Source organism: Serratia sp. TSA_105.2 (assembly GCF_052692115.1).
The window spans coordinates 110,803-168,473 of sequence record NZ_JBQZFT010000004.1; the positions used below are offsets into that span (position 1 = coordinate 110,803).

A 57,671-nucleotide genomic window follows, 5' to 3' on the forward strand; every position below is an offset into this window, starting at 1 on the left:
TTCAGGATTGAACGCTGGATCAGGCGCGACTCCCAGCTGGTGCCGAGGCCGAAGCCGAAGGTGACGAACGGCGTCTGGCCGTTGGCGGTGTGCAGGGTGTTGACCTCGTACTCCAGCGACTGGAAGGCGTCGTAACACTCTTTCTCGGTGCGCGCCATGGCATAGCCTTTGGCGTCCGGGATCTGCCATTCCTCCGCCACCTGCAGGTGTTTGCGGAAGCTCTCGTCGACGAAAGGCGCCAGAATTTCATCGATGCGGTTGATGGTGGTGCCGCCATAAATATGGCTGGCGACCTGGGCGATGATCTGCGCGGTCACGGCGGTGGCGGTGGAGATCGACTTCGGCGGCTCAATCTCGGCGTTGCCCATCTTGAAGCCGTTGGTCAGCATGCCTTTCAGATCGATCAGCATGCAGTTGAACATCGGGAAGAACGGCGAGTAGTCGAGATCGTGATAGTGAATTTCGCCGCGTTCATGGGCCAGCACCACGTCGCGCGGCAGGATGTGCTGCTTGGCGTAATGTTTGGCGACGATGCCCGCCAGCAGGTCGCGCTGGGTGGGGATCACCTTGCTGTCCTTGTTGGCGTTTTCGTTCAGCAGCGCGCGGTTGCTCTGCTCGACCAGGCCGCGAATTTCCTGGTTCAGGCGGCCGCGCAGCTCGCGCGCCACGTCGCGATCGTGGCGGTATTCGATATAGGCGCGCGCCAGCTGTTTGTACTCGCCGGCCATCAGCTGGTTTTCCACCGCCTGCTGGATCTCGTGGATATCGACGCGGGGCTGCTGCTCCATGCGCTGAGCGACCACGCGGGCGACGGTGGCGCAGTAGTCGGCGTCGACCACGCCCACCGCCAGCGCGGCGCGCTCGATGGCCTGCGCGATGCGCGCTTCGTCAAAAGGTACCTGGCAACCGTCCCGCTTAATCACTACTGGTTTCACGTTGTACTCCTTGTTCCCCGAGGGAGCGTTCATACCCGCCTGGCGTGGCGAGCAACCGTCAAATTTCGCTTATCCACAGGGCAAAGCCGCAGCGCGCAAGGGCTGTGGCGGCGTGTGGATGATTTTGTGGATAACTACTATATATAGGTGTTCGCAATTCTTAATGCACTATATATAGATATTGGCGAGATTCTTTTGATGTAGAACAAGGAAATCGGAAGAGCGTGCGCAAGCTGAACAGTCGTCAATCGCTCACTGGCCGATCGCGAAAATGCGCCAGCAGAAAATCAACCCAGACGCGCACCCGCGGCGGCAGATCCGCCGAGGCGTAATAGAGCCACAGCTGCACCGGGCGCGGCCAGCACTCCGCCAGCACCGGCCGCAGCGTGCCCTGCTCGAAGTGCTTTTCGAGGTACCAGCGCGCCAGGTTGACGATGCCCAGCCCGGCCAGCGCCGCATCCAGCAACATTTCCGGGCGGCTCACCACCAATCGGCCGTTCAGATCCAGCGCCAGCGTTTCGCCCTGATGGCGCAGCTGCCATTTGACGTGGCGGCCGTTGCTGGGGTTGCGGTGCCGCAGGCAGTCGTGCCGCAGCAGGTCGTGCGGCGTTTGCGGTTCACCGCGCCGCGCCAGATAGTCGGGCGACGCCGCCAGCGCCATGTGCATCGGGTAGAGTGGGCGCGCCACCAGCCGGCTGTCGGGATCGACCCGGCTGCCGATGCCGACGTCGAAGCCTTCGCCCACCAGATTCACCACCCGGGCATCCAGCGACAGATCGAGATCGATCTGCGGGTAGCACGCCAGAAATTGCGGGATCAACGGCATCAGCATCTGGCGGCCGAAGCCGGGGATCATCGTGACGCGCACCACCCCGGCCGGCGTCTGCCGTTCGCCACCGGCGCTTTCCAGCGTCGCCGCCAACGCCTGCCACAGCGGCGCCACCTGCGCCAGCAGCGCTTTGCCCTCGTCGGTCAGCAGCACGTTATGGGTGTTGCGCTGAAACAGCCGCAGCGCCAGCTTCTCTTCCAGCGCGCGGATATTTTTGCTGACCGCCGCCGGCGTGACGCCCAGCTGGCGGGCAGCGGCGGAGAAATTTTGCGCCTGCGCGGCGGCGAGGAAGGCCGGCAGCAGGCGGTGCACGTCAAAGGGCAGCGACATAGTGGTTGATACTTTCGGTTGAAATTGAAGTGACCTTGAACAGCCTACACCCGAAGCGGCAGAAATGGAAAAATGCCTCATCTTCTTTACGTTCAAGGAATCCTTTATGTCACGCATTTTAGTGTTAACCGCCCACCGCACCCCCGACGAGTCGCGCATCAACCAGGCGCTGATCGAGGCCGTGCGCCCGCTGCCTAACGTGACCGTGCACGAGCTGATCCGCGCTTACCCGGATTACCGCATCGACGTGGCGCGCGAACAGGAGCTGCTGGAAAGCCACGATGCGGTGGTGATGATGTTCCCGTTTTTCTGGTACAGCTCGCCGGCGATCCTGCGCGAATGGCAGGACGCGGTATTAACCTATGGTTTCGCCTATGGCAGCGAGGGCACCAAACTGCACGGCAAGCCGCTGCAGCTGGTGGTGAGCACCGGCGGCAACGCGCAGGCCTACACGCCGGCAGGCTACAACCGCTATCCGGTGCAGGATCTGCTGCTGCCGTTCCACGCGCTGGCTAACCTGACCGGCATGGATTATCTGCCGCCGCACCTGGTGCAGGGCGTGAGCGACATGAGCGATGAGCAGTTGGCGCAAGCCGCCGCCGGGGTGGTGACGCTGATGGGGACATTGTAGGGCGCAGCGCTCGCCGCGCCCTGCGGGGTCAGTCTTCGAGCAGCCACCACACCGCTTCGAACGGCCGCAGCGTCAGCGCCTGCGGCTGATCCGCCGAGTCGCTGTAGTTGCTCATCAGCGGGCGCCACTGCGCGGAGGCTTCCACGCCCTCCGCCGCCCAGGCCAGCGGTTCGCGGCTCAGGTTGGCCACCACCAGCAGGCGCTGGCCGTTCCAGCTGCGCTGATAGCACCACAGCGCCGGGTGATCCGGCGCCAGATCCTGATAGTCGCCGTGGGTTAGCAGCGGATACTGCTTGCGCAGGATGATCAGCTGGCGGTAGGCGTAAAACACCGAGTCGAGATCGGCCAGCGCCGCGTCGGCGTTGATCTGCGGGTAGTTCTCGGCGCAGCCGATCCACGGCGTGCCGGTGGTGAAACCGGCGTGCGGCGCGGCGCTCCACTGCATCGGCGTGCGGCCGTTGTCGCGCGATTTGTCCGCCAGGATCGCCAGCAGTTCGGCGTCGCTGCGGCCCTGGGCGCTCAGTTCGGCGTACATGTTCAGGCTTTCCACGTCGCGGTACTGCTCGATGGCGCGGAAGCCGGGGTTGGTCATGCCGATCTCTTCACCCTGGTAGATATAAGGCGTGCCCTGCATGCCGTGCAGCACCATCGCCAGCATTTTGGCGGCCGGCATCCGCAGTGCGCCTTCATCGCCGAAGCGCGACACGATGCGCGGCTGATCGTGGTTACACCAGAACAGTGCGTTCCAGGCGCGGTTATGCATCCCTTGCTGCCAGTGGCGGAAGATCTGCTTTAACTCCACGTAATCCGGCGCCGCCCGCGTCCATTTTTCGCCGCCGGCGTAGTCTACCTTCAGGTGGTGGAAGTTGAAGGTCATCGACAGCTCTTCGCCGCTCTGCGCCGCGTACTGCTGGCAATGCTCAAGCGTGGTGGAAGACATCTCGCCCACCGTCATCAGGCCGCGCGGCTGAAACACATCGCGGCTCATCTCCTGCAGGAACTCGTGAATGCGCGGGCCGTCGGTGTAGAAGCGGCGGCCGTCGCCCTGGCTGTCGGACGGGAAGTCCTGCTGTTTGGACACCAGGTTGATCACGTCGAGGCGCAGGCCGTCGACGCCTTTGTCCGCCCAGAACTGACACACTTTCTTCAGCTCTTCGCGCACCGGCGGGTGTTCCCAGTTGAGATCCGCCTGCTCGACGGCAAACAGGTGCAGATAGTACTGGCCGCTTTCGGCGTGCCACTGCCAGGCGTTGCCGCCGAATTTGGAGCGCCAGTTGTTCGGCGGCGTATCCCCCTCGCCGTCGCGCCAGACGTAAAACTGGCGATAAGGGCTGTGGCGATCCTGCGCGGCCTTGAACCATGGATGCTCGGTCGAGGTGTGGTTGAACACCATGTCCATCACGATGCGGATGCCGCGCCGGTGGGCGGCGGCGACCAGCTGCTCGAAGTCCGCCATGGTGCCGTAAGCCGGATCGATGGCGCAGTAGTCCGCCACGTCATAGCCGTTGTCCACCTGCGGCGACACGTAGACCGGCGTCAGCCAGATGGCGTCGACGCCCAGCTCCTGCAGATAGTCCAGCCGCCGGGTCACGCCGGCCAAATCGCCGTAGCCGTTGCCGGTGCTGTCCTGAAAACTCTTCGGATAAATTTGGTAGATGACGCCGTTCTGCCACCAGGGGGTTGGGTTGCTCATAGTTCAATACCTTTGAATCGTGACAACGGGCCTGTACCCTTCATCTTTCAAACTGCAGCGTTGTTGGCTGCTGGCGCTGCACCCCAGTCACTTACTTGAGTAAGCTCCTGGGGATTTGCACCCTTGCCGCCTAGCTACAGCTCGAAAGCTATAGGGTATTTCCAGCCCCTACATTCATGTTGCGTATTTTGCGTCAATTAAACCGGCAGCTCGCCGCGGGCGGCCTTGCGCTTGTAGACCATGATGGTCAGCACCAGCGGGATGACGATCGCCACCAGAATCGCCAGCGAGTAAATCAGCCAGAACTGCGGCTTGATAGACAGGATGCCCGGCAGGCCGCCGACGCCGATGCCGTTGGCCATCACGCCGTCCAGGCCGCAGATAAGGCCTGCGATCGCGGAGCCGATCATCGCGCACAGCATCGGGAAGCGGTATTTGAGGTTGATGCCGTACATCGCCGGTTCGGTCACGCCGAGGTAGGCGGAGATCGCCGCCGGCACCGAAATTTCACGCTCGTTGGCCTTGCGGCTGATGATGATGATGCCGAGCACCGCCGAGGCCTGCGCGATGTTGGACAGCGCAATCAGCGGCCATACCGGGGTGCCGCCCATGCTCTGGATCATCTGCATGTCGATGGCCAGCGTGGTCTGGTGCACGCCGGTGATCACCAGCGGCGCATACAGGAAGCCGAACAGCGCGGCGCCCACCGGGGCGAAGCTGCCGGTCATCACCGCTTTCACCGCCCAGGCGACGCCGTCGCCGATCATGCGGCCGAACGGCCCGATCAGCGCGTGCGCCAGGAACACCGCCAGCAGCAGCGAAACCACCGGCACCACCACCAGATAGAGATAGTCGGGGACGATCTTTTTCAGCCGGGTTTCGATCCAGCCCAGCGCCATGCCCGCCAGGATCGACGGGATCACCTGCGCCTGATAGCCGACTTTCTGGATCACGAACCAGCCGAAGTTCCACACTTCCGGCGTTTGCTGGCCGAGCAGGTAGGAGTTCATCAACTGCGGCGACACCAGGGTGACGTCCAGCACGATGCCGAGCACCGGCGTGCCGCCCATCTTTTTCACCGTCGACCAGCAGATGGCCACCGGCAGGAACATGAAGATCGCTTCACCCAGCAGCCACAGGAAGTCGTAAACGGTTTTCCACGCCGGGTGCATCTGCGCCAGCGTTTGGCCGCCGGACATCGGGATGTCGCCGATCACGTTGCGGAAGCCGAGGATCAGACCGCCGCTGATCAGCGCCGGCAGCAGCGGGAAGAAGATCTCGGCGAAGTGGGAGATGGTGCGCTCGGTCCAGGTCATGTTCTGGCGCGCGGCCACCTTGGCCTGTTCTTTGTCGGCCTCGTTGACGCCGGTGCTGGCGATCAGCGCCTGATAGTAGTCGCCGACGTCGGTGCCGATCACCACCTGGAACTGCCCGGCGTTGGTGAAGCAACCTTTGACCATCGGCAGCTCTTCGATTTCTTTGGGGCTGGCCTTGCTGGGGTCATTGAGGACGAAACGCAACCGGGTAATGCAATGGCTGACGGTGGCGATATTCTCGCGGCCGCCGACCAAAACAATCAGGCGGTCAATATCCTGCTGTTTTACTTTGCTCATTATGGGATACCTGCAGAGGTGTTGACTGAGTAATGATCAAAGCTTAGTCACTCGGCTTTTTTAATGGAATGGGAACGTTCCCGGTTTGGGGTGAGGATCACAAAATGACAAAAAATGGTCGCTTTTTAATCAGGAAAGTTTGCTGGGCACCACCAGGCGGCGGATCCCCTGTTCGCCGCTGAGCTGCGCCAGCAGCTGCTGCGCCGCCAGCAGGCCGGCGCTGCCGTAGCCGAACTCGACCGACAGGGTATCGGGGAACAGGAAGCTGAGCAGCGGGGTGTTGCCGATGGCGCATACCTGAATGGCGCGCGCCGGCTGCTGCTGCAGGTATTTGATCGCCCCCAGGGCGATGCTGTCGGAGGCGCAGATCAGCGCGCTGGTGTGCGAGTCGATCACCTCGGCGGCGTGCTGGAAACCGCTCTGGTAGCTCAGCTCGCCCAGCGTGGCGCGCGGCGTGAGCTTGAGGCGTTCACAGGCGTCGAGGTAGGCCTGATAGCGGCGCTGGCCGGTGGTGGCGTCGCTGAGCTGCACCCCCAGATAGCCGATATGCCGGTGCCCTTGCCGGTACAGGCGATCCATCAGCAGGTTCACCGCGCCGGCGTCGTCGTAGCAGACGGACGAGAAGCCGTCGTATTCGCGCACCATCACCACCATTTTTTCCTGCCACGGTTTGAGCATCGCCGCGGTCAGGCCGGTGAAGCCGAACAGGATCACCCCGTCGACGTTGCGCTGGCGCAGCACGTGCAGGTGCTCCTGCACCAGGCGGGTTTCGAACTGGCTCTCCATCACGATCGGGTCGAAGCCCTGCTGATACAGCAGCGGCAGCATGGTGCGCACCGCCTGGTTTTCCGACGGTGAATCGAGACGGGAAACGATGATGCCTACCACCTTGTCGCTCTGGCCGCGCATGGCGCGCGCCGACTTGGAGGGGGTAAACCCTTGCTGACGGATCACCGCTTCCACCCGTTCGCGGGTTTGCGGGCTCACGCTGCCTTCATTGTTCAGCACGCGTGAGACGGTGGATTTGCCTACGCCGCTCAGGCGTGCGATGTCCTTGATGGTCAGCCGGTTTTGCATGGTTTACTTTTCGTTGAAGTGGACAGGCGTAACATAACGGCCTGTAAAACAATGCCCGTCAGCATAGCTCATTTTCCCACGCGGATCTTGAGGCAAAACGGGATTGTGACATTGCGATGAACGGCCGCTCCTGCCGCTCTGTTTTTCCCTTTACCGGAGGTTATACCCCATATGGACCCCGACCCGACTGCTTTAGACACTCACTCGGTTCACCGGTAAAACCTCTCCGCCTGGCGCTGCTGTTTTACCGGTGAAGTACATCACGGTAACCGGTGGCGCGCGCTTCGTCGTTCGCTCCTGCTGCTGAAAAAGAATAAGGATCTGCGTTGGCAGAGGCTTTTTGGCGTGCCCGCCATCCGCCCGGCCGGTGACGATCCCCGTTTACCCGCTGCCGTGAGGCACCGGGCGACGAGGTGCGAACCATGAAACTGAAAAAACTCCCCCGTCAGCTGCTGGGCCTGTTCGCCCGCGGCCTTCCGCGCCGTTTGGTGCGCCGCGACAGCCTGCTGGACGGCGTCGGCGGCGCTGTGCGCGATATGCCGGCTGGCCTGGCGCAGCAGCGGCTGGCATGCGCCGCCGCAGAGACGATGCAGCTGTTTGAGCGTTTTCACAGCCACCCGGAAGGCATCACCGCCCATGAGGCGGAGCAGGTGCGCCGGCGCTGCGGCGAGAACGTCATCGACGATCAGCAGAAAGAGGCCTGGTGGCAGCACCTCTGGCACTGCTACCGCAACCCGTTCAACCTGCTGCTGACCGCGCTCGGCATGATCTCTTATGCCACCGAGGATCTGACCGGCGCCTTGGTGATCGCACTGATGGTGCTGATCTCCACGCTGCTGAACTTCATCCAGGAGGCGCGCTCCAACCGGGCGGCCGACGCGCTGAAGGCCATGGTGAGCAACACCGCCACGGTGATCCGCAGCGATGCGCTCACCGGCAAGAGCGAGCACGTGGAGCTGCCAATCGCGCAGCTGGTGCCGGGCGATATCATCAAGCTGGCGGCCGGCGACATGATCCCGGCGGATCTGCGCGTGCTGTCGGCCAAGGATCTGTTCATCAGCCAGGCAGCGCTGACCGGCGAATCGCTGCCGGTGGAAAAATCCGCGGCGCCGCAGGCGTTGGCGGCCGATCCGCTCGACTGCCGGAACCTGTGCTTCATGGGCACCAACGTGGTCAGCGGCACCGCGCTGGCGATGGTGATCGGCACCGGCGGCGGCACCTATTTCGGCCAGCTGGCGCAGCGCGTCACCAGCCAGGATGAGCAGCCGAACGCCTTCCAGAGCGGCATCAGCAAGGTCAGCTGGCTGCTGATCCGCTTTATGCTGGTGATGACGCCGATCGTGCTGCTGATCAACGGCTATACCAAGGGCGACTGGTGGGAAGCGGCGCTGTTCGCGCTGTCGGTGGCGGTCGGGCTGACGCCGGAAATGCTGCCTATGATCGTCACCTCGACGCTGGCCAAAGGGGCGGTGAAACTGTCGCGCCAGAAGGTGATCGTCAAACGCCTGGACGCCATCCAGAACTTCGGCGCCATGGACATTCTGTGCACCGACAAGACCGGCACCCTGACCCAAGACAAGATCGTACTGGAGCGCCATACCGACGTGTTCGGCGCCAGCAGCGAGCGGGTGCTGCGCTACGCCTGGCTGAACAGCTTCTACCAGACCGGGCTGAAAAACCTGCTCGACGTGGCGGTGCTGAGCTGCGCGGAGCAAAATCAGCAGCCGGAAGCGCTGCAGCACTACCGCAAGGTGGATGAGATCCCGTTCGACTTTGTGCGCCGCCGCATGTCGGTGGTGGTGGCGAAAGACAACGAGTATCACGAGCTGGTGTGCAAGGGCGCGCTGGAAGAGATGCTGGCGATTTGCAGCCACGTGCGCCACGAAGACGAGGTGATCCCGCTCAGCGAGGCGCTGCTGGCGCGCATTCGCCGCATCACCGACGATCTCAACCAGCAGGGGCTGCGGGTGGTGGCAGTGGCCAACAAGATCCTGCCGGCGCAAACCCACGAATACGGCGTGGCGGACGAGTCGGATCTGATCCTCGAAGGCTACGTCGCCTTCCTCGATCCGCCGAAGGAGAGCACCGCGCCGGCGCTGGCGGCGCTGAAACAGAACGGCGTCACGGTGAAGATCCTCACCGGCGACAACGAGCTGGTGGCCGCCAAAGTGTGCCGGGACGTCGGGCTGGCGGCCGAGCACCTGCTGCGCGGTAGCGAGATCGAGCAGATGGACGACGAGCAGCTGGCGCAGGCGGCGGCGCGCACCACGGTGTTCGCCAAGCTGACGCCGCTGCACAAAGAGCGCATCGTCAAACTGCTGCGGCGCCAGGGGCACGTGGTGGGCTTTATGGGCGACGGCATCAACGACGCGCCGGCGCTGCGCGCGGCCGATATCGGCATCTCCGTCGATTCGGCGGTGGACATCGCCAAGGAAGCGGCGGACATCATCCTGCTGGAAAAAAGCCTGATGGTGCTGGAGCAGGGGGTGATCGAAGGGCGCCGTACCTTCGCCAACATGCTGAAATACATCAAGATGACCGCCAGCTCCAACTTCGGTAACGTGTTCAGCGTGCTGATCGCCAGCGCCTTCCTGCCGTTCCTGCCGATGCTGCCGCTGCACCTGTTGATTCAGAACCTGATGTACGACATCTCGCAGATCGCCATCCCGTTCGATAACGTCGACGACGATCAGATCACCCAGCCGCAGCGCTGGAACTCCGCCGATCTGGGGCGGTTTATGGTGTTCTTTGGGCCGATCAGCTCGATCTTCGACGTGCTGACCTTCTGCCTGATGTGGTGGGTGTTCAAGGCCAATACGCCGGAAATGCAGACGCTGTTCCAGTCCGGCTGGTTCGTGGAAGGGCTGTTGTCGCAAACGCTGATCGTGCACATGATCCGCACGCGCAAAATTCCGTTTATCCAGAGCCGCCCATCCTGGCCGCTGTGCATCATGACGCTGGCGGTGATCGCCACCGGCATCGGCCTGGTGTTCTCGCCGCTGGCCGGCTTCCTGCAGCTGCAGGCGCTGCCGCTCGCCTACTTCCCGTGGCTGGTGCTGATCCTCGCCGGTTACATGGTGCTGACCCAGTGCGTGAAAGGCTGGTTCGTGCGCCGCTACGGCTGGCAATAACCCGTTCGCCCCCTCCGGCCGGGAGGGGGCAACTGTGATCCCGTCCGCTTTTTCACCGCAACGGTTGGACATCTGTTCTGTGCTGAGTCTTTATCTACAGCGTTGGCTGTTTTTCCCTGCGCCTTTCAAGCCACCGCGTTGTTGGCTGTACGCCCGCCCCCCAGTGACTTAGCAGACCTAAGCGCCTGGGGATGCGGGCGCTTGCCGCCTAGCGGTGGTTTGAAATTCATTGGGGATATTTTGTTTTTTTCCTCTGAGGAATTTCCGATGCACAGACCTTTCCGTTATACGCTACTGGCTTCATCGTTATGGTTTTCTTGCGGCGCGTTGGCGCAGCCGGCCGGCGATCTGCCGCTGATGCCCTGGCCGCAGCAGGTGGACGTGACGCAACCGGCGGGCAAGCTGATTTTGGATCACCAGTTGTCGTTAAGCGTCCAGGGTGACGACTTGGGCGACGTGCTGCCGCGCTGGCGCCAGCGCATCGAACTGCAGACCGGCTGGACGCTGGCACCGGCGGTTGAAGCGAAGGGCGGCGCGGCGATCAAGGTGGTGATCAAGGACCGGGTGGCGGCGCTGCCGCTGCCGGGCAGCGACGAAAGTTACCGGCTGGCGGTCACGCCGCAGGGCGCCACGCTGACCGCCAACACTCGCTTCGGCGCGCTGCGCGGCATGGAGACCCTGCTGCAGCTGCTGCAGACCGACGGGCAAAACACCTTCCTGCCGCTGGTGGATATCCGCGACGTGCCGCGCTTCCCGTGGCGCGGCGTCTTGTTGGATTCGGCGCGCCATTTCCTGCCGCTGCCGGACATTCTCCGCCAGCTCGACGGGATGGCGGCGGCCAAGCTTAACGTGTTCCACTGGCACCTGACCGACGATCAGGGCTGGCGCTTCGCCTCCGAGCATTACCCCAAACTGCAACAGCAGGCCAGCGACGGCCAGTTCTACACCCGCGAGCAGATGCGGCAGGTAGTGGCTTACGCCACGGCGCGCGGCATTCGCGTGGTGCCGGAGATCGACATGCCGGGGCACGCCTCCAGCATCGCGGTGGCCTATCCCGACCTGATGAGCGCGCCGGGGCCGTATCGCATGGAGCGCGAGTGGGGCGTGCATAAGCCGACGCTCGATCCGACCCGCGACGAGGTGTATCAGTTTGTCGACACGATCGTCGGCGAGCTGGCGGCGATCTTCCCCGATCCTTATCTGCACATCGGCGGTGACGAGGTGGACGCCAGCCAGTGGCGGGCGTCGCCGTCGATTCAGGCGTTTATGCAGAAGAACGGGCTGGCGGATACCCATGCGCTGCAGGCCTACTTCAACCAGAAGCTGGAAAAGATCCTCGAGAAGCACCAGCGGCAGATGGTCGGCTGGGACGAGATCTACCATCCGTCGCTGCCGCGTTCGATCGTCATTCAATCCTGGCAGGGGCAAGACTCGCTGGGCGCCAGTGCGCAGGACGGCTATCAGGGCATTCTCTCCACCGGTTTCTATCTCGATCAGCCGCAAAGCACCGCCTATCACTACCGCAATGAAATTCTGCCGCAGCCGCTGGGGATCGAGACGGCGGTGCAGCCCGGCGAGCAGGCGCAAAGCTGGCGCTTCAGCATGCCGCGTCTGAAGGGCAGCGCGGTGGAGGGCAGCTTCACGCTGATCGAGGGCAAGCAGGGCTGGCGCGGCTTTATCGATTTCAACGGCAAGTCGCGCCGCGCGGTGCACGACATCGTCTGGCGCACGCCGCAGCAGGTGACGTTCCGCGTCGATACCTGGATGGGCGACACGCGGCCGGTGTTCACGCTGCAGCAGGACAAGCTCAGCGGCTATACGCTGGTCGGCAACGTGCGCTATCCCACCCAGGGCGACAAACTGGCGGCGGTGCCGGCGGGCAAGATGCCGGTGGTGCCGGACGAAAAAGGGCAGGCCAACATTCTCGGCGGTGAAGCGGCGCTGTGGGCGGAAAACGTGCGCGCGCCGCTGCTCGATCTCAAGCTGTGGCCGCGCGCCTTCGCGGTGGCGGAGCGGCTGTGGTCGGCGCAGGACGTCACCGACGAAAGCAGCATGTACCGGCGGTTGGCGGCGATCGACGCCTGGTCGGTGGTGTCGGTCGGCCTGCAGCAGCACGCGGAAACGGCGCGCGAATTCACCCGGCTGAGCAACAGCGTGCAGATCCTGCCGCTGCAGATCCTGGCCGAGGCGGTGGAGCCGGCGCAGTATTACACCCGCCAGCATTTGAAGTTCCAGGCCGGCAACTATCACCAGTTCGAACCGCTGAACCGCTTTGCCGATGCGCTGCCGCCGGAGAGCGGCGCGGTGCGCGACATGCATGCCCAGGTCGCGGCCTTGTTGAAGGATAAGCGCGATAAGGCGGCGGCGCAGGCGCTGCGCGAACGGCTGCAGCGCTGGCAGGCGAACGGCGCGGCATTGCAGATGGCGATCGCGGGCAACCGCACGCTGCGCGATCTGGCGCCGGTGGCGCAGGACGTCGATGCTTTGGCCACGCTGGGCTTAACGCTGCTGGATCGCCATCAGCAGGGCAAACCGCTGAGCCGGGCCGAGGCCGAGCAAGCGCTGCACCGGCTGGATGCGGCGGCGCAGACGCGCGACGAAGTGGTGATTGCGGCGGTGTACCCGCTGGAGGCGCTGCTGCGCGGGATGCAAACGGCGCCGTAAGGAGGGGGGCGAAGAAACTGCGGGGCGTATTCCATATCTCGACATTGCGATGTGGTTGAAAGAGCAGAAATGACGGGCTGGTTGTAAAATCCAGCCCGATTTGTTCATTCAATACGGTTTACGCATTCAAGGGATTGATAATGCGGCATGTTTTTAATGTCCGATTGATTGGAGAAGGCGCACTGGCTGCAACCAATGACCTCTTTGCTGAGGCCGGGTATGGTGTCCGGGTGCAAATGATGAATGCTGAAGATTTTGAGTGGTGCGTTGCGTTAGCTCGCCAACAACCCGCAGAACGCCGTATTCCCTGGGAGTTGAATGGCGCCGCGTTGGGCGATCCTGACGGCTTTATGTTTAGCTTTAAGATACAGGGCATCGATGACCGGCCGGCCGGCGCCTGTCTCTGCCGGTTTTGTCCGGCTGCAGGCGAGCATCTGGCGATGTTAAATATTGAGATGCTGCAGAATTTTCGTATTAGAGACTCGAGCCTTGATGGCAATACGCTACGTTTTGCGCTCTATGTCGCCGTGCTCTTTATGGTGGATACGGCATGCGCAGGTTTGCGCTTAATATCGCCGATTAATACGGAGTTGGCTGATTATTATATAAATCATCATCATTTTGTCGACCTCACCGGGGGGCTCAAACAGATACTTTATCGAGACGCTGAGGCGCTTTTCCTGTGGTTCCAGGAAGGTTTTTCGCCGCCGGCCTCATAATTGAAGGTGGGTGAAATTTGCGCAATAATGGCGAAATGCCGGTAGGGTCACAGGAGGTTCGCATGGTGATAAAGTCAACAAAACGTCAGGTAACAAAACCTGCCTCTTATGAGCTGAAGGTGTATAAATTCGGCATGGAAGGTGTAGATGCAGTGAACACCTATACATCTGAACAGATTGACCGCATAACGCCTCGCGGCAAACCGATTACGGCTTCGCGAGAAGAGGTTATCGCCGTTTTAAAACAGGCGGTTAAACAGGTTAACGTTTCATCCTCTCCGGCTGCTGAAACTCTGGGCTGTGTCCGGCGGCGCCAGGCATTCAAGTAATGTAAAAACGGCCAGCCGAAGCTGACCGTCATTCGCGAGCGTGTCGATTAACGACGCACGGCGATGGCTTCGATTTCGATCTTCACGTCTTTCGGCAGACGCGCCACTTCTACACAGGAGCGGGCCGGGAACGGCGCGCTGTGCTCGGTGAAGAAGGCTTCGTACGCGGCGTTGACGGTGGCGAAGTCGTTCAGGTCTTTCACGAACACGGTGGTTTTCACGATGTCGGCAACGATCAGGCCGGCGGCTTCGACGATCGCTTTGACGTTCTCCAGCGACTGGCGCGCCTGAGCGGCCACGTCGTCGGCAACGGCGCCGGTTTTCGGATCGACCGGGATCTGGCCGGAAGTGATGATCATGCTGCCCAGATCAACGCCCTGTACGTAAGGACCAATGGCTGCCGGGGCGAGTTCAGTGCTGATGTTACGTGACATGTTTTCTCCTGATAGACCCGTTGTCTTTCACGCCGCCGCGCGGTCGGCCGCAGCTTGAAATTCGGTGGGTAGCAACGTGGGTAGAGTTATTTTCAGGCATCCATTATAGGGAGTGACGCGCAGATTAACAGCGCCGCTCCCGCTAAAAGGGCAGAATTCAGTCGGCCTGCAACACCACCTGATGCTCGAACTCTTTCTCGCAGTAGCGGCACTTCAGGTGCACTTCGCCGTCGCGCGGCTTCACGCTGAAGCTCGACGCCACCGGCTCGCTGCGGCTGATGCAGTTGCTGTTCGGGCAGGTCAGCACGCCGTCGATGTGATCCGGCAGGCTGAGGGTCAGTTTGCGCACCACTTCATAGTTATCGATGCGGTTTACCGTGGCCTTCGGCGCATACATCGCCAGCTGGTTGGCCTGCTGCTCGGTCAGGAAGGTGTTCTCGATCTTGATCAGATCTTTGCGGCCCAGCTCGTTGGAGGGCAGGTTCAGGCCGATGGTGATGCGCTGGTCGGTGGCGGTCAGCTTGAACAGCGTCAGCAGTTTGAACCCGATCTGCGCCGGAATGTGGTCGATCACCGTGCCGCATTTGATCGCTTCGACCTGCAGTTTATTGTCGTGAGTCATGGCGGTTCCCCCTTAAAGAGCAAAATCTGCGTTAAGCACCAGCGCCAGCAGCGCCTGGCGGGCGAAGATGCCGTTGCCCGCCTGCTGGAAGTAGTAAGCGTACGGCGTTTTATCCACGTCGGTGGCGATCTCGTCGATGCGCGGCAGCGGGTGCAGCACCTTGAGGTTGGCGCGCGCGCCGGCCAGATCCGCAGCGCGCAGGACGAACTGCGCCTTCACGTTGGCGTACTCGGAAGGATCGAGGCGCTCTTTCTGTACCCGGGTCATGTAGAGAATATCCAGCTCCGGCACCACTTCTTCAATGCTGCTGTGCAGGCTGTACTCGATGCCTTTCTCTTCCAGCATTTTCAGGATGTAGGCCGGCATCGCCAGCGCGTCCGGGGCGATGAAGTAGAAGCGGTTGCCTTCGAACTTGGCCAGCGCCTGGGTGAGCGAGTGCACGGTGCGGCCGTACTTCAGGTCGCCGACCATGGCGATGCTGAGGTTGCTCAGGCGGCCCTGGGTTTCCTGGATGGTGAACAGATCCAGCAGGGTCTGGGTCGGGTGCTGGTTGGCGCCGTCGCCGGCGTTGAGCACCGGTACGTTGCCGGAGAATTCAGCGGCCATGCGCGCCGCGCCTTCCTGCGGATGACGCATCACGATGGCGTCCACGTAGGTGCTGATCACCGAGATGGTGTCGGCCAGGGTTTCGCCTTTCTTGCCGAGCGAGGTGTTGCTGCCGTCGGCGAAGCCCACCACCGAAGCGCCGAGGCGGTGCATCGAGGTTTCGAACGACAGGCGGGTACGGGTCGAGGCTTCGAAGAAGCAGCTGGCGATCACCTTGTGTTTCAACAGTTCCGGCTGCGGGTTGGCTTTCAGACCGGCGGCGGTGCGCAGCACCAGCTCCAGATCCTCGCGGCTGAGATCGTTAATAGAGATGATGTGTTTGTGATACAGCGGGTTGGCCATTTTTCACTCCTCCTCGACGCGTGCCCGTGGCGCGGGACTTTGGGATATTCTCAAGGCAAAAAAAAGCCCCTCAATGAGGGGCTTGAAACGATCGGTTTAGCAACAGGAGAAACAACGGCAGCTGGCCGCCGATAGGCAGTCGGTTTTGTCGATTGTGGCTAACAAAACAAACGTCGTTTTTCATGCTTTCTCCTGGCAAATTGTGGCGCATTATACTCGCGCTTTTCGCCACTGCAAGCGCTAAAACGCCGTTTTTTGCCGCCCCGCAATCGATTGGCCGGCGATAGCCGCCCGCCGGCTATTTGTTGACGCGATCGTAGTAGACCATGTCGGCGTTCAGCCCCTGCTGGTAGCCTTTGACGTTGTCGCGCAGCACCACTTCGGTTTTGGCCTGATCGATAAACACGTAAGGCGAACTGCGCTGCAGTTCCTGCTGCATGGCGGTGTACAGCGCGCGGCGCTTGGCCGGATCGGCTTCGGCCAGCGCCGCCAGCGTCTGCTGGTTCAACTGCGGGATCTGCCAGCCGTTCAGTCCGGCTACCGTGCTGCTTTTGCCGTCGTTGTAGGCGAAGGCGCTGGCGTTGGAGTGGGCGTCGAAGTAATCCGGGATCCACAGGCGGATCGCCGCCTGATGCTGCCTGGCGCGCACGCGGGAGTAAACCTGGCTGCCCGCCGCCGGCAGCAGCTCGACCTTCACGCCGGCGGCGGCGAAGCTGCCCTGCAGCGCCTGCGCGATGGTGATGAACGGCGGCTTGTTTTCTACGTCCAGCGTAAAGGCGGCGTGGGTGATGCCCGCTTTGGCCAGAATGGCTTTTGCCTTGGCCGGATCGTAGCTGAACGGGTTGGTCTCCAGCGCGCCCGGCAGCCCGACCGGCAGGAAGCTCTGGTGCACGAAGTATTGGCCCTTCAGCAGATCCTTCGTGATGCCCTGATAATCCACCAGGTAGCGCGCCGCTTCCCAGAAGGCCGGGTTGCTCAGCAGCGGATTGGCGCCGTTGCCGGTGTTGAACACCAGGTAGTTTTGCTCGGCGGACGGGAGCTCCAGCACCTTGACGCCCGGCTGGTTCTTCAGCGTGTCGGTCTGATCGGCGCCCAGTTCGCGGGCGATATCGGCGTCGCCCTGCTGGATCAGCAGGCGGCGGGTGGCCGGATCCGGCACGTTTTTAATGATGATATTTTTCAGCTGCGGCTTGTCGCCCGGCGTGGTGGGGTTGGCGTCCAGCACGATCGCCTGATGCGGCTGATAGACGCGCATCTTGAACGGGCCGCTGCCGGCGGAGTGCATTTTCAGCCAGGCGTTGCCGAAGTCGCCGTCTTTGACGTTGGCCAGCGCCGCCTTGCTGTCGACGATCGAGGCGATCGGCGTCGAGAGGATATTCAGCGCCACCGCCGGGCTGACGTCCGCCGTCCAGCGCAGCTGCACGGTATGTTCGTCGATCTTCTTCAGCTGCGCGTCGATGTTGTCCGGCTGCCAGCCGAGCACGTTGAGGATGAACGCCGGCGACTTGTTCATTTTGACCGCGCGGCTGTAAGAGAAGATCACGTCGTCGGCGGTGAGCGGGTTGCCGGAGGCGAACGCCGCCTGCGGCCGCAGTTTCACCGTCAGCGTTTTGGCCGCCGCATCGCCCTGCCAGCTTTCCGCCAGCACCGGCGCTACCTTGGCCGGATCGTCGCGATCCGCCTGCACCAGCCGCTGATACAGGCTGGGCACCGTCTGGATGCTGGAGAGTTCGTTGGCTTCCGCCGGATCGAGGCTGACGATGTCATCCAGCGATTGCACCACCACCAGCGTATTCGGCGGCGTGGCGGCTAACGCGGCGGCGGGCAGGGCGGCGAGCAGGAACAGCGGCAAGAGTTTGGCTTTCATCGGTGTGTATCCCCTGAAGGCGCCGCAAGGCGACGCTGAGAACGGTTTGTTATCGTTGGTTTTTACGGCGCGAGCGCCGTCGGCCTGTCACGGTAGAACCTTTGCCCGCGGCGGGCAAAGGCCAATCCGCTATTTGATATTCCAGGAATATATTAGCCGCCCTGGCCGGGGGCACCAGGGCGGAGGGGGGATTGTCAGAGGGTTTCGCTCAGCGTGGCGACCAGCACCGCTTTGATGGTGTGCAGCCGGTTTTCCGCCTGATCGAACACCACGCTGTGCGCCGATTCGAACACCTCGTCGGTCACTTCCATGCCGCCGTGAAGATCGTACTGCTGCGCCATCTGCTTGCCGAGGGTGGTTTGGTCGTCGTGGAACGCCGGCAGGCAGTGCAGGAACTTCACGTTCGGGTTGCCGGTCAGCTTCAGCATCGCCATGTTGACCTGATACGGCCGCAGCAGCGCGATACGCTCCTGCCAGGTCTCTTTTGGTTCGCCCATCGACACCCACACGTCGGTGTAGAGGAAGTCGGCGTCTTGTACCCCTTCGGCGATATCTTCGGTCAGGGTGAGTTTCGCGCCGGTTTGCTGCGCCAGCGCCTGGCATTCGGCCACCAGCTCCGGCTGCGGCCAGCAGGCCTTCGGCGCCACTAGCCGCAGATCCATGCCCGCCAGCGCGGCGGCTTCCAGAAGCGTGTTGCCCATGTTGTTGCGCGCGTCGCCGATGTACGCCAGTTTCACTTCGCTCAGCGCCTTGCCCGGCAGGTGCTCCTGCACGGTGAGCAGATCCGCCAGCAGTTGGGTGGGGTGGAACTCGTCGGTCAGGCCGTTCCACACCGGCACGCCGGCGTATTCCGCCAGGGTTTCCACCAGCGCCTGGCCGTAGCCGCGATACTGAATACCGTCGTACAGGCGGCCCAGCACCCGGGCGGTGTCTTTCATCGACTCCTTATGGCCGATCTGGCTGCCGCTTGGGCCGAGATAGGTCACCTGGGCGCCCTGATCGAATGCGGCAACTTCGAAAGAGCATCGCGTGCGGGTCGAGTCTTTTTCGAAGATGAGCGCAATGTTTTTGCCCTGCAGCCGGCGCTGTTCCTGCCCCTGCTTCTTGGCCTGCTTCAGATCGGCCGAAAGCCGCAGCAGCGCCTGCAGCTCGGCGGGGGTGAAATCCATTAACCTCAGAAAGTGACGTTGGTAGAACGCATTGCCGGTGCTCATAGTCCGATTCCCTGATTGTGCAATTGAATTAAAATTCACTTTATATGTATGAATATTCAATTTCAACCCCAGCGAGGAAATCTTTCACGTTTATCGTGGAAGCAATGTCAGCGGTGTGTGAAAATAGAAGGAATGAAGGCCATTTGACTTGAGGATATAGGCATGGCAAACCGCGAATTGCTGGAAGAACAACGTGAAGAGACCCGCCTGATCATCGAAGAACTGCTGGAAGACGGCAGCGATCCGGACGCGCTCTACACCATCGAGCACCATCTGTCCGCTGAGAAATTTGAGGTTCTGGAGCAGGCCGCCGTTGAAGCCTTCAAGTTGGGCTACGAAGTGACCGACGCCGAAGAGCTGGAAGTGGAAGACGGTTCGATGGTGATGTGCTGCGACGTGATCAGCGAAGTCGGCCTGAACGCCGAGCTGATCGACGCTCAGGTCGAGCAGCTGGTGGCGCTGGCGGAGCGCTGCGGCGTCAACTACGACGGCTGGGGCACCTACTTCGAAGATCCGAACGGTGAAGACGGTGAGGATGACGAAGACGGCGACTACATCGACGAAGACGACGACGGTAAACGCCACTAATCCCTCTCCAATCAATACCTGTGGGCCGGTTCTCGCCGGCCCCTGATAAACGCCATGACATACCAATCCCTGTTAGCCCCGATTTTAAGCTTCCTGCACTGTGAAACCCCCGACGCCTGGATCGACGCCGCGCGCCGTCCGGAAAACCTGCAGCTGTTGCTAACCGACCACCTGGTGTGCGAGCTGAAGGCCGCGCAGACCGGCATGTGGCTGATCCGCCGCTACGTGGCAGACAAAGAGAGCGGCGACGCGCTGTTGGCGCTGCTGCGGCCCTACGAGGCGTTTCTGCACGAAGCGCAGGGCGCGCCGGACACGCTGTTTCGTCAGGGCCAGTTCACCCGCAAGATCCTGCCGAAAAACGGCTCGGCCTACGGCCAGGATCTGGCGGATCGCATGGTGCTGTTGATCAAGGAAGAGTTGCATCACTTCTCGCAGGTGCTGGAGATCATGCAGGCGCGCGGGATCCCGTATCGCAAGATCACCGCCAGCCGCTACGCCAAGGGCATGATCCGCGAGATCCGCACTCACGATCCGGCGACGCTGATCGACAAACTGATCATCGGTGCCTACATCGAAGCGCGATCCTGCGAACGCTTCGCCAAACTGGCGCCGCATCTGGACGACGAGCTGAACCGCTTTTACGTCTCGCTGCTGCGATCCGAAGCGCGCCACTATCAGGACTACCTGACGCTGGCTGAGCAGATCGCCGGCGGCGACATCAGCGAACGGGTGGCGCATTTCGGCCGCCTCGAGGCTGAGCTGATCCTGTCGCCGGACAGCGAACTGCGCTTCCACAGCGGCGTGCCCGCCGCCGCCTGACGTTGAGGGGCGCCCCTACTGCGGCGCGCCCAGCAACAGATCCACCGCCTTTTCCGCCAGCATGATGGTCGGCGCATTGGTGTTGCCGCTGGTGAGCTGCGGCATCACCGAGCAGTCGATCACCCGCAGCCGTTCAAAACCGTGCACCCGCAGCTGCGGATCGGTCACCGCGTCCTGCGGCGACGGCCCCATGCGGCAGCTGCCCACCGGGTGATACACCGTCTTGCAGAAGTTGCGCACGAAGGCTTCCAGCTGCGCCTCGTCGCGCGTCCACTCCGGCTGCGGCATCAGCAGATCTTTGATCAGCGGCTTCAGCGCCGCGGTTTGCAGGAAGCCCAGGCCGAACTTCACCGCGCGCACGCTGCCGGCCAGATCGTCCGGGTGGCCGAGGTAGTTGGCGTGCAGCTTGACCGGATCGCGCGGGTTGCTGCTGCGCAGCAGCACTTCGCCGCGCGCCTTCGGCTGCAGGTAGCCGACCTTGAGCGTGAAGCCGTGAATGTTCGGCAGCGGCTCGCCGGGCACGTCGTCCCAGCTGTCCAGCAGCGGCAGGAAGTGGATTTGCACGTCCGGCCGGCCGTCGCCCTGGCTGTCGGTGAAGGCGGCGCCTTCCAGCACGTTGGACGAGAGCACGCCGCTGCGAAACGCCAGCCATTGCGCGCCGTGGCTCAGCGCCTGCAGGCCGCGATCGGCGCCGAACAGGCTGATCGGCTCGCGGGTGCTGACGTTGATCGACATGTGCAGGTGGTCGTGGAAGTTTTTGCCCACCGGCAGATCCGCCCGCACCTCAATGCCCAGCTGTTGCAGGTGGTCGCGCGGGCCGATGCCGGAGAGCATCAGCAGCTTCGGCGAACCGACCGCGCCGGCGCTGACGATCACCTCTTTGGTGGCGCGCGCGGTGACTTCCGCGCCGCCGTTCTGGCTGTAGACCACGCCGGTGGCGACGTTGCCCTCGAAGGTCAGCCGGTGCGCCAGGGCGTTCAGTTTCACCACCAGCCGCCGTTCGTCGCGCACCGCCTTCAGGTAGGTGCGGGCGGTGCTGGCGCGTTCGCCGTTGTGGGTGGTGGTTTGGTAGAAACCGACGCCGTGCTGGCTGTCGCCGTTGAAGTCGTTGCGGTAGGGCAGGTTCAGCTCCTGGCCGGCGCGGATAAACGCCATGCTGAGCGGGTGGCGGTAGCGGTTTTCGCTGACCGGCAGCAGCCCGTCGGCGCCGTGGTAGTCGTCCGACAGGCTTTCGTTGGCCTCGGCGCGTTTGAAATAGGGCAGCACCTCCCGGTAGCTCCAGCCGGTGCAGCCGTAGCGGTCGGCCCAGTCGTCGTAGTCCTGCGGCTGGCCGCGCAGGTAGATCATGCCGTTGACCGAGCTGCTGCCGCCCAGCACCTTGCCCTGTGCGATCTGCATGCGGCGGTTGTTGGCGTGCGGTTCCGGTTCCGTCTCGTAGGGCCAGCTCTTTTTGGCGATGATCTTGGCCACCCCGGCCGGCATTTTGATGAACAGGTTATTGTCGTCGCCGCCGGCTTCCAGCAGCAGCACCCGCGCCTGGGTGCGGCGGATCAGCTGTGCCGCCAGCACGCAGCCGGCGGAACCGGCGCCGACGATGATGTAATCAAAGGTGTTTTCCGACATGACAGCTCTCCGTGCGCGATTGGGATACTGGCAGAGTAACGCGGGGGGAAAAGCGGTCAATTTGCGATCGTTAATTTATTAACGAACTTCACATTAAATTTACATCGTGGTTTTTAACGTCAGTTTATCTGCTTGAAAAACGGCGTTATAGCGAGTTTTACTGATTGATTGCGATATTAATAAAATGGCGCAGCACGCTGCGCCATGATAGAGAGGCGGGGGACGATTACAGCGTTTTCAGCATGGTGACTTCGCAATCGACGTGGCCGGTGGCGCCCATCGCGTGGTCGATGTGTTCGAAGCCCAGGTGTTCGTACAGCGCAACGGCCTGCGTCAGGCTGGCGGTGGTCTCAAGGTAACAACAGCGGAAGCCGTGCTGGCGGGCGAAATCCAGCGCCTGCAGCGCCAGGCGTTTCGCCAATCCCTTGCCGCGCAACACCGGCAGGAAATACATCTTCTGCAATTCGCAAATATCGTCTGCGCCGCCCTGCAGCGGCGCGATGCCGCCGCCGCCGGCGACCTGGCCGTCCACCTCGATCACCCAGTAAGCGCTGCGTGGCAGGCTGTAGAGCTGATACAGGGCGTCCAGATTGGGATCGGAGACGGTATAGCCTTTATCCGCCGTCAGGCCGTGCTCGGCGGAGACTTCGCGAATGACGTGAGCAATGGCGGGATTGTCTTCCGCCGTGATGGGGCGCACCAGCAGGCGTGCCGGGGTTGCTGTTGTCATGTTTACACTCGCCATTGAAAGAGACCACGTTCGTTTTTTCATTTTTATCGCAGCACGAAACGCGCCGGGGGTTATTTCCCGGCGGCGTCCCTGCAGCAGTAATATCTTGTAATAACATCTAACCCGGCCCGGATGCAACGGCGATAAAAAAACAGCGGGGAAGACCCCGCTGTTTTTCAGGCGTTGGCGTGAGCCGGTGGATTACAGCGCGGCGATGGTCGCCTGCTGTTCCTGCAGCTTCACTTTACCTTCTTTGCAGGCCGCCAGACGATCGCGCTCTTTGGCGACCACCGCTTCCGGCGCGCGCGCCACGAAGCCTTCGTTCGCCAGCTTGCCTTCGATCGAGGCGATTTCCGCATCCAGTTTGCCCATCTCTTTCGCCAGGCGCGCGATCTCGGCGTCCTTGTCGATGAAACCGGCCATCGGGATCAGCAGCTCGGCGCCGTCCACCAGCTTGGTGACGGAGACCGGGCCTTTCTCACCGGCCGGCAGCAGCGCGATGGATTCCAGGCGCGCCAGACGGGCGATAAAGCTTTGGTTCTCCTGCACGCGGCGCTGGGCGTCGGCGCTGCAGTTGCGCAGCAGCACGTCGAGCGCTTTGCTAGGCGCGATGTTCATCTCGGCGCGGATGTTGCGCACGGCGATGATGGTTTGCTTGATCCACTCCAGATCGTTCAGCGCCTGCTCGTCTTCCAGCGCGGCGTCATAGGCCGGGAACGGCTGCAGCATGATGGTGTCTGCGGTCGTGCCGGTCAGCGGCTTCACGCGCTGCCAGATGGTTTCGGTGATGAACGGAATGATCGGGTGCGCCAGGCGCAGCAGCGCTTCCAGCACGGTGATCAGCGTGTGGCGGGTGCCGCGCTGTTCCGCTTCGCTGCCGTTGCTCACCACCGGCTTGGTCAGCTCCAGATACCAGTCGCAGAACTGGTTCCAGGTGAATTCGTACAGGATGTTGGCCGCCAGATCGAAGCGGTAAGTGTCCAGCGCTTCGCGGTAGGCTTTCACCGTGCGGTTGAATTCGGCCAGGATCCAGCGATCCGCCAGCGACAGCACTTTCTCGCCGCCGTTGAAGCCGCAGTCGTGCGCTTCGGTGTTCATCAGCACGAAGCGGCTGGCGTTCCAAAGCTTGTTACAGAAGTTGCGGTAGCCTTCGAGGCGCTTCATGTCCCAGTTGATGTCGCGGCCGGTCGAGGCCAGCGCCGCCAGGGTGAAGCGCAGGGCGTCGGTGCCGTGCGGCTCGATACCGTTCGGGAACTGCTTCTCGGTGCGCTTGCGGATTTTCTCCGCCAGCTGCGGCTGCATCATGTTGCCGGTGCGTTTTTCCAGCAGGTCTTCCAGCGAGATGCCGTCGACCATGTCCAGCGGATCGATCACGTTGCCTTTCGACTTGGACATCTTCTGGCCTTCGTCGTCGCGGATCAGGCCGGTCATGTAGACGGTCTTGAACGGCACCTGCGGCTTGCCGTTTTCATCCTTGATGAAGTGCATGGTCAGCATGATCATGCGTGCGATCCAGAAGAAGATGATGTCGAAGCCGCTGACCATCACGCTGGTCGGGTGGAAGGTTTTCAGCGCGTCGGTCTGCTCCGGCCAGCCCAGAGTAGAGAAGGTCCACAGGCCGGACGAGAACCAGGTGTCCAGCACGTCTTCGTCCTGGGTCAGCACCACGTCGGCGCCCAGGTTGTTTTCGCTGCGCACTTCTTCTTCGCTGCGGCCCACGTAGACTTTGCCGTTCACGTCATACCAGGCCGGGATGCGGTGGCCCCACCACAGCTGACGCGAGATGCACCAGTCCTGAATGTCACGCATCCAGCTGAAGTACATGTTTTCGTACTGCTTCGGCACGAACTCGATTTGGCCCTGTTCGACCGCTTCCACCGCCACTTTGGCCAGCGGCGCGGTGCGCACGTACCATTGGTCGGTCAGCATCGGCTCGATCACCACGCCGCCGCGGTCGCCGTAAGGCACCGTCAGGTCGTGCGGTTTGATCTCGTCCAGCAGGCCCAGATTATCGAAGGCGGCAACCACCGCTTTACGCGCCGCGAAGCGCTCCAGGCCACGGAACTCGGCCGGGATCTCGTTGCAGTAGTCGGTGCAGACTTCGCCCAGGGTGTTGAACACTTCCGCTTCCTGGCGGATGTCGCCGTCGAAGGTCAGAATGTTGATCATCGGCAGGCCGTGGCGTTTGCCGACTTCGTAGTCGTTGAAATCGTGCGCCGGGGTGATCTTCACGCAGCCGGTGCCTTTTTCCATATCGGCGTGTTCGTCGCCGACGATGCGAATGCGGCGGCCGACCAGCGGCAGAATGATCTCTTTGCCGATCAGATCTTTATAGCGCGGATCTTCCGGGTTGACCGCCACGCCGGTATCGCCCAGCACGGTTTCCGGACGGGTGGTGGCGACCACCAGATAGTCTTTGCCCTCGGCGGTTTTCGCGCCGTCGGCCAGCGGGTAGCGCAGGTGCCACATGGAGCCTTTGGACTCGCGGTTTTCCACTTCCAGATCGGAGATGGCGGTGCGCAGCTTCGGATCCCAGTTCACCAGGCGCTTGCCGCGGTAGATCAGGTCTTCTTTGTGCAGACGGACAAACACTTCGCGCACCGCGTTCGACAGGCCTTCGTCCATGGTGAAGCGCTCGCGCTCCCAGTCCACGGAGTTGCCCAGACGGCGCATCTGGCGGGTGATGGTGCCGCCGGATTCCGCCTTCCACTGCCAGATTTTGTCGATGAACGCGTCACGGCCGTAGTCGTGGCGGGTTTTGCCTTCTTCCGCGGCGATCTTGCGCTCCACCACCATCTGGGTGGCGATGCCGGCGTGGTCGGTGCCCGCCTGCCACAGGGTGTTTTTACCCTGCATGCGCTGATAGCGAATCATGGTATCCATGATGGTCTGCTGGAACGCGTGGCCCATGTGCAGGCTGCCGGTGACGTTCGGCGGCGGGATCATGATGCAGAAGCTTTCCTGGCTGGTGTCGCCGTTCGGCTTGAAGTAACCCTGATTCTCCCAGTGATCGTACAGCTTCTGTTCGATCTGTTTTGGGTCGTATGCGGTGTCGAGCTGACTGTTTGTCTTTTCCATTCTTTATCGTATTCAGTGAGTTGGCGGCGTAGCCGTGGTCAAATGGAAGCCGACGCTGCGATAGGCCTTGTAACGGTCGCGCGCCAACTGTTTCAGAGTGTCTTCGTAAGGAACGAAGTCTACCACTTCATGGAAAGCGGTAGCAAAATCGGCAAACTGCGGCAGCAGGGCGATCAGCAGATCGCGCGGGGCGTTGCCGCGCTTGCCGGGCCAGCACAGTTCCACCGGTGCGCCGTAGTGCGGCCCTTCGCCGGCCAGGTTGTGCGGCACGAATTCATGCGGCTCGCGCTGCCACAGCGCTTCGTCCAGCCGCTGGGCCTGCTCCTGGCTCTCGCAGGCGATCAGCACCCGCTTGCCGGCACGCCAGCGTTCGGCGGCAACGGCGCAGGCCACGGCCTCATGGGCGCTGAGCGCGCCAGACGGTTCCGCGTTGTCGAGCAAATAAAACGTCGCCTGTTTCATTAAGGATCCACCGCTGCCGATAAAAAAAACAGGGCACAACATGTAGGTTGCGCCCTTTTAGGGAACGGAGCAGATAACTCTACCCCTTCGCTCCTGAGAGGATTATATACCCAATAGATTTCAAGTTGCAGCTAGGCGGCAAGTTCGTTCATCCCCAGGAGCTGACATCAAGTCAGTGACTGGGGTGAACGAATGCGGCCAACAACGCTGCAGCTTGAAAGATGAAGGGTATTTAATCGTCGCCGTTCAGGCCTGCACGGTTGAGCAGGAACTGCGACAGCAGCGCCACCGGGCGGCCGGTCGCGCCCTTGGCTTTACCGGAACGCCAGGCGGTGCCGGCGATATCCAGGTGCGCCCAGGTGTACTTGCGGGTGAAGCGCGACAGGAAGCAGGCGGCGGTGATGGCGCCGCCAGGGCGGCCACCGATATTCGCCATGTCGGCGAAGTTGGAGTCCAGCTGCTCGTAGTACTCGTCGGCCATCGGCAGGCGCCAGGCGCGGTCGCCGGCCTGCTCGGAAGCGCCCAGCAGCTCGTGCGCCAGCGGATTGTGGTTCGACATCAGGCCGGTGATGTGATGGCCCAAGGCGATCACGCAGGCGCCGGTCAGGGTGGCGATGTCGATCACCAGCTCCGGCTCGAAGCGTTCGACGTAGGTCAGGGTGTCGCACAGCACCAGGCGGCCTTCGGCGTCGGTGTTGAGCACCTCGACGGTCTGGCCGGACATGGTGGTCAGCACGTCGCCCGGACGGTAAGCACGGCCGCCCGGCATGTTTTCACAGCCGGCCAGCACGCCGATCACGTTCAGCGGCAGGTTCAGCTCCGCCACCACGCGCATCACGCCGTACACGGTCGCCGCGCCGCACATGTCGTATTTCATCTCGTCCATGCCGTCGGCCGGTTTAATCGAGATGCCGCCGGAGTCGAAGGTCAGCCCTTTGCCTACCAGCACGATCGGCTTAGCGTCCGGATTTGGGTTGCCCTTATATTCCATCACCGACATCAATGATTCGTTCTGCGAACCGGCGCCGACCGCCAGGTAGGCGTTCATACCCAGCTCTTTCATCTGCTGTTCGCCGATGACGCGGGTGGTGATATTGGTACTGAAGGCGTCCGCCAGCTGGCGGGCCTGCGAGGCCAGGTAGCCGGCATTACAGATGTTCGGCGGCATGTTGCCGAGATCTTTGGCCGCCTTGATGCCGGAAGCCACCGCCAGGCCGTGCTGGATGGCGCGCTCGCCGCTGGTGAGCTCACGGCGGGTCGGCACGTTGAACACCATTTTGCGCAGCGGACGACGCGGCTCCACCTTGTTGCTTTTCAGCTGATCGAAGGTGTAGAGCGTCTCTTTGGCGGTTTCTACCGCCTGACGCACTTTCCAGTAGGTGTTGCGGCCTTTCACGTGCAGCTCGGTCAGGAAGCAGACCGCTTCCATCGAGCCGGTGTCGTTGAGGGTATTGATGGTTTTCTGGATCACCTGCTTGTATTGGCGCTCATCGAGCTCGCGCTCTTTGCCGCAGCCGATCAGCAGGATGCGCTCGGAGAGAATGTTGGGCACATGGTGCAGTAGCAGCGTCTGCCCGACCTTGCCTTCCAGTTCGCCACGGCGCAGCAATGCGCTGATATAACCATCACTGATTTTGTCGAGTTGTTCTGCGATAGGGGACAGGCGGCGCGGTTCGAAAACGCCGACTACAATACAGGCACTGCGCTGTTTTTCCGGGCTACCGCTTTTTACACTGAACTCCATGCACTCTCCTGAATCTTAAAGACAAAGGCGGACGCTACGGCTAGAATAACCGACTCCGTAACGATCTCCTGCCATTTGAGTTAACGGATTATGTTAACCTGAACGGCATAAATTGCTCTGTTTTGGCGACTATAAGCAAGTTCCTATAGGACACCCAAACGGCTTGATGTTGTAATACTATTTTAGCTGTGAAGGTTGCCATATGATGAGAATAAATGGCGGATTAACGATGAAATTATCGATTTTCCTGCAAAAAGACAAGTTTTCACAGGCGTAATAAGCGTGATCATCATAAGATATCTGGTACGGGAAACGCTCAAGAGCCAAATCGCCATCCTGTTCATCCTGCTTCTGATCTTCTTTTGTCAGAACCTGGTCAGGGTGTTGGGCGATGCGGTGGACGGCAATATCCCGACAAACTTAGTACTCTCCCTGCTTGCTCTGGGCGTGCCGAAAATGGCGCAGCTCATCCTGCCTTTGAGCCTGTTTCTCGGCTTACTGATGACGCTTGGGCGGTTGTATACCGAGAGCGAAATCACCGTTATGCACGCCTGCGGGCTGGGCAAACGCACCCTGATTATCGCCGCCATGATCCTGGCGCTGCTCACCTCTGCGGTCGCGGCGGTGAACGTGTTTTGGGCCGGCCCCTGGGCCTCGCGCTATCAGGACGTGGTGGTGAACGAAGCCAAGGCCAACCCGAGCATCGCCGGGCTGGCGGAAGGGCAGTTCAAACCCTCGCAGGACGGCAACGCGGTGCTGTTTATCGGCAACGTGAAGGGCAGCACCTTCAACGACGTGTTCCTGGCGCAGCTGCGGCCGAACGGCAACCAACGCCCGTCGGTGGTGGTGGCCGAGCACGGCAACATCGTGCAGCAGAAAGACGGCTCGCAGGTGGTGACGCTCGACAAGGGCACCCGCTTTGAAGGCACCGCGCTGCTGCGCGACTTCCGCATTACCGACTTCACCGACTACAAGGCGGTGATTGGCCACCGCACCGTGGCGGCGGACAACACCGAATCTGAACAGATGTCGATGCAGACGCTGTGGGAATCCGACGATCCGGACGCGCGCGCCGAGTTCCACTGGCGCCTGACGCTGGTGGTGTCGGTGGCGCTGATGGCGCTGCTGGTGGTGCCGCTCAGCGTGGTGAACCCGCGCCAGGGCCGCGTGCTGAGCATGCTGCCGGCCATCCTGCTGTATCTGATCTTCTTCCTGCTGCAGACCTCGCTGCGCTCCAACGCCGGCAAGGGCAAGCTGGATCCGATGCTGTGGCTGTGGCTGGTTAACGGCGTTTACTTCGCGATCGCGCTGGCGCTGAACCTGTGGGATACCGTGCCGATGCGCAAGCTGCGCGCACGCCTGAGAGGAGCGGCCTGATGTTTGGCGTATTAGACCGGTATATCGGTAAAACGATTTTCAACACCATCATCATGACGCTGTTCATGCTGGTGTCGCTGTCCGGCATCATCAAGTTCGTCGATCAGCTGCGCAAGGTCGGCCAGGGCGAATACACCGCGCTGAGCGCCGGCATGTACACCCTGCTGAGCGTGCCGAAAGACATCGAGATCTTCTTCCCGATGGCGGCGCTGCTCGGCGCGTTGCTCGGCCTGGGCCAACTGGCGACGCGCAGCGAACTGGTGGTGATGCAGGCTTCCGGCTTCACCCGCCTGCAGATCGCCGGCTCGGTGATGAAAACCGCCATTCCGCTGGTGCTGCTGACCATGGCGATCGGCGAGTGGGTGGCGCCGCAGGGCGAGCAGATGGCGCGCAACTACCGCGCCCAGCAGATGTACGGCGGCTCGCTGCTCTCCACCAAGAGCGGGCTGTGGGCGAAGGACGGCAACGACTTCATCTACATCGAGCGCGTCTCCGGCGATAAAGAACTCTCCGGCGTGAACATCTACCACTTCAACGACCAGCGTCGCCTCGAGACGGTGCGCTATGCCGCCACCGCCAGCTTCGAGAACGGCCTGTGGCAGCTTTCGCAGGTGGACACCTCGGATCTGACCAACCCGAAACAGGTGACCGGCACCCAGACGCTGACCGGCGAATGGAAAACCAACCTGACCCCGGACAAGCTGGGCGTGGTGGCGTTGGATCCGGATTCGCTCTCCATCAGCGGGCTGCACAACTACGTGAAGTACCTGAAGCAGAGTGGCCAGGAATCCAACCGTTACCAGCTCAACATGTGGAGCAAAATCTTCTCGCCGCTGTCGGTGGCGGTGATGATGCTGATGGCGCTGTCGTTCATCTTCGGCCCGCTGCGCAGCGTGCCGATGGGCATCCGCGTGGTGACCGGCATCAGCTTCGGCTTCCTGTTCTACGTGCTGGACCAGATCTTCGGCCCGCTGAGCATGGTCTACAGCATGCCGCCGGTGTTGGGCGCGCTGCTGCCGAGCATGCTGTTCCTGCTGATCAGCGTGTATATGCTGCTCAAACGCAAGTAGCGGGGCGATCGGTAGTGAAAAAAGGCGTGGCCGCGGGGCCGCGCCTTTTTTGTTGGTGCGGCATGCCTCCCGATAAACCCGTCCCCCGACCTGTCGCTTTTCGTCGTGCTATAGTCAACCCAGCGGCATGCGGATAGAGGGAGCGGGCAGTCAATGGAAGATGAATATAATCTCAGCAATATCATCGGCAAGCGCCTGGAAGCGGCGTTGGGAGAGTTGGGCGATCTCCTGTGGGCGTATGTGGTGTTATCCAAAAAGGACATTGCCTGCATCTTTGGCGTCACCAACTACCCGAGTGACTGGGTAAAAAAGTATCAAGAACAGGGGTTACAGTACATTGATCCGGTGGTGCTTACCGCCCGCAACCGCCTGACTCCGTTCGCCTGGGACGAGCAAATCATGGCCGACGCGGGGCTGCACTTTCCCGAACTGTTCGAGCAGGCGCGCGAGTTTGGTGTGACGCACGGTTATACCTTCGTGCTGCACGATTATAACGATAACCTCGTCACGCTTTCCTTTGCCTTCAACCTTGAGCAGAGAGCGGAAGCCATCCCGGCGCTTATCGAACGTAAAGGTGAAATCTCGGTATTGCTGGCCTCAATCCATGAGTCCTATCTGGCGCTGTCCCCACTGACAGCAAAAAACGCCGTATCCCTGGAGCGTAACGCCCGCTTTACCGACAGGGAAAACGAGATCCTCTATTGGGCCAGCGTGGGTAAAACCTACCAGGAAACGGCGATGATCCTGGGCATAAAGACCGGCACCATCAAGTTTCATATGTCCAACGTCGTCAAAAAGTTGGGGGTCACGAATGCCCGACATGCCGTGCGTCTGGGGATGGAGCTGCGGCTGATTAAGCCTGTGGAGTGATGGGCTAGCTAGCCTGTGGAATACTGAGGCAACGACTGCGCAGAACTCATCAGCCGGGATACGTCTAAATGGAGAAAATATCGGCTGGCGAACAGCGTCTTTCGATTCGGGAAATGACGGGCGTTAACCGGTATTGATTTGGCCGCGTGGCGATTAACGTGAAGGCCGCAATAGCGTATCGACCCCGAACTCTGCAATTTGAAATAATAACCTGCATGAACTGATAAAGGTCTAGTAATGGACTGTACTTTAGTCTAACTAGTTTCTCACCCCTTGAGGCGATACACTTTCCCGGTAATGTTTTGATAAAAAATACAAAAAAAAAACCTGACCGCGTAGGGCCAGGTTGCCAATATTGGCCAACACCAGGGAAAATTTTCTTGCACCATCTTAAAGCTATTAACTCCGCAGAGGCAAGCGATCTCAGCTGGTTTTTAGGCATTAACCAGCCATTTTGTTAGGTATGTGCGCTATTTTCTGGTGATTTAAGATAAAATCCATCTAATAGAATTACTCTTTTGCCTTTGAGAGCGCCATTCCGATTTTTTTATTTCCTGCCTGATATCCACCAATGAAAAAATAGTGATCTCGAAATGTTGCGCAACCTCATTTTTTATTGGCTGACACATGGGTATGCAATTATTTGCAGCATTGCCATTGCGGCTGGGGATTATTTTGTTTTTGATTGGCGCTGGGTTAGACAGTAGTGATGGGGGGGCGGGTGTGACCTTCAGCTTGACGGGGTTCTGAACCTGTTTCGCGAGCTGGGCGAGCGGTTCTGGCTAGTGGGAGCGAGTGACGTTCGGCACATGAGCCATCATTGTTCTGCGCAACGATGCTGGAATCTGGCATCGGACGATATCGCGTGAGTGCGGTGGTGACTGAGCCCCGATGCTCTTTGCAATAGCCTGATGCTCATCATCAACGCAGTTGTGAAGGGCGCGCAGCGGGAAGAAGGGGCATGCAAACGCGCGTTGCGGCGGTTTTTTCGACACTTAACTCATTGAACAACGGATAAGTGTTGCGTGCTGGTCGCGGGAAGGTATAATTCACCCGTTTTCCGCATACTACTTCAGTGCCGAAGTGGCGAAATCGGTAGACGCAGTTGATTCAAAATCAACCGTAGAGATACGTGCCGGTTCGAGTCCGGCCTTCGGCACCATTAAGTACCGCGCGAACAAGAAGCCACCGAAAGGTGGTTTTTTTGTGCCTGGGATCTGCCCGCCGCCACTACCTGCCCATCAGATTGACGTATTCTTCATTCCCGTTATAAGTATCCTGTTATCTCCCCCGGAAATATCAAAAAATGCGCAGAACTAAAACAAGTGTACTTACGCAATTACCGATCAGCCTCGCGGTTGTCCTGCCTGAGCCACCGAACTGAGTGTGCACGTAGGCGCCGAAAAACATATGCCTTATTCGTATTGAAGGAGTCGGGGTTCCAATCCTGACTGAGGATCTTTCCGCAGCACGGAAAATATATTCTGGCTACCGCCTACATGGAATGGGCTGGATAAATTTACAGGGGGCTGTGGTTAGGGATGTGACTAAGATCGCATAAAAAATGAAATTTGTATGTGTAGAATTGCCTTATATGGGGATGTTTCATAGGTATGTGATTCGCTGTTAATCTCCCAAATTTTATTGTAAATGACTATTCATGGCGGTAACCTCTGTTGTAGCCAGTAGCAAAAACATGTATAGGTTCTTGCTAGTGTGGTTTTTAATTGATAATTTTATATAAAAACTTATCCTATTTGTACCTCGGTGGTTGCTTAAGTCAAATGTGTACAGAATGCGCTCATATGATGGAGTGCTTCTATTTGCTTTTTGGTATAGAAATTATTATAGCTCATCATCTTTGGTGGAGGCTAGATAGAGAGTTTTTCTTTGTAATATGCGTAATTAGTTACTGTTGTCAACGCATTTATAAAGTAATAGATACTTAAATATTTCTCATTATTAATGGCAAGAAAATAATCCACGTGTGAAATTATTAATTCGCGAATTTTATGGATATTTTTGTATAGAGTGGGCTTAGGAGAGGAAAATGAGGGTTTCAAATCCCCCCCAAGCAAGAGACCTGATGGTAACTGCTCGGAGTTTTGGCAACTATGATCTTGCAGCAGCTCTTGCTGATCTGATTGATAACAGTATCAAGGCTAAGGCTACTCGGGTAGATATCAATTTTGAACTAGAGAAAACCGGTAGAGAAGTGGTTGTTAGGATTCGGGATAATGGGCTGGGGATGACTCTGGATGCTCTAAGAGTGGCTATGCGTCCCGCAAGCACCAATCCAGAAGATGACAGGGAACCGGACGATCTTGGAAGATTTGGTTGGGGGTTAAAATCAGCGTCTCTTTCGCAAGCTCGAATACTCACTGTTGTTTCTTGGCGTGATGGGGTTATTAGTGCTGCGAGATGGGATATCGATGATATTGATGATTGGGGAATGGAAGTCATGGAGGGTGCAGAAGCAGAAAGTCTTCTGTCTGCTCCCTGCAAATCTCAATCGGGAACTGAAGTAATATGGACTCGTTGCGATCGTGTACTTGATAGTGAAATCAACTCCTCTTTCGATGATACCCTTACATTTGCTATTGCACACTCAAATCAACAGCTTTCATTGATATTTCACCGATATCTTGCTGGGGAAGCAGATAGGCGTTTGACAATCGCGGTTAATAGTCGCCAGTTACGTCCAATCGATCCATTCATGATATCTCATAATGCTACACAGACCTTAGATGCTGAACTTATTAAGACAGCGAATGGAGCTGTAATTAGTATTCAGCCCTATATTCTGCCGCATTTTTCAAAATTAACTGTTGAGGAACAGAAAGTACTTGGTGGTTCTGAAGGGATGGTCCGTAATCAAGGGTTTTATGTATATCGAAACAAGCGATTAATCATTTATGGGACCTGGTTCCGGTTGATTCCGCATGGTGAACTTTCTCAGTTGACTAGGATCAGAGTCGATATTCCAAATAGTGCTGATGCTGAATGGAGAATCACTGTAGATAAATCGGATGCACAACTCCCGGTTGCTCTTAAACGCCGTCTTCAAGACGTTGTCAAACGTTTCAATCTGCGTTCATTCTCGGTACATCGTAAAAAAGGAATTTCTCTAGATGTCCCGAAAATCCATTCTGTATGGCTCCGCCATATAAAGCATGGTCAGATCTATTATAGAGTAAATCGAGAGCATCCTATCGTAGCGAGCCTATTAGATATGGAGTGTGTCACAAATAATGCTGATGCCGTGCTTCGGTTACTGGAGTCTTATTTTCCAACAGACAGATTTATTGCTGATGCTAACGGTTCTGGTGTCAGTCAATGTTCGACATCAACTGAAGCGTTTGAATCTATTGTCGACCAATGTGTTATAAATTTCCTTCAAAGCAATGATGGATCCTTTGAAGTTGATACATTTTTAGATTTTATAAGAGATGTAGAACCTTTTTCCAGTCAATGGACATACACGGAGAGTTATGTTCGAAAAAATACAGCCGAAAAGTGGGGTATGAAAAGTGGATTTTGAAGCTGCTCTTAGTTTTCTTCGTACGGAGATCGATAAATCTATAAAAGGACGGTTTCCTGTTCCTAAAGGATTCCTTGAAAATCATGTTAAAGAAAAATCAGGTATTTCAAAGATTCTCGAAAAAGGATTGGCTGACCGACTTATTCGGCATCTTGAGACGGTGTATGGAACGAGCCAAGATAAAGGTCATGTACTAAAAACCGACTTCGAAGAGTGGTACAGAAAACGTCAAGGAGAGATAAACTCCTATTTCTGGCGTCGATTGCAAAAATACTGGTTGGATCACTCTATACTCCCAGTTCAGGTTGTTAAAACCGTTGATAAGGTAACAGACGAAATTGTTGGCTACCTAGGTGATCCTCAGGAGAATAAGTCATGGTGCCGTCGTGGCCTTGTTATGGGGCATGTGCAGTCAGGTAAGACTACAAATTATTCAGCACTCATTGCCAAGGCTGCAGACGCCGGTTACCGAGTCATTATTGTGTTGGCAGGGCTTACTAATTCACTTAGATATCAAACTCAGGTAAGGCTAGATCAGAGCTTTGTGGGTAAATCTTCACTTGGTGATACAGTGGCATCGGTTATTTACCCTGTATCGCATGTTTTTAAGGGGATCGAAGATGAAAACTCTGACATTCGACATCCATATTGTGGAACAACGCAAGTTTCAGATTTTAATGTTGGGAAGGCGACAGGAATAGGCGCTACAGAAGAAAACTTTGCTGATCCTATATTGTTTGTGACGAAAAAACACAATAAAGTACTTGAGCAGCTTGCTATTTGGCTTAGAGGGTTACGTCAAGGTGGACAACTTGAAGGGCCGATGTTGTTAATTGATGATGAAGCTGATAATGCATCGATAAATACCGAAAAAAACCCTAATGCTACATCAACAATCAATGCCCGTATCCGTGAGTTATTAGATTGTTCCCGACGTTCATCATATGTTGGATACACTGCAACGCCATTTGCTAATATTTTTATTGACCCTGACACAAATGACGAAATGCTCAAGAATGATCTTTTTCCTGAGCATTTTATCAAGTCACTGGAACCACCAGAAAACTATATTGGTGCTGATAAATTGTTTTCTGAAAATGGTAAGTTCTATAAGATTTGTGTAAGGCCTATCCCTGATGACTACAAGGATCTTCTGCCACTTAAGCATAAGTCAGGATACATAGTTACAGCATTGCCTCAAAGCCTCAAAGATGCGGTTTTCGAATATGCACTTTTCAGATGCCTTCGAACGCTAGCCGGTGAAGGAGGGCGACATTCGTCAATGCTTGTGAATGTCAGCAGGTTTAATGCAATTCAACAACAGGTACACAATGAAATTTATCGCCTTGTTCAAGAAATGAAAGCTGCTATAGATGTATGGGCTGTGAACCCAACTTGGGAACGTTCCGAGATTCTGAGTCGTATGTACAAGGTTTGGTGTGATGAATACGAGATGTATTCAGAATTTAATTGGGATGACGTTAGAGAGGTTCTAAAACAGGCAGTTTCATCTATTGAGGTTCGTCTAGTTAATATGCGTGGTGGCGGATTGGACTATGACAAGGCACCTGAATTTGGCCTTCATGTAATCACTGTCGGTGGGTTGGCACTTTCACGTGGTCTCACCTTGGAAGGGCTTGCTGTCTCATATGTACTTCGTAATGTCGGGGCCGCCGATACTTTACTCCAAATGGGACGATGGTTTGGTTATCGCCCTGGATACGAAAAACTCTGTCGTATCCATGCAACGACGGATATGCTTGGAGATTTTCGTGAGGTCAGTGGCTCAGTTGAAGAGCTGCGAGGTGACCTTGTGCGAATGGAAAAAATGGGGCTTACACCAGATCAGTTTGGCCTCAAAGTTCGTCAGAGTTCAACAGGTATTGCTATCACTGCGGCGAACAAAATGAGGGCTGCAAAACCACTTCTGATTGCCTTGGATCTGTCCGTTCGCCATCTTCAAGCATACGAATTGTTTAATAGCTCCGAAATTAACCGCAAACATCTCGATGCTGTCACTTCTTTAGTCAAAATCCTTAACTCAGAAATTCCTAATAAGAGAGTGAGTGATGAATCTGCGTTTGTCTGGTCTCGTATCAACGTTACCGTCGTGAAAGAGTTTCTTCAAAAATTTAAATTACCGCAACTGGAGTTTGCTTTAGGTAACGAAGAAAGAAGCTTGGCTTTGGACTATATCTCAGATCGTGCTGCAGGTGAGCTAGCTAGTTGGGATATAGCGATTCCTTTTAGAAAAAAAAGCTCGTTAAAATTCCCATTGGACCTCGGTATTGAGGGGGCTGAGAGTGTTTTTTGTCGTGAGCGCCACAGCGGGATTCCAAAGTCAGATGACCCTGATGTTGTAAAAGTTACAGAGAAAAATATAGTAGCAGATAAAGCCCCCACTGATCTCAAGTATGGTGAAAGAGGGGAAAGTCTGGAGGGGAAAATAAAAAAAATTAAAGAGGGGGACTCAAAAATTCGTGCTGAGAAAGCCTGTTTACTTTCTAGAGAGCGCCCTTTGCTTGTAATTCATTTGTTTGATTTCGAATTTGATCTTGAGAGAGGTAAGGATAAGTCACTAAAATTCGAGAAGAACTTGCCTGTAGTGACATTGAGTTTGGCTTTTCCTGAAACTAGCGTTCAACCGATACAACGTGAATATGCTATTTCTGTCAGAATGCGCCAGCTCTTGAAGCAGCAGCTGGAGGAAGCCCAAACCGATGAGGATATATTCGATGAGTAGTGAATTTACGGGGAAGTGGGATGAAATAGCTGGGCGTGGACACAGTGCAGGACGTTTTCGTGTTTGCCCTGATCACCAACTTGATCTTTTTATAGGTTTTTCATTAGCCGGAGAACGAGAGTTTACGTTGGAATCTTCTACAGTGGACTTTGATGTGAACGAACTCCCCATATTCGAGAATATGGCTGTCCAAATTGAATATGAAAACGGTATTTATTGCCTTACTTTAAGATTGATAGAGCGTGCTTTAACTGATCTATTCTCAATTATTTGCAGCGATCTTGTAGAAGCTTCATCAGTGGCGGAAAATGCGGGCAGTGCTATTCAGATTTTTGTGAACAGACTTAATCGCTGGGCGGAATTGCTGCGTCGTCGACGTACTCGTGAACTTTCTTTCAAGGAGAGACTGGGTCTTCTGGGGGAACTGAGTATGTTGGTTTGGGTTATTAAAGTCTGTGGTGTTGATGCCCCACTGGCCGTCCGTGGGTGGCGAGGGCCAGATGACGATACCAATGATATCGGTTTGAACAATGTACGTATAGAAGTTAAAGCGCAGCTTTCGACCCAACGGCAATCGCTGAAAATATCTTCGCTTGATCAATTGGACTGGGATAACCGCAATCTCTTCATCGCAGTAAACCGTTTCAGCCCTTCCGATGATGGTGTGAGTCTATCGTCTTTGTCCTTGGCTGTGTCCTCAATGTTAGCAATCAACAGTCATGGGTTTATGGAGTTTCAGCGCAAATTGATCGTTGCAGGTTACGATCCAGATGCTGATTATATTCACGATGCATTCAAGCTTGAAGAATTAAGTGTTTATAGGGTTTCAGAGGGGTTCCCGCGCTTGATTCCAAGCAATGTCCCGCTTGGAATTATCAAGGCTAGGTATGAAATTTCCTGTGAAACGATAAAAGATTTTCTGATAGCGTCATCGGAATTAGAGGCCCTGATAAATGGTTGAACTTCAAGATGAATACTTGTATCTACATGAAGAGGTTCGCGTTGGCAGCATTGCGAACCACGAGCTTCTGATTACGGAGTTTTTTCGAATCTACTCGTCGCTTGCTGCAGAGAATGGAGATACACCAGATATGGAGTATTGCCCGGTTCTTAGGGAGGGATTGGGGGGATACCGTGTTGATGGTTACGCACTAGATATACTAGAAAGTGAAGCCAGTGAGTCTGGTGATCTCTACTTGGCTGTTTGTGACTACCGCCAAGTAGAAGAACTACCAGCAATCAACAGCCGGGATATCGAGCGTGTAGTCGATGGTGTTGAGCGATTCTTCAAGGCTGCAACAAGTCGGAAATTTCTTGATAGCCTAGAAGAGGCTAGTCCAGCTTATCAACTTGCTTTACTTATTCAGCAATACAGCACGAGAATTAAGCGACTTCGCGTCATCATTTTTACTAACGGTCATTTGCGTATCCGCAAAAGCATCTTTGAAACGAAAGATCTTGATGGCATTACCATGCATATCAATGTTCTTGACTTAGAACGCTATTCAAGGATTTCTTCAACTGGCGGGGAACCTGTTGAGATTGATTTTGATGAAAATTTCGATGGTGCTATCGAGTGTTTATCAGCCTCGGTTGGTGCAGATAGCTATCAGAGCTACCTCTTTGCGATCCCTGGTTCGGTGTTGGCAGCAGTTTTTGCAGCATTTGGAAATCGTTTACTTGAGCAGAACGTCAGAACTTACCTTCAGGCAAAGACTGGTGTCAACAAAGGTATTCTGCGCACAATTGCAGAGGATCCAAGTATGTTCTTTGCCTACAATAATGGCGTTACTGCAACGGCATCTTCTGTGCTAACACGAAGGCTTTCTAATGGTGCATTGGCTATATACCATATCAAGAACTTCCAGATCGTGAATGGTGGGCAAACCACCGCATCACTTCTCTATGCTCGTGATGGTTTAGGTAATAAGCTTGACCATGTTTATGTTCAGGTGAAGTTATCGGTAGTTGATGAAATGCGTTTGGCTGATGTCGTTCCGCGAATTTCAGAGTACGCCAACACGCAAAATAAAGTTTCTTTAGCTGATCTTGCCTCCAATAGTCCAGTACAAATTCGAATTGAGCGTTTTTCCAAAGAGATCTCCGTACCACAAAAGGCCGGTGAGTTGCATACTAGTAAGTGGTTTTATGAGCGTACTAGAGGCCAATACAAAAACCTCTTTGCCTATAAAACCAAGTCTGAACGCAACAAACTCGAGTTGATGTACCCGAAAACAAGACTCGTGACAAAGACAGATCTAGCTAAATATGAGTTGTCTTTTGATGGGCGCCCTCATTACGTTAGTGAAGGTGCTCAGAAATGTTTCAACCGCTATACGACATTGGTACTCTTGAAACTTGGAGACGGCACCTTACTTAGTGAAACATGGTTTCGCAGAGCAATGGCTAAAGCATTACTATTCATTGGCCTTGATGAGGCCATTCAGAAGTCATCGTGGTATCTGATGGATAGAGGTTACAAAGCCCAAATAGTTACGTATACGATCGCAGCCTGTGCGAATGAGTTTCGTATAAGAAGCCAACAGATAGATCTAGATCGGATATGGCGAGAACAAAGTATCCCAATCTCATTGCTTGGCTGGATGCTTAAAGAAGCGAGCCAGGTTGCAAAAATTTTGAGATCTCCCCCTGACAATGTCAGGAACATATCGGAATTTGCAAAACGAGACTTTTGCTGGGAGCTGTATGTGAAGGGAAAAATCGGTTCACCGGATGACTCTATTCTTCAGTTCGGCGTCTCTATTGAAGATTACAATGATGAAACAAGACAAGGCAGTCGTGAAGCAGCTAGGCGATTAGATATTGACTTCGATATTAAGGTAACTGGTTTGGTACATCGAGCGAATGACATCATCATTCAGGCTAATAAAATTGGTGCTGCATCTCCCAAAAACATAAGTGCCTTAACCAAGGTTGCTGCGGGTAATTTAAGTCTATCCAAAGGGGAGAAAACCGCTCTTAAGTATCTGCTGGAGCGGTTGGAAATCGAATACTAAAATTAATTGGTTACGGCCATTGCAAGCTGTTTGCTGAGGTAATGGCCGATATGTAAATTGTCTAGAATGCTGGAGGTTAGTCTTGGAGCTTCTATGCCAAAATCTTGGCTACGATTCCAGCAATTTGATTCGCCAAAAGTGGCGGCACTGCATTCCCAACCTGGTGGTACTGTTGGGTACGACCACCCTGGAAAAAGTAGTTGTCTGGGAAAGTCTGTAGCCGAGCAGCTTCTCGTACAGTCAAACTTCTGCATTGTACCGGGTCATAATGGATGAAATAGTGTCCATCCTTGGAAATGTGACTTGTAATCGTTGTCGACGGGTTATCTTTAATTTGAACCCTAAATCTGTCCGAAAACTTGCCTGACTCCCAGTTCTTATGAGCAGGAGCGAGTCTTGGCAAATTAAATTCCTTATGTCCCTTTGGCGATCTTTTGTGAACAGAAGCGAAGGTTGCGGCATAACCATAACGGGCAAGATCATCTATGCGATGCCCACGAGTTTCATGGTTAAGCCAGACATTTAGGTAGGAGTCTAATAGCCATTCATCTAAGTTATCATGTCCTGTTTGTCCTAAATAACCGGCTTTTCTAGGTAGCCTTATACTTCCTGTGGCTTGGACGCAGCCGATGCTGGAAGCGGTTTTTTGTAGATAAGGTGCTAAATTTTTTACGGTATCGTCAGATGTCGATGCAGCCTCTGCCAGTGCTTGCAGTTCCTTACCAACTAGTTCTGCCCATAAAATATTGGAGTCCTTTTCTTTGCTTAACAAACTTCTCAAAGCAGGGAGACCTCCAATAGCATCTTTGACTGATACTGAGTTTTGGCAGGACAACTTGGGCAATTTGTCTTGATAGCGATCTTCTCTTATCCCTAACAAAATGACTCTATGGCGAGCCTGCGGTATGCCAAAGTCCTCGGCACGAATGATATATTTCGTTAGATCCAGCTGACTCGGATCATCACCATCACTAAATACTTGATCGCTGACGAGTGACACTATGTGATAGCGCTGACCTTTTTTTTCTGCACTCAAGGCAGCATTTGGATTGGCAAGGTCTTTCAGGATTTCATGGAATATTTTTTGCCCATTTATAGTCGACGAGAGAATTCCTTTAACGTTCTCCATGACAAAAATATCCGGTTGATAGTTTTGTATGATCCTCAAGTATTCACGATAGAGAAAATGGCGATGATCATCTTCTGCCTTGTAATCAGCGTTACCTTTGTTTCTGGCTCTACCTACCAGTGAATACGCTTGGCAAGGCGGCCCACCAATTAACACCCAGGGTTCTTCAGTGGGGCGTTTATCTAATGCTGCTTTAATTGAAGCATCAAGAGTAGCATTTCCATCAACGCTGCCAATTTCTATGCACATAGCTTCTTTACCGGCCTTATGCCAAAGATCTTCTGTTTCACAGCTGTATGGTTTTTCGGCTTGGCCATTGCAAAAGCGATAGTAATCACCCAGTTTGCTTGGTCTACTACTACAGAGTAATCGATAGAAGGCTCGGAGACGGAGAGTTTGGTGAGCAATAGGATCCTTTTCAGCTGAAACTGCGATCTGGAACGCGGTCCCGTTTTTCAACGAAGAGAAGCCTTCACCCAAGCCACCAGGTCCGGCAAAAAGGTCTACTATTGGAATCGGTAATGAAGTTGTACTCATGAGTTCTTTTTGTAATTTTAATAAGGTAACCAGGATACCAGGAAGAGACGCAAACGGGAAGTAATCATGGATGTCGTCGACCAAAAAACACGCTCTAGAATGATGTCAGGTATCAAAAACAAGAATACGCGGCCGGAAATGCTCGTACGTAAGTACTTACATGCGAAAGCTTTTCGATTCAGACTGCACGTTGCAGATTTACCCGGAAAACCCGATCTGGTTCTTCCCAAGCACAAATTGTGCATCTTTGTACATGGCTGTTTTTGGCATCGCCATGAAGGATGTCGTTATGCTACGACTCCAGCTACTCGCACAGAGTTTTGGACTAAAAAACTTGCATCGAATAAACAACGCGATATTCGCGTCAAGATGCAACTGCTTGACGCTGGATGGCGAGTCTTCGAAATCTGGGAGTGCGGTCTTAGAAAGAAAGATGGTGATTCCTTAAGTTGGTTGCCAGAGTTTATCAACAGCGATGTTCAGACTCTTAGTTGGCCTGACTATGTTTGCAGTGGGGACATGTAGTCAGGCGATAAGCTAATTTGTTCTTGGTTAGAACTTCCCCATTACCCCAAATCCCCCCCATTGCTGGCGATCACTTTCTTATACCACCAGAACGATTTCTTGCGGGTGCGGGCGAGGGTGCCGTTGCCCTGGTCGTCGCGGTCGACGTAGACAAAGCCGTAGCGCTTGCTCATTTCGCCGGTCGAGGCGGCCACCAGGTCGATGCAGCCCCAGGTGGTGTAACCCAGCACCGGCACGCCGTCGGCGATGGCGTCGGCCATGGCGCGGATGTGTTCGCGCAGGTAGCTGATGCGGTAGTCGTCCTCAATCTCGCCTGCTGCATTGAACTCGTCGTGCGCGCCCAGGCCGTTTTCCACCAGGAACAGCGGCTTTTGGTAGCGATCGTACATCATGTTCATGGTGATGCGTAGCCCCAGCGGGTCGATGCCCCAGCCCCAGTCGCTGCGCGGCAGGTGCGGGTTCGCCAGCGATTTCACCACGTTGGCGGCGCTGCTGTTGTTGTCGTTCATGTCGGCGGAGGCGCAGCGCGAGGCGTAGTAGCTGAAGGAGACGAAGTCGACGGTGTGCTTCAGGATGTCGGCGTCTTCCGGTTCCATGACGATGCTGACGCCTTTCTCGCGGAAGACGCGGGCGGCGTAGGAGGGGTAAGCGCCGCGCGCCTGCACGTCGATAAAGAACAGGTTCTCGCGGTCTTTCTCCAGCGCGGCCCACACGTCTTCCGGCTTGCTGGACCACGGGTAGAAGTTGCCGCCGGCCAGCATGCAGCCCACCTGGTTGGCGGGGTTCACTTCGTGGGCGATGCGCGTCGCCAGCGCGCTGGCCACCAGTTCGTGGTGCGCGGCCTGGTATTTCACCTGTTCGGGGTTTTCGCCCGCTTCAAACACCAGCCCCGCGCCGGAGAACGGGCTGTGCAGCAGGATGTTGATCTCGTTGAAAGTCAGCCAGTATTTCACCAGCCCGTCGAAGGCTTCGAAGCAGGTGCGGGCGTAGCGGGTGAAGAACTCCACCATCCTGCGGCTGCGCCAGGAGCCGTATTCGGTCACCAGGTACATCGGCACGTCGAAATGGCACAGGGTCACCAGCGGCTCGATGCCGTATTGGCGGCACTCTTCGAACAGGCTGCGGTAGAAGGCGATGCCTTCGGCGTTGGGCGTCAGCTCGTCGCCGTTGGGGTAGATGCGGCTCCAGGCGATGGAGGTGCGGAACACGGTAAAGCCCATCTCCGCCATCAGCGCGATGTCGTCGCGGTAGCGGTGGTAGAAATCGATGGCGTCGTGGCTGGGGTAAAACTCGTCGTCGCGCAGGCTAAAGCGCTTCTCCAGCCCGAGTTTGACCGCCATGCGGTGCGGGCCGTGCGGGATCATATCGACGGTGGTCAGCCCTTTGCCGCCCTCGCGATAGCCGCCTTCCGCCTGGTTGGCGGCTAAAGCGCCGCCCCATAAAAATCCTTTAGGGAATGTTGAATCGGACATGCAATCCTCTGGTGTCTCAATGCGTTGCGCTGGCGGCGTTCGCCGCCGGTGCGGTTTGGCCGGGCGCGGCGGCGTTTTCCGGCAGATCCTCGAAGCCGAGCATCAGCGTGAGCGCGAACGACAGCACCACCGAGAGCGCCATCACCGCCACCACCCACACGATGCTCATCGGGTTGGCCGGATCGAAGAACTGCACGCTGGTGAACAGCCCGGGCGAGGCCATCGAATGGCTGGCCAGCCCGCCGATGCCGGCGACCGCGCCGCAGACAAAGCCGCTGATCAGGCTGGCGATCAGCGGCCGCTTCAGGCGCACCGCCACGCCGTACAGCGCCGGTTCGGAAATCCCCGCCACGATGGCGGAGGCGGCGGCGGCCAGCGCGGTCTGGCGCAGCTCGCGGTTCTTGGTTTTCAGCGCCACCGCCAGCGAAGCGCCGCCCAGCGACAGGTTGGCGCCGATCTCCGAAGGCATCACCATGCCCTCTTTGCCGGTCTCGGCGATGGTCTGGATGATGGTCGGGGTGAACACCCGGTGCATGCCGGTGATCACCAGCAGCGGCCAAATCGCCCCCATGATGGCCACGGAAAGCCAGCCCAGGTAGCCGTGCACGGTGTAGACCAGCGCAGAGATGCCGCTGCCGATCCAGATGCCGAGCGGGCCGATAAGCAGAATGGCGATCGGCGCGGCGATCAGCACGATAAGCATCGGCTTGAGGAAGTTCTTGGTCACCGCCGGGGTGATGCGATCCACCCCGCGTTCGATGTGCGACAGGATCCAGGTCATCACCAGCGCCGGGATCACCGTGTAGGTGTATTTCACCGCCGTCACCGGGATGAAGGCGAATTCCACCGCCTGGCCCTGCGCCGCCTTGGCCATCAGATCGATAAAGTTGGGATGCACCAGCACCCCGGCGATGGCGATCGCCAGCGACATGTTGGTTTTGAACTTCAGCGCCGCCGAGGCGGCGACCATCACTGGCAGGAAGAAGAACGCGCCGTCGCCGATCACGTTGAGGATGACGAGAGTCGAGGAGCCTTTCTCGAATACCCCGGCCATGTCCAGGATCATCGCCAGCAGCTTCACCATCGAGCCGCCGATGATGGCGGGGATCAGGGGCGACATGGTGCCCACCAGCGCGTCGAGAATGCCGGCGCCGATGCCCTTCAGGGTGAGCTTGCGTTTCTCCGGGGCAGCGGGGGCCGCCGCGCCCGGCATGCCGAGCGCCAGCACCGCCTGATAGGCCTTGGCCACCTCGTTGCCGATGATCACCTGGCACTGCTCGCCGCTGTGCACCACGCCCAGCACGCCGTTGATGGCCTTCAGCGCCGACGTGTCGATTCGCGCTTTGTCTTTCACCACGAATCTCAGGCGGGTCATGCAGTGGGTCACGGCCTCGATATTGCCCGTGCCGCCCAGGGCGGCCACGATGGCGTGCGAGATCTCTGCGTAGTTCTTCGGCATGGCGTGTCGTCTCTCAGATAGCAATTCGGATAGCCCAAAGGCGAATATTTACTGCCTGGGCGATCCGTCGTTCCATCCGTATGAAACGCCCATAAGAAACCGGTTTCACAAAATCATGTATTGGTGTTTTGTAGTTGGCAAGAACTATGATTTTTGACGTTTCGTTTTCGTGATCTGGATCGTCAGGGATAAGTGCGCACCGACGCGAAGGGGCGCGAAAGCGTTCCAAACGCCGGGCGTCTTGGGTAGACTGCGCTGAACCCATGGATTTTGGCGGCGCACAGATGGCAACGATACTCGAGGTGGCGAAAAAGGCTGGCGTTTCAAAGGCGACGGTGTCGCGCGTTTTGTCCGGCAGCGGCTATGTCAGCGAGGAGAAACGCGCATTGGTGGATAAAGCCATCGCGGAAACCGGCTATCGGCCCAACCTGCTGGCGCGCAGCCTGGCGACCAACACCACCCAAACCCTCGGCCTGGTGGTCACCAACACCCTCTACAGCGGCAACTATTTCAGCGAACTGATGGCGCAGTCGGCGCGCATCATGGAGGCGAACGGCCGCCAACTGATCCTGGCGGACGGCAAGCACACCGCCGAAGAGGAGCGGGCCGCCATTCAGTTTTTGCTGGATCTGCGCTGCGACGGGGTGATCATCTATCCGCGTTTTCTGTCGATTGCGGAAATGGACGAGATTGTCTCCCAACACCGCCAGCCGATTCTGGTGATCAACCGGCGGCTGCGGCTGAACGACAGCTACTGCATCTTCAGCGATCAGCACGCCGCCGGCGCGGCGGCGGTGGCGCACCTGATCGCGCGCGGCCATCGCGACATTGCTTTTATCACCGGCTCGCTCGATTCCCCCACCGGGCTGGAGCGGCTTTCCGGCTACAAGTCCGCGCTGGCGCAGCAGGGCATTGCGGTTAACGAGGCGTTGATCGTTGAAGGGAAATGGAACGCGCAAAGCGGCGTGGCGGCGGTCGATGCGCTGCTGGCCGGCGGGCAGCCGTTCAGCGCCATCGTCGCCGGCAACGACGAAATGGCCATCGGCGCGATGAAGCGGCTGGCGGAGCGCGGCGTAGCGGTGCCGGAGGCGGTATCGGTCATCGGTTTCGACGACATCCCGCTGGCGCCCTATACCGTACCGTCGCTGTCGAGCATGAAGATGCCGGTCACCGAGATGATCCAGGAGACCATCAACCGCCTGCTGTCGATGCTGGACGGCGGCGAGCTGAGCAAGCGCCCCAGTTTCCCGGCCAGCCTGATCGAGCGCGAGTCGGTGGCGGCGGGGCCGTATTTTCAAAAGGGGTAAAACGGTCGGATTGGCTTATTGTTCGCCACGGTAAGCCATATAAATTTTCTGTACTTCGGGATCGTCCATGCTGCCGTAGGAGATATTTTCTTTATCTAAACCATCCAGTCCTTTTATTCCACCGATGATGTTTGGCCAATCATCGCGGCTGGCTATGTTGATGACAAAAGGTTGCAGATATTGGTCGAGATGTCTCTGAGCGGGGGCGTTTATCTCGTCGGTCAAAGCCTGAAGGTAGTCATGCTTATTCGTTTCTGCCCAGTTAATGCTGAACCCGGCACGGAAGCTGAGCTCCATGAAAACTAACAAAATCGTGCGGCCGTTGCCGTCCAGAAAGGGATGCGCGAAAGCCAATAATCCCATGACTTCCCCTGGCCGTTCCCTGAAGCGTTGTTCGTCTGCTGCAAGCCGCAGCGCATAATCAACGGCCCTGCGGATAGAATCAGGACGTTCGAAGACCGTATGGCGCGGTTCGTCCTTTGAGCCTTTGAAGACGGCGAGATGGGGGACCAGCGTGTTTCTGTCCTTTCCCGCCCAAGGATAGAAGCCAGAGAACAGGATTTCGTGAACTTTCAGAATAGACGGGTAGCCTATGCGCTGCGTTTGGGCGAGGTAGCGGAGGGCGTCTTCGATGCTTAATTCGAATGAAATATGTTCTGCCTTTTTTATTTCATCGGGATCTTTAAGTTTCAGGCTATTTTGCAAATAGCCGTTGGCATCAAAATCGCCGAAAGGATCAAACATCATGCTTTGAATTTCTTGCGAACGGCCCTCTGTTCGCGGAAATAACGCCCCTGAAGGCTGAGAATTTCAGATTTGGTCAGGATACCTTTTCGTTTAAGGTTAACCAGTAATTGTTCCACTTCATCCAATTCGACAGCGTCGTCAGCCAGACCGGTAATGGCCACCGCCATACGGCTCATGCCGTCACGGGAATGTGTAATTTCATGGTCTTTAGCCAGTTGGTGAACATAGCTGGCAACGCTAACGATGGCTCTTTGGGTCATGGGGCATCCTCCATTGTTGGTCATATTTTAGCATGCCAATACGGCGATGTCGCTAAAGCGCAGCGCGTTGCGATGCGTCAGCGCGCCCCGTGGGCGCGGTTTTTCGCCCTTACCCCACCCCCCCAATCCTTCCCCGAATCTCCTCCTCCGGCAGATCCACGCCGATAAACACCAGCGTACTCTTGCGTTCTTCCTCTGGCAGCCACTCCCGATCCCAGTCGGCGTTATACAGCCGCTGTACGCCCTGGAACAGCAGGCGGCGCGGCTCGTTTTCGATAGACAGTATGCCTTTGTAGCGCAGCAGGTTGTCGGCGTATTCCAGCAGCAGGCCTTCCATCACGTCGGAGATGTGCATCAGCGGCAGCGGCCGTTCCAGCGTTACCACGATCGAGCGGATGTCGCTCTGCGGCTGCGGGATGCGGCGGAACAGCGGGGCGGGTGGCGTCAGGTTGAGCTTGTCGTTCAGCGTAAAGCCTTCAATATCGAACAGCACGCTCAGATCGATGTCGCCGTGCGTCACTTTGTACACCGGCGCGCGGGCGTTCATCCGCTGCAGCCGCTGGATCAGCGCCTCGCAGTCCGGCGCCACGTCGGTTTTGGTCAGCAGGAGGCGGTCGGCGTAGCCCACCTGCGCCTGGGCGATGCTGAACTGGCTCAGCTGCTGCTCGGCGTGCGCCGCGTCCACCAGGGTGATGATGCCGTCCAGCAGGAAGCGCTCGCACAGGATTTCGTGCGAGAAAAAGGTCTGGGTGATCGGGCCGGGATCGGCCATGCCGGTGCATTCGATGATCAGCCGATCGAACGCCAGCTGGCCGCTGTCGACGCCGTCCAGCAGATCCAGCAGCGCGTCCGCCAGTTCGTTGGACTTGCTGCAGCAGATGCAACCGTTGCTCAGGGTAGTGATGCGGCTGGCGCGATCGCCGATCAGCGCATCGTCGATCGGCACTTCGCCGAACTCGTTCTCGATGACCGCGATTTTATAGCCGTGTTCGGCGTTCAGGATGTGGCGCAGTAGGGTGGTTTTGCCGGCGCCCAAAAAGCCGGTCAGGATGGTGACTGCAATGGGTTTCATACGGATCCTTGTGACTGCGGGTTAACAGCAGCGCATGCCGCCTTTGCCGTCGCCGCCGTAGCGCGCTTGCTGGCGCTCGCGGAAAAATTCTTTATAGGTCATCACCGGCTTGTCCGGGTGGTTGTCTTTCATGTGCTGGACGTAGGTATCGTAGTCAGGCACGCCCACCAACATGCGCGCTGCCTGCCCGAGGTACTTCCCCGCCTGGCCGAGATTTCCGAACATAAGCCTTCTCCAACTTTACCCTGCATCACTACAGCGCTTGCTTAAGCCTGATATTAGGGGAAGCCGGGGGATGGGGTTCCCGCAGGGATGCCCCACCTCCGGGTCGCCCCGGGTATCTCGATTGCATCGCGCCGCACGCCTGGCATCTTGTGATGCACAGGCCGTGCGGCTTTGGGTACTACTTAACGTTATTATGCAGGGTATCCGTTAAATCACATCAATGCTGGGTCGAAACTTTGACCTCCCCCTCAGTTACGCCGTCGGCGGGCGTGGCCTGTGGCACCGGTACGTAAGGCGTTTCCTGGTCGGTGCGTTTCGGGTTTTTGTGCGCCGCCATCGCGGTTTTCACCCCGTAGAAGATGATGCTGTACACCACCAGCAGGAACAAAATGCTCAGCCCGGCGTTGGTGTAGTTGTTCACCACGATGTGGTTCATGTTGGCGATCTGCTGGGCGCTCAGCTCGGCGCCGCCTTCGGCGATCTTGCGTTTGTACTCGCCGGCCAGGAAGAAGAAGCCTTCCAGCTGCGGGTTGTCGCTGAACAGCTTCAGCCCCAGCGCGTAGGTGGTGCAGATCAGCAGCCACACCGCCGGCAGCACGGTCACCCAGATGTATTGGGTGCGTTTCATCTTAATCAGCACCACGGTGCCCAGCACCAGCGCCACGGCGGCCAGCATCTGGTTGGAGATGCCGAACAGCGGCCACAGGCTCTTCACTCCGCCGAGCGGATCCACCACGCCCTGATACAGCAGGTAGCCCCACAGCCCGACGCAGCCGGCGGTGCCGACGATGCCGGCCACCAGCGAGTCGGTTTTCTTCAGGAACGGCACGAAGTTGCCCAGCAGATCCTGCAGCATAAAGCGGCCGGAGCGGGTGCCGGCGTCCAGCGCGGTCAGGATGAACAGCGCCTCGAACAGAATGCCGAAGTGGTACCAGAAGCCCATGTTGGCGCCCGGGATGATCTGGTGGAACACGTGGGCGATGCCCACCGCCAGCGTTGGCGCGCCGCCGGCGCGGTTCAGCACTGAAGGTTCGCCGATGTCGGTGGCGGTCTGCAGGATCTGTTCCGGGCTGATGACGAAGCCCCAGGAGCTGACCGCCGCCGCCGCGTGCACGGTCACGTCCTTCAGCGAAGCCATGATCATCGGCGCGTCTTCGGTGCCCAGGCGGTGCAGATCCGGCATGGTGATGCCCAGCGCCGCCGGCGGGGTGTTCATGGCGAAGTACAGGCCCGGCTCGATGATGGACGCCGCCACCAGCGCCATGATGGCGACGAAGGACTCCATCAGCATCGCGCCGTAGCCGATAAAGCGCGCGTCGGTCTCATTGGCCAGCAGCTTCGGCGTGGTGCCGGAGGCGATCAGCGCATGGAAGCCGGAGACCGCGCCGCAGGCGATGGTGATGAACAGGAACGGGAACAGGGTGCCTTTCCACACCGGGCCGGTGCCGTCGACGAACTGGGTAACCGCCGGCATTTTCAGCTCAGGGTTGAGGATCACGATGCCGATCGCCAGCCCGACGATCACGCCGATTTTCAGGAAGGTTGCCAGATAGTCGCGCGGCGCCAGGATCAGCCACACCGGCAGCAGGGCGGAGACGAACGCGTAGCCGATCAGCGTGAAGGTGATGGTGGTGTCTTTAAAGGTCAGCGCCGGGCCCCAGTACGGGTCGTGCGCCACCACGCCGCCGAACCAGATGGCGGCTACCAGCAGCACGATGCCGATGACTGACACTTCACCCACGCGGCCGGGGCGCAGATAGCGCATGTAGATGCCCATAAACAGCGCGATTGGCACGGTGGAGCAGACGGTGAACACGCCCCACGGGCTTTCCGCCAGCGCTTTCACCACGATCAGCGCCAGCACCGCCAGGATGATGATCATGATCAGGAAGCAGCCGAACAGCGCGATGGTGCCCGGTATCGGCCCCATCTCTTTTTTGATGATCTCACCGAGCGAGGCGCCGTTGCGGCGCGAGGAGATGAACAGCACCATAAAGTCTTGCACCGCCCCCGCCAGCACCACGCCGCCCAGCAGCCACAGCGTGCCGGGCAGGTAGCCGACCTGCGCGGCCAGCACCGGCCCCACCAGCGGACCGGCGCCGGCGATGGCGGCGAAGTGGTGGCCGAACAGCACGTTCTTGTTGGTCGGCACGTAGTTCAGGCCGTCGTTGTTGACCACCGCCGGGGTGGCGCGGCCGGCGTCCAGCTTCATCACCTTGGTGGCGATGTACAGGCTGTAGTAGCGGTAGGCCACCAGATACACCGCCACCGAAGCGACGACGATCCACAGCGCGCTGATGTGTTCGCCGCGGCGCAGCGCCACCACGCCGAGGCAGGCTGCGCCGAGTATCCCCAGCAGCATCCACGGAATGTGCTTTAAAATCCCCTCTCGTTTCATGAGGTATCCTTAATTCCAGTCTGCAAAATATGAATGAACTCATCCGCTTGTAAGAGGTGTCAGAGTGGCGCGGTGAGCCGTAGCGTCTTTCCCGAGGTAAGGCGGGTTTAGGAACAGCTCATCATCGCCGGGGGTAAGGGGGGAAGACAGGCGTATTTCGGTCAGCGGTCAGATCTGCCGGGTGAACGGTTGGATTGACGGGGTGAGCGGTTGGCGGCCAGGAGAAGAGATTCGGCCGCCGGCGGGCGGCAGCCTGTCTCCTCAGGCCGTCTGCATGGCCTGCAGCAGGTGGATAAACGCGGCGCTAAGCGGCGGCGTGGCCGGCTCATGGCGGGTAAAGACGTAAAAGCGCGCGCTGATGTCGATCTCGTGCGTCGGGATTTTCTGCAGGTGCAGCTGCGGGGCGTAGTGTGCGACCACCCGATCGCTCAGCAGTGCGATATAGCCTTGCTGCCTGACCAGGCACCAGGTCGCCAGAAAGGAGTCGGTCTCGACGATCTGGCCGTGCGGCGTATAGCGTTCGGCGATCTCGCGGATGGCGGCATGCCCCACCGAGCAGGAGCGCGGCACCACCCATTTGGCCTCGGCCGGCGGCTGCCCGGCTGCGGTAAGATCGCCTCCCTGATAGAGCGAGAAGCGCTCGCTCTTCAGCGCCTGCATGGCCAGATCGGCGCCGCCCGCCGCGCCGTTCAGGCTGCTGACCGCCAAATCCAGCTCGCAGTTTCGCAGCCGGGCCAGCAGGCCTTCCGGGCCGTCTTCCACCACCGTCACCCGGGTATGCGGGTAGCGGCGGTTGAAGCCTTCGAGCACCTGAGGCAGGTAGCACAGCAGCGGATCGACGCTCATCCCCACCCGCAGGCGCTTCTCGCCGTCAGCGCTCAGGCCGCGCAGTTCGTCAAACGCGTTGAGCAACTGATTGGTGGCGGCGTCTATCCGCCGGTAAAACAGCTCACCGACCGCCGTCAGGCGCACGCCGCGGTTGCTGCGCTCCAGCAGCCGCGCGCCGATGGTCATTTCCAGCTCTTTCAGCACCCGGCTGAGCGTCGGCTGCGAGATGGCCAGCTTTTTCGCGGCCTCGTGCAAGCTTCCACAGTGGACAATGTCTTTGAACATCGTCAGATGCGCCAGCTTTGGCATGGTTTTCATGATTGATCTCCCTGGAAGTGAACGGCATCAGCCGGAGCCGGCGATGCGGCTGTAATAGGCCTGTTTCATCATGCTGTCGTTCAGCAATTTATTGATGGTCTGGTCGAGTACCGGCGTGGTGACGGAGGCCGGCATCAGCGTGGCGGTGATCTCCACGTCGTCGTCGCCAAAGGGTTCGATATCCAGATGCGAGATAAAGCAGTTTTCCCCTTGCAGCACCTGTTTGAATTTGGCCAGCGCCTCACGCTGCTCATGCTCGAAGGCAATGACGCAAATCTGATAGGTAGACTCACCGTTAACGTCATTGAAGGGCTGTTTGTTGACCATATTGACCAGCGGGCGCAACAGGGTGTTGGCGGCGAGCACGAACAGCGTGGCGGCCAGCGCATCGCCGTACAGGCCGCAGCCGGCGCAGGCGCCAACCGCCGCGGAACCCCAGAGCGTGGCGGCGGTGTTCAGGCCGCGGATGTTCATCCCTTCCTTCATGATGGCCCCGGCGCCGAGAAAGCCGACGCCGGAGACCACGTAGGAAATGACGCGCACCGCGCCGCCGCTGCCGTCGATGGTCATGGCCAGATGGACGAAGATCGCCGCGCTGGTGGCCACCAGCGTGTTGGTGCGCAGCCCGGCGGTGCGCTGGCGGAACTGTCTTTCGTAGCCGATGGCCGCGCCCAGGACGGACGCGGTCAGCAGCGTCAGCAGTGTATGAATGAAATGCATGATAATAACTCGATGTATTATCCGCTTATCATGAGCCACCCGTGGTGGGGTAACTCTTGATAAACAGGTAGTTAAGTTGGCGGGGTTCCGTCCCGCCAGTCCAGGGCGGCGCTCAGTGCGCGGCGGCGATCTGCCGGCTGAGCGTCTCGCTGATTTTGTCCGTCAGCGGCTGCATCCCCTCGCGGGTGCGCGCCTCGCGGCGCTGCGTGATGTGATAGCAGCCGTCGAGGGTGCCGGCGCCCAGCAGGAGGATGCGGTCAGACATCATCACCGCCTCCTCTACGCTGTGGGTGACCAGCACGATGGAGCGGGTTTTGATCTGGCGCGTGCTCCAGATACGCAGCAGATCGCTGCGCAGGTGTTCGCCGGTATAGACGTCCAGCGCGGAAAAGGGTTCGTCCAGCAACAGCAGCATCGGTTCTACCGCCAGCGCGCGCGCGAAGCCGACCCGCTGGCGCATGCCGCCGGAAAGCTCGCGCGGGTAGGCGTCGCGGTAGGGCGTGAGCCCGACCAGATCGAGCATTTTCAGCGTCTGGGTTTCGACCACCTGCGGCGGCAGATCCTGCGCCTGCAGCCCGAAGGCGATATTTTGGTAGACGTTCAGCCACGGGAAAATGGCGAAGGTCTGGAACACCATGTTGATCTGCGGATTCGGCCCCGAGACTTTTTTATCCCCTAGCATCACGCTGCCCAGATCCGGCGCGATCAGGCCGGAAAGCATGCGCAGCAGGGTGGATTTACCCGAGCCGGACTGCCCCAAAATGCTGACGACCTCGTTGTCGTAAAGGCGCAAATTGATTTCATTCAGCACCAGACGTTTTTCTTTACCGGTAGGTTGAACGCTTTTGCTGACGTTATTGACCGTCAGCAGCGTGGTTTTTTTTACCATCATGATCCGTATCCACCCAATTAAAATATGAGCATGGAAAAAGGGCCGATATTTATCGCCGGGCAGGCGTAAAATAAATGCGGGTGCAAATAAGCCTGACCGTTATCGGACTGTTAATACGCTTATGCTGGAGGGGTTAGCCCATCGGGCGTGCCGGTGCGGCATGCGCGCAGGCCAGAGGCTGAAGGGTAAAGCGAAGGGATGCTATAACTGACTCATATCCTGACACTTTCAGGATGCAATGGGATGACTATTGCTCCTGTGACCTCAGCGATTCCAACAATAAAATAAACAACCAACTGTCGCCGTCCATATCATTCTCCCGTTATTTTTCGTGTGGCCATAATACGCGTGCCATAGCCTGTTATTCAATGTGGTTACGCCGAATTATGGCGGCAAAATGTAATTTAATATGAATGCGGGAAAGATTTTCTTTATTCATTAAACGGGGCGTAAACAGAAAGTGCCAGAATGAATATAGGCATCATTTTATGGAAATATAAACCTGAGTTAAACGAGAGAATAAGGGGGCGGACGAAAGTTAAATCATGAACCGGCCGGAGAGCGCCCTCCGGCCGGGATGGGGATCAGAACTGATACATGATGCCGGTTTCGACGATGTCGTCGGCGCCGGCGCCGACGGCGTTCTGCCGTTGCAGCAGGTTGAGTTTGTACTCTACGTAGGTCGACATGTTGGCGTTGAAGCTGTAATTCAGCGCCAGATCCAGGTATTTGACCAGATCGGCGTCGCCGATGCCGGGCAGGTTGCGACCGCGCGTTTGCAGGTAGGCCAGCGAGGGCGTGACGCCGGAATCGAAGTGATACTGCGCGACCGCCTCAATAGCGTCCGCGCGAGGGGCGAAGCCGGCGTAGCGATCGCCGTCGACGTAGGTCATGTTCTCGGTGCGCGCGTAGCTTGCCGCCAGGTAGAGGTTGTCCTGGTCGTATTTCAGCCCCAGCGTCCAGGCCCGGGCGCGATCGCCGTCAGCCAGGCCGAAGCGCTGTTGCGCCAGCGTGCGCGCAGAGTTGGCGTAGGCGGCGCCAACGTTGAGCCCCACGCCGGTGTCGTAGGTGGCGGAAAAGGCGTAGCCATCGCCGTTTTGCGTCTGGATATCCTTCGCCCGTTGAGCGTCGTCCCCCCGATTCTTCCCCTGATATTGCAGGCCGAGATCCAGGCCGTCGACCAGACCGCCCAGGCTGCGGTTGTGGTAGGTCAGCAGGCCGTTGGCGCGGCCGGTCATAAAGTTGTCGGCCGCTTCGTAGCTGTCGTTGCCGAATTCAGGCAGCACGTCCGTCCAGCCGGCCACGTCATACAGCAGGCCGTAGTTGCGGCCGTAATCCAGGCTGCCCCAGGGGCCGAACGTCAATCCGGCAAAGCCCAGGCGGGTATAGCTGTCGCCCGGTCCGGCGCTTTCCGGCTGATCGAGCCCTGCCTGATATTCCCACTGCCCATACCCCGTCAGCGCGTCGCCGATCTGCGTTTCGCCTTTGAAACCGAAGCGGGTATAGGAGCGGTCGCCGTTATTGTCGGCGTCGCTGCTGAAGTAATGCACGCCGTTCAGCTGGCCGTACAGATCCAGTTTATTGCCGTCTTTATTGACGATTTCCGCGCCGCTGGCGGCGGCCGGCAGCAGGATGAGCAGCGTCATCAGCACGCTTTTATGGTTCATTTCAGTTCCCCAAGTGGATGAAAACAGGGCCGTTAACCGGCCGATTGCGCTTGCGCGATTTTTTTGTACAGACAGCTGCGGATCCGATCGGTGAGGTGCCGCAGGCTTTCCCGGTTGCGCGCCGCACGCGGGAGGTTGACGCTGAATTCGTCGTCGATCCGTTTGCTGGTTGCGTCCAGGATCAGCACCCGATCGGACATCAGCACCGCTTCTTCGACGTCGTGCGTCACCATCACCATGGCGCGCGTGCGCAGCCGGTTGTCTCCCCACAGCGCCAGCAGGTCGCCCCGCAGTTTTTGCGCGGTAAAGATATCGAGGGCGGAGAAGGGTTCGTCCAGCAGCAAGAGGTCGGGCTCTACCGCCAGCGCCCGGGCGAAGCCCACCCGTTGACGCATGCCGCCCGAGAGCTCGCGCGGCCAGGCGTGCTCATAGCCGGTCAGGCCCACCAGGCGCAGCAGCGCTCCCAGCCGCTCGGCGATCGTCTGCGGCGGCAGCCGTTGCGCCAGCAGCCCGAAGGCGATGTTGTCGTACACCGTTAGCCAGGGATAGAGCGCGTAGGACTGAAACACCATGCCGACGTTGGTGCTCGGGCCGTCGACCGGTTTGCCCGCCAGCGTGAGCGTGCCGCTGTCCGCTGGGATCAGCCCGGCCAGCATGCGCAGCAGCGTGGACTTGCCCGAGCCGGATTGCCCCAGAATGGTGACGAACTCGCCGGCGTGCACGGTCAGCGTCACGTCGCGCAGCACGGGTTTGGGGCGCTTGTTTTCGCCGATAAACGTCTTGTTCAGCCGGCGGGCGCTGATAATCACGTCTTGAGTCACCATGTGGTTCCCCCTTGATCAGTCATATTTGAATTTGGTTTCCGCGATGCGATACAGCGGTTGCCAGACGAAGATGATGCACAGCGCCACCAGCGCGCACATGGCGGCGCAGCCCAGCGCGGACTCCGGGTTCTTGCCGGCGTCGGTGACCACGGAAATGAACGCGCCCAGCCCGGTGGCGCTGAGGGTGGTGCTGCCCCACTGGATCACCTCGGCGGCGATGGCGCTGTTCCAGGCGCCGCCGGCGGCGGAGATGATGCCCGTCACGATGTAGGGGAAAATTGCCGGCAGCATGTAGTAGCGCCACCAGCGGAAGCGGCGCATGCCGAAGGTTTCGCTGACTTCGGTGATCTGCGTTGGAATGGCGGAAACGCCGGCGATCACGTTAAACAACACGTACCACTGGGTGCCCAGCATGATCATCGGGATGGCCCACCAGCCGAGATCCTGATGATAAATGGCGATGAAGGCGGCGATCAGCGGGTAGAAAATGTTGGGCGGAATGGCCGCCAGGATCTGGATGATCGGCTGGAAGATCTTCACCAGCCGCGGATTCATGCCGATCCATACCCCCAGAGGCGTGAAGATCGCCACGC

At 58.0% G+C, this 57,671-nt stretch carries 45 protein-coding genes and 1 tRNA gene (2 of these 46 only partly in view); 17 read left to right on the forward strand and 29 right to left on the reverse strand.

Annotation, left to right across the window (positions count from 1 at the left end; translation table 11 throughout):
* Together nrdD and ACUTSC_RS14760 are read right to left on the reverse strand one after the other, a co-directional pair.
* Positions 1 to 935 carry the beginning of an anaerobic ribonucleoside-triphosphate reductase gene (gene nrdD, locus ACUTSC_RS14755; protein ID WP_004933403.1) on the reverse strand. Its footprint begins 1,204 nt before the window's first position, so only the first 935 of its 2,139 coding nucleotides appear in the window; it begins with the start codon at positions 933 to 935; its stop codon lies off the left edge, out of view.
* A 244-nt stretch (positions 936 to 1,179) separates the two neighbouring features.
* Entirely contained in the window at positions 1,180 to 2,094 is a 915-nt protein-coding gene (locus ACUTSC_RS14760) for a LysR family transcriptional regulator (RefSeq protein ID WP_445653416.1), read from the reverse strand.
* 106 nt (positions 2,095 to 2,200) lie between these two features.
* On the opposite strand from ACUTSC_RS14760, the gene ACUTSC_RS14765 reads away from it, so the two are divergent.
* Positions 2,201 to 2,725 carry an NAD(P)H-dependent oxidoreductase gene (locus tag ACUTSC_RS14765; protein WP_197767084.1) on the forward strand — a complete coding sequence of 175 codons (525 nt, stop codon included), beginning with the start codon at positions 2,201 to 2,203 and terminating at the stop codon, positions 2,723 to 2,725.
* Positions 2,726 to 2,753: 28 nt separating this feature from the next.
* Here ACUTSC_RS14765 and treC read toward each other — a convergent pair whose 3' ends face one another.
* From treC to treR, 3 genes are all read right to left on the reverse strand, one after another.
* Positions 2,754 to 4,418 carry an alpha,alpha-phosphotrehalase gene (treC, locus tag ACUTSC_RS14770; protein ID WP_197767083.1) on the reverse strand — a complete coding sequence of 555 codons (1,665 nt, stop codon included), beginning with the start codon at positions 4,416 to 4,418 and terminating at the stop codon, positions 2,754 to 2,756.
* A 197-nt stretch (positions 4,419 to 4,615) separates the two neighbouring features.
* On the reverse strand, positions 4,616 to 6,031 hold the full coding sequence (treB, locus tag ACUTSC_RS14775) for a PTS trehalose transporter subunit IIBC (RefSeq protein WP_445653417.1): 1,416 nt from the start codon (positions 6,029 to 6,031) through the stop codon (positions 4,616 to 4,618).
* 129 nt (positions 6,032 to 6,160) lie between these two features.
* On the reverse strand, positions 6,161 to 7,108 hold the full coding sequence (gene treR, locus ACUTSC_RS14780) for a trehalose operon repressor TreR (RefSeq protein ID WP_049198762.1): 948 nt from the start codon (positions 7,106 to 7,108) through the stop codon (positions 6,161 to 6,163).
* A 422-nt stretch (positions 7,109 to 7,530) separates the two neighbouring features.
* Here treR and mgtA point away from each other — a divergent pair, with 422 nt between their 5' ends.
* The 4 genes from mgtA (at position 7,531) to ACUTSC_RS14800 (ending at position 13,951) form a co-directional block, all read left to right on the forward strand.
* Entirely contained in the window at positions 7,531 to 10,239 is a 2,709-nt protein-coding gene (gene mgtA / locus ACUTSC_RS14785) for a magnesium-translocating P-type ATPase (RefSeq protein WP_197767082.1), read from the forward strand.
* Positions 10,240 to 10,506: 267 nt separating this feature from the next.
* Entirely contained in the window at positions 10,507 to 12,903 is a 2,397-nt protein-coding gene (locus tag ACUTSC_RS14790; protein ID WP_197767081.1) for a family 20 glycosylhydrolase, read from the forward strand.
* Positions 12,904 to 13,043: 140 nt separating this feature from the next.
* Entirely contained in the window at positions 13,044 to 13,622 is a 579-nt protein-coding gene (locus ACUTSC_RS14795) for a hypothetical protein (RefSeq protein WP_197767080.1), read from the forward strand.
* Positions 13,623 to 13,684: 62 nt separating this feature from the next.
* Positions 13,685 to 13,951: a hypothetical protein gene (locus ACUTSC_RS14800; RefSeq protein ID WP_197767079.1), complete on the forward strand. Its 267-nt coding sequence runs from the start codon at positions 13,685 to 13,687 to the stop codon at positions 13,949 to 13,951.
* Between the two features lie 47 nt (positions 13,952 to 13,998).
* On the opposite strand, the gene ridA is transcribed toward ACUTSC_RS14800, so the two are convergent.
* The 5 genes from ridA to argF form a co-directional block, all read right to left on the reverse strand.
* Positions 13,999 to 14,385, reverse strand: coding sequence for a 2-iminobutanoate/2-iminopropanoate deaminase (ridA, locus tag ACUTSC_RS14805; protein ID WP_004933379.1), 387 nt, complete (start codon positions 14,383 to 14,385; stop codon positions 13,999 to 14,001).
* A gap of 157 nt (positions 14,386 to 14,542) precedes the next feature.
* Positions 14,543 to 15,007 (reverse strand): aspartate carbamoyltransferase regulatory subunit, encoded by a 465-nt coding sequence (pyrI, locus tag ACUTSC_RS14810; protein ID WP_038879023.1) that lies wholly within the window; start codon positions 15,005 to 15,007, stop codon positions 14,543 to 14,545.
* A 12-nt stretch (positions 15,008 to 15,019) separates the two neighbouring features.
* Complete coding sequence (gene pyrB, locus ACUTSC_RS14815) at positions 15,020 to 15,955, reverse strand: aspartate carbamoyltransferase (protein WP_197767078.1); 936 nt, start codon at positions 15,953 to 15,955, stop codon at positions 15,020 to 15,022.
* 298 nt (positions 15,956 to 16,253) lie between these two features.
* Entirely contained in the window at positions 16,254 to 17,822 is a 1,569-nt protein-coding gene (locus ACUTSC_RS14820; RefSeq protein ID WP_197767077.1) for an ABC transporter substrate-binding protein, read from the reverse strand.
* Positions 17,823 to 18,016: 194 nt separating this feature from the next.
* Positions 18,017 to 19,036, reverse strand: coding sequence for an ornithine carbamoyltransferase (argF, locus tag ACUTSC_RS14825; RefSeq protein ID WP_048321256.1), 1,020 nt, complete (start codon positions 19,034 to 19,036; stop codon positions 18,017 to 18,019).
* Between the two features lie 162 nt (positions 19,037 to 19,198).
* On the opposite strand from argF, the gene rraB reads away from it, so the two are divergent.
* On the forward strand, positions 19,199 to 19,624 hold the full coding sequence (gene rraB, locus ACUTSC_RS14830) for a ribonuclease E inhibitor RraB (RefSeq protein WP_025305115.1): 426 nt from the start codon (positions 19,199 to 19,201) through the stop codon (positions 19,622 to 19,624).
* Positions 19,625 to 19,678: 54 nt separating this feature from the next.
* Positions 19,679 to 20,443, forward strand: coding sequence for a tRNA isopentenyl-2-thiomethyl-A-37 hydroxylase MiaE (miaE, locus tag ACUTSC_RS14835; protein WP_197767076.1), 765 nt, complete (start codon positions 19,679 to 19,681; stop codon positions 20,441 to 20,443).
* A 15-nt stretch (positions 20,444 to 20,458) separates the two neighbouring features.
* On the opposite strand, the gene ACUTSC_RS14840 is transcribed toward miaE, so the two are convergent.
* From ACUTSC_RS14840 to pepA, 5 genes are all read right to left on the reverse strand, one after another.
* Positions 20,459 to 22,066: a GMC family oxidoreductase N-terminal domain-containing protein gene (locus ACUTSC_RS14840; RefSeq protein WP_197767075.1), complete on the reverse strand. Its 1,608-nt coding sequence runs from the start codon at positions 22,064 to 22,066 to the stop codon at positions 20,459 to 20,461.
* 226 nt (positions 22,067 to 22,292) lie between these two features.
* Entirely contained in the window at positions 22,293 to 22,796 is a 504-nt protein-coding gene (locus ACUTSC_RS14845; RefSeq protein WP_004933360.1) for a GNAT family N-acetyltransferase, read from the reverse strand.
* A 201-nt stretch (positions 22,797 to 22,997) separates the two neighbouring features.
* A complete protein-coding gene (locus ACUTSC_RS14850; RefSeq protein WP_197767073.1) occupies positions 22,998 to 25,874 on the reverse strand; it encodes a valine--tRNA ligase in 2,877 nt (958 codons plus the stop codon).
* 12 nt (positions 25,875 to 25,886) lie between these two features.
* Positions 25,887 to 26,336, reverse strand: coding sequence for a DNA polymerase III subunit chi (locus ACUTSC_RS14855; RefSeq protein ID WP_019453292.1), 450 nt, complete (start codon positions 26,334 to 26,336; stop codon positions 25,887 to 25,889).
* Positions 26,337 to 26,568: 232 nt separating this feature from the next.
* Positions 26,569 to 28,080 carry a leucyl aminopeptidase gene (pepA, locus tag ACUTSC_RS14860; RefSeq protein WP_004933352.1) on the reverse strand — a complete coding sequence of 504 codons (1,512 nt, stop codon included), beginning with the start codon at positions 28,078 to 28,080 and terminating at the stop codon, positions 26,569 to 26,571.
* A gap of 282 nt (positions 28,081 to 28,362) precedes the next feature.
* Between pepA and lptF the strand changes: the two genes are divergently transcribed.
* The 8 genes from lptF to ACUTSC_RS14900 all read left to right on the forward strand — a co-directional run bounded on the left by lptF (position 28,363) and on the right by ACUTSC_RS14900 (position 40,698).
* Positions 28,363 to 29,457, forward strand: a complete 1,095-nt coding sequence (gene lptF, locus ACUTSC_RS14865) for an LPS export ABC transporter permease LptF (protein ID WP_044029829.1) — start codon at positions 28,363 to 28,365, stop codon at positions 29,455 to 29,457.
* Positions 29,457 to 30,527, forward strand: a complete 1,071-nt coding sequence (lptG, locus tag ACUTSC_RS14870; protein ID WP_019453290.1) for an LPS export ABC transporter permease LptG — start codon at positions 29,457 to 29,459, stop codon at positions 30,525 to 30,527. The genes lptF and lptG overlap by 1 nt, the downstream gene beginning before the upstream one ends.
* A gap of 153 nt (positions 30,528 to 30,680) precedes the next feature.
* Positions 30,681 to 31,397 (forward strand): autoinducer binding domain-containing protein, encoded by a 717-nt coding sequence (locus tag ACUTSC_RS14875; protein ID WP_197767072.1) that lies wholly within the window; start codon positions 30,681 to 30,683, stop codon positions 31,395 to 31,397.
* 1,077 nt (positions 31,398 to 32,474) lie between these two features.
* A tRNA-Leu gene (locus ACUTSC_RS14880) sits at positions 32,475 to 32,559 on the forward strand.
* 888 nt (positions 32,560 to 33,447) lie between these two features.
* A complete protein-coding gene (locus ACUTSC_RS14885; protein WP_123893248.1) occupies positions 33,448 to 34,938 on the forward strand; it encodes an ATP-binding protein in 1,491 nt (496 codons plus the stop codon).
* Positions 34,928 to 37,681: a Z1 domain-containing protein gene (locus ACUTSC_RS14890; RefSeq protein ID WP_123893249.1), complete on the forward strand. Its 2,754-nt coding sequence runs from the start codon at positions 34,928 to 34,930 to the stop codon at positions 37,679 to 37,681. The genes ACUTSC_RS14885 and ACUTSC_RS14890 overlap by 11 nt, the downstream gene beginning before the upstream one ends.
* Complete coding sequence (locus ACUTSC_RS14895) at positions 37,674 to 38,642, forward strand: PD-(D/E)XK motif protein (RefSeq protein WP_172962913.1); 969 nt, start codon at positions 37,674 to 37,676, stop codon at positions 38,640 to 38,642. Before ACUTSC_RS14890 ends, ACUTSC_RS14895 begins: the two co-directional genes overlap by 8 nt.
* Positions 38,635 to 40,698 carry an AIPR family protein gene (locus ACUTSC_RS14900; protein ID WP_123893252.1) on the forward strand — a complete coding sequence of 688 codons (2,064 nt, stop codon included), beginning with the start codon at positions 38,635 to 38,637 and terminating at the stop codon, positions 40,696 to 40,698. Before ACUTSC_RS14895 ends, ACUTSC_RS14900 begins: the two co-directional genes overlap by 8 nt.
* Positions 40,699 to 40,789: 91 nt before the next feature.
* Here the strand turns inward: ACUTSC_RS14900 and ACUTSC_RS14905 are convergent, their stop codons facing one another.
* Positions 40,790 to 42,448, reverse strand: a complete 1,659-nt coding sequence (locus tag ACUTSC_RS14905; RefSeq protein WP_443006766.1) for a DNA cytosine methyltransferase — start codon at positions 42,446 to 42,448, stop codon at positions 40,790 to 40,792.
* On the opposite strand from ACUTSC_RS14905, the gene ACUTSC_RS14910 reads away from it, so the two are divergent.
* Positions 42,431 to 42,889: a very short patch repair endonuclease gene (locus ACUTSC_RS14910; RefSeq protein WP_071845097.1), complete on the forward strand. Its 459-nt coding sequence runs from the start codon at positions 42,431 to 42,433 to the stop codon at positions 42,887 to 42,889. The two genes, ACUTSC_RS14905 and ACUTSC_RS14910, sit on opposite strands and share 18 nt — an antisense overlap.
* Before the next feature lie 41 nt (positions 42,890 to 42,930).
* Here the strand turns inward: ACUTSC_RS14910 and ACUTSC_RS14915 are convergent, their stop codons facing one another.
* Together ACUTSC_RS14915 and ascF are read right to left on the reverse strand one after the other, a co-directional pair.
* The gene (locus ACUTSC_RS14915) at positions 42,931 to 44,361 is read right to left on the reverse strand and encodes a 6-phospho-beta-glucosidase (RefSeq protein ID WP_197767071.1); all 1,431 of its coding nucleotides are present in this window, start codon (positions 44,359 to 44,361) and stop codon (positions 42,931 to 42,933) included.
* Positions 44,362 to 44,377: 16 nt separating this feature from the next.
* Positions 44,378 to 45,820 carry a PTS cellobiose/arbutin/salicin transporter subunit IIBC gene (gene ascF / locus ACUTSC_RS14920; protein WP_159318898.1) on the reverse strand — a complete coding sequence of 481 codons (1,443 nt, stop codon included), beginning with the start codon at positions 45,818 to 45,820 and terminating at the stop codon, positions 44,378 to 44,380.
* A gap of 284 nt (positions 45,821 to 46,104) precedes the next feature.
* Between ascF and ACUTSC_RS14925 the strand changes: the two genes are divergently transcribed.
* Positions 46,105 to 47,127 carry a LacI family DNA-binding transcriptional regulator gene (locus ACUTSC_RS14925; RefSeq protein ID WP_142001843.1) on the forward strand — a complete coding sequence of 341 codons (1,023 nt, stop codon included), beginning with the start codon at positions 46,105 to 46,107 and terminating at the stop codon, positions 47,125 to 47,127.
* Positions 47,128 to 47,142: 15 nt separating this feature from the next.
* Here the strand turns inward: ACUTSC_RS14925 and ACUTSC_RS14930 are convergent, their stop codons facing one another.
* From ACUTSC_RS14930 to ACUTSC_RS14980, 11 genes are all read right to left on the reverse strand, one after another.
* On the reverse strand, positions 47,143 to 47,874 hold the full coding sequence (locus tag ACUTSC_RS14930) for a Fic family protein (RefSeq protein WP_197767070.1): 732 nt from the start codon (positions 47,872 to 47,874) through the stop codon (positions 47,143 to 47,145).
* Positions 47,871 to 48,134 (reverse strand): hypothetical protein, encoded by a 264-nt coding sequence (locus tag ACUTSC_RS14935; protein WP_049207761.1) that lies wholly within the window; start codon positions 48,132 to 48,134, stop codon positions 47,871 to 47,873. Before ACUTSC_RS14935 ends, ACUTSC_RS14930 begins: the two co-directional genes overlap by 4 nt.
* Before the next feature lie 109 nt (positions 48,135 to 48,243).
* A complete protein-coding gene (gene yjiA / locus ACUTSC_RS14940; protein WP_197767069.1) occupies positions 48,244 to 49,206 on the reverse strand; it encodes a GTPase in 963 nt (320 codons plus the stop codon).
* A gap of 21 nt (positions 49,207 to 49,227) precedes the next feature.
* Positions 49,228 to 49,431 carry a YbdD/YjiX family protein gene (locus ACUTSC_RS14945; protein WP_004953088.1) on the reverse strand — a complete coding sequence of 68 codons (204 nt, stop codon included), beginning with the start codon at positions 49,429 to 49,431 and terminating at the stop codon, positions 49,228 to 49,230.
* Between the two features lie 217 nt (positions 49,432 to 49,648).
* Positions 49,649 to 51,829, reverse strand: coding sequence for a carbon starvation CstA family protein (locus ACUTSC_RS14950; RefSeq protein ID WP_197767068.1), 2,181 nt, complete (start codon positions 51,827 to 51,829; stop codon positions 49,649 to 49,651).
* A 261-nt stretch (positions 51,830 to 52,090) separates the two neighbouring features.
* The gene (locus ACUTSC_RS14955; RefSeq protein WP_049194504.1) at positions 52,091 to 52,975 is read right to left on the reverse strand and encodes a LysR family transcriptional regulator; all 885 of its coding nucleotides are present in this window, start codon (positions 52,973 to 52,975) and stop codon (positions 52,091 to 52,093) included.
* Positions 52,976 to 53,002: 27 nt separating this feature from the next.
* Positions 53,003 to 53,695, reverse strand: a complete 693-nt coding sequence (locus ACUTSC_RS14960) for an MgtC/SapB family protein (RefSeq protein ID WP_019453282.1) — start codon at positions 53,693 to 53,695, stop codon at positions 53,003 to 53,005.
* A 112-nt stretch (positions 53,696 to 53,807) separates the two neighbouring features.
* On the reverse strand, positions 53,808 to 54,587 hold the full coding sequence (locus tag ACUTSC_RS14965) for an ABC transporter ATP-binding protein (RefSeq protein WP_060422087.1): 780 nt from the start codon (positions 54,585 to 54,587) through the stop codon (positions 53,808 to 53,810).
* 584 nt (positions 54,588 to 55,171) lie between these two features.
* On the reverse strand, positions 55,172 to 56,254 hold the full coding sequence (locus ACUTSC_RS14970; RefSeq protein ID WP_070915075.1) for a porin: 1,083 nt from the start codon (positions 56,252 to 56,254) through the stop codon (positions 55,172 to 55,174).
* Between the two features lie 32 nt (positions 56,255 to 56,286).
* Positions 56,287 to 57,078 carry an ABC transporter ATP-binding protein gene (locus tag ACUTSC_RS14975; protein ID WP_060435450.1) on the reverse strand — a complete coding sequence of 264 codons (792 nt, stop codon included), beginning with the start codon at positions 57,076 to 57,078 and terminating at the stop codon, positions 56,287 to 56,289.
* 15 nt (positions 57,079 to 57,093) lie between these two features.
* A protein-coding gene (locus ACUTSC_RS14980) for an ABC transporter permease (RefSeq protein WP_443006765.1) crosses the window boundary here: on the reverse strand, positions 57,094 to 57,671 show its 3' end. It continues 1,033 nt past the right edge of the window; 578 of the gene's 1,611 nt are visible here — the last part of the coding sequence; the start codon falls outside the window, past its right edge — the gene reads right to left on this strand; it ends in the stop codon at positions 57,094 to 57,096.

Excerpts from the sequence above, each read along its gene's own strand:
- ACUTSC_RS14960 (WP_019453282.1), bottom strand. The coding sequence starts at position 53,695 with ATGCATTTCATTCATACACTGCTGACGCTGCTGACCGCGTCCGTCCTG.
- ACUTSC_RS14800 (WP_197767079.1), top strand. The coding sequence starts at position 13,685 with ATGGTGATAAAGTCAACAAAACGTCAGGTAACAAAACCTGCCTCTTAT.
- ACUTSC_RS14820 (WP_197767077.1), bottom strand. The coding sequence starts at position 17,822 with ATGAAAGCCAAACTCTTGCCGCTGTTCCTGCTCGCCGCCCTGCCCGCC.
- ACUTSC_RS14765 (WP_197767084.1), top strand. The coding sequence starts at position 2,201 with ATGTCACGCATTTTAGTGTTAACCGCCCACCGCACCCCCGACGAGTCG.
- argF (WP_048321256.1), bottom strand. The coding sequence starts at position 19,036 with ATGAGCACCGGCAATGCGTTCTACCAACGTCACTTTCTGAGGTTAATG.
- ACUTSC_RS14935 (WP_049207761.1), bottom strand. The coding sequence starts at position 48,134 with ATGACCCAAAGAGCCATCGTTAGCGTTGCCAGCTATGTTCACCAACTG.
- mgtA (WP_197767082.1), top strand. The coding sequence starts at position 7,531 with ATGAAACTGAAAAAACTCCCCCGTCAGCTGCTGGGCCTGTTCGCCCGC.
- ACUTSC_RS14900 (WP_123893252.1), top strand. The coding sequence starts at position 38,635 with ATGGTTGAACTTCAAGATGAATACTTGTATCTACATGAAGAGGTTCGC.
- treR (WP_049198762.1), bottom strand. The coding sequence starts at position 7,108 with ATGCAAAACCGGCTGACCATCAAGGACATCGCACGCCTGAGCGGCGTA.
- ACUTSC_RS14790 (WP_197767081.1), top strand. The coding sequence starts at position 10,507 with ATGCACAGACCTTTCCGTTATACGCTACTGGCTTCATCGTTATGGTTT.
- lptG (WP_019453290.1), top strand. The coding sequence starts at position 29,457 with ATGTTTGGCGTATTAGACCGGTATATCGGTAAAACGATTTTCAACACC.
- rraB (WP_025305115.1), top strand. The coding sequence starts at position 19,199 with ATGGCAAACCGCGAATTGCTGGAAGAACAACGTGAAGAGACCCGCCTG.
- ACUTSC_RS14895 (WP_172962913.1), top strand. The coding sequence starts at position 37,674 with ATGAGTAGTGAATTTACGGGGAAGTGGGATGAAATAGCTGGGCGTGGA.
- ACUTSC_RS14925 (WP_142001843.1), top strand. The coding sequence starts at position 46,105 with ATGGCAACGATACTCGAGGTGGCGAAAAAGGCTGGCGTTTCAAAGGCG.
- ACUTSC_RS14975 (WP_060435450.1), bottom strand. The coding sequence starts at position 57,078 with ATGGTGACTCAAGACGTGATTATCAGCGCCCGCCGGCTGAACAAGACG.
- ACUTSC_RS14950 (WP_197767068.1), bottom strand. The coding sequence starts at position 51,829 with ATGAAACGAGAGGGGATTTTAAAGCACATTCCGTGGATGCTGCTGGGG.
- ACUTSC_RS14945 (WP_004953088.1), bottom strand. The coding sequence starts at position 49,431 with ATGTTCGGAAATCTCGGCCAGGCGGGGAAGTACCTCGGGCAGGCAGCG.
- ACUTSC_RS14855 (WP_019453292.1), bottom strand. The coding sequence starts at position 26,336 with ATGAAACAGGCGACGTTTTATTTGCTCGACAACGCGGAACCGTCTGGC.
- ACUTSC_RS14760 (WP_445653416.1), bottom strand. The coding sequence starts at position 2,094 with ATGTCGCTGCCCTTTGACGTGCACCGCCTGCTGCCGGCCTTCCTCGCC.
- ACUTSC_RS14795 (WP_197767080.1), top strand. The coding sequence starts at position 13,044 with ATGCGGCATGTTTTTAATGTCCGATTGATTGGAGAAGGCGCACTGGCT.
- ACUTSC_RS14910 (WP_071845097.1), top strand. The coding sequence starts at position 42,431 with ATGGATGTCGTCGACCAAAAAACACGCTCTAGAATGATGTCAGGTATC.
- ACUTSC_RS14955 (WP_049194504.1), bottom strand. The coding sequence starts at position 52,975 with ATGAAAACCATGCCAAAGCTGGCGCATCTGACGATGTTCAAAGACATT.
- ridA (WP_004933379.1), bottom strand. The coding sequence starts at position 14,385 with ATGTCACGTAACATCAGCACTGAACTCGCCCCGGCAGCCATTGGTCCT.
- ACUTSC_RS14915 (WP_197767071.1), bottom strand. The coding sequence starts at position 44,361 with ATGTCCGATTCAACATTCCCTAAAGGATTTTTATGGGGCGGCGCTTTA.
- ACUTSC_RS14840 (WP_197767075.1), bottom strand. The coding sequence starts at position 22,066 with ATGTCGGAAAACACCTTTGATTACATCATCGTCGGCGCCGGTTCCGCC.
- ascF (WP_159318898.1), bottom strand. The coding sequence starts at position 45,820 with ATGCCGAAGAACTACGCAGAGATCTCGCACGCCATCGTGGCCGCCCTG.
- ACUTSC_RS14850 (WP_197767073.1), bottom strand. The coding sequence starts at position 25,874 with ATGGAAAAGACAAACAGTCAGCTCGACACCGCATACGACCCAAAACAG.
- ACUTSC_RS14885 (WP_123893248.1), top strand. The coding sequence starts at position 33,448 with ATGAGGGTTTCAAATCCCCCCCAAGCAAGAGACCTGATGGTAACTGCT.
- ACUTSC_RS14875 (WP_197767072.1), top strand. The coding sequence starts at position 30,681 with ATGGAAGATGAATATAATCTCAGCAATATCATCGGCAAGCGCCTGGAA.
- ACUTSC_RS14965 (WP_060422087.1), bottom strand. The coding sequence starts at position 54,587 with ATGATGGTAAAAAAAACCACGCTGCTGACGGTCAATAACGTCAGCAAA.
- yjiA (WP_197767069.1), bottom strand. The coding sequence starts at position 49,206 with ATGAAACCCATTGCAGTCACCATCCTGACCGGCTTTTTGGGCGCCGGC.
- ACUTSC_RS14845 (WP_004933360.1), bottom strand. The coding sequence starts at position 22,796 with ATGACAACAGCAACCCCGGCACGCCTGCTGGTGCGCCCCATCACGGCG.
- pepA (WP_004933352.1), bottom strand. The coding sequence starts at position 28,080 with ATGGAGTTCAGTGTAAAAAGCGGTAGCCCGGAAAAACAGCGCAGTGCC.
- ACUTSC_RS14970 (WP_070915075.1), bottom strand. The coding sequence starts at position 56,254 with ATGAACCATAAAAGCGTGCTGATGACGCTGCTCATCCTGCTGCCGGCC.
- miaE (WP_197767076.1), top strand. The coding sequence starts at position 19,679 with ATGACATACCAATCCCTGTTAGCCCCGATTTTAAGCTTCCTGCACTGT.
- pyrI (WP_038879023.1), bottom strand. The coding sequence starts at position 15,007 with ATGACTCACGACAATAAACTGCAGGTCGAAGCGATCAAATGCGGCACG.
- treB (WP_445653417.1), bottom strand. The coding sequence starts at position 6,031 with ATGAGCAAAGTAAAACAGCAGGATATTGACCGCCTGATTGTTTTGGTC.
- pyrB (WP_197767078.1), bottom strand. The coding sequence starts at position 15,955 with ATGGCCAACCCGCTGTATCACAAACACATCATCTCTATTAACGATCTC.
- ACUTSC_RS14930 (WP_197767070.1), bottom strand. The coding sequence starts at position 47,874 with ATGATGTTTGATCCTTTCGGCGATTTTGATGCCAACGGCTATTTGCAA.
- treC (WP_197767083.1), bottom strand. The coding sequence starts at position 4,418 with ATGAGCAACCCAACCCCCTGGTGGCAGAACGGCGTCATCTACCAAATT.